At 48.1% G+C, this 41,334-nt stretch carries 39 protein-coding genes and 1 tRNA gene; 12 read left to right on the forward strand and 28 right to left on the reverse strand.

Annotated features, from left to right (window positions below; translation table 11 throughout):
- From AB7S66_RS01600 to rsxC, 9 genes are all read right to left on the reverse strand, one after another.
- Positions 1-466: hypothetical protein (locus AB7S66_RS01600; protein ID WP_428517629.1), on the reverse strand; the 466-nt coding region annotated here is incomplete at its 3' end.
- 3 nt (positions 467-469) lie between these two features.
- Positions 470-1,574, reverse strand: a protein-coding gene (gene prfB / locus AB7S66_RS01605; protein ID WP_428517630.1) for a peptide chain release factor 2 whose coding sequence is annotated in 2 segments (ribosomal slippage) — positions 470-1,504 and positions 1,506-1,574 — 1,104 coding nt in all. Because the reading frame shifts where the segments join, the coding sequence is not laid out codon by codon here.
- Positions 1,575-1,584: 10 nt separating this feature from the next.
- Positions 1,585-3,483: an alpha-amylase/4-alpha-glucanotransferase domain-containing protein gene (locus AB7S66_RS01610; protein WP_428517631.1), complete on the reverse strand. Its 1,899-nt coding sequence runs from the start codon at positions 3,481-3,483 to the stop codon at positions 1,585-1,587.
- Between the two features lie 3 nt (positions 3,484-3,486).
- Positions 3,487-4,287 (reverse strand): RnfABCDGE type electron transport complex subunit B, encoded by an 801-nt coding sequence (locus tag AB7S66_RS01615; protein WP_428517632.1) that lies wholly within the window; start codon positions 4,285-4,287, stop codon positions 3,487-3,489.
- An 11-nt stretch (positions 4,288-4,298) separates the two neighbouring features.
- Positions 4,299-4,892 carry an electron transport complex protein RnfA gene (locus tag AB7S66_RS01620; RefSeq protein WP_213591218.1) on the reverse strand — a complete coding sequence of 198 codons (594 nt, stop codon included), beginning with the start codon at positions 4,890-4,892 and terminating at the stop codon, positions 4,299-4,301.
- A gap of 1 nt (position 4,893) precedes the next feature.
- Positions 4,894-5,523: an electron transport complex subunit RsxE gene (gene rsxE, locus AB7S66_RS01625; RefSeq protein ID WP_428517633.1), complete on the reverse strand. Its 630-nt coding sequence runs from the start codon at positions 5,521-5,523 to the stop codon at positions 4,894-4,896.
- Complete coding sequence (locus AB7S66_RS01630) at positions 5,520-6,077, reverse strand: FMN-binding protein (RefSeq protein WP_428517634.1); 558 nt, start codon at positions 6,075-6,077, stop codon at positions 5,520-5,522. The genes rsxE and AB7S66_RS01630 overlap by 4 nt, the downstream gene beginning before the upstream one ends.
- Positions 6,074-7,168 (reverse strand): RnfABCDGE type electron transport complex subunit D, encoded by a 1,095-nt coding sequence (locus AB7S66_RS01635; protein ID WP_428517635.1) that lies wholly within the window; start codon positions 7,166-7,168, stop codon positions 6,074-6,076. Before AB7S66_RS01635 ends, AB7S66_RS01630 begins: the two co-directional genes overlap by 4 nt.
- Entirely contained in the window at positions 7,165-8,475 is a 1,311-nt protein-coding gene (gene rsxC / locus AB7S66_RS01640; protein ID WP_428517636.1) for an electron transport complex subunit RsxC, read from the reverse strand. The genes AB7S66_RS01635 and rsxC overlap by 4 nt, the downstream gene beginning before the upstream one ends.
- An 83-nt stretch (positions 8,476-8,558) precedes the next feature.
- On the opposite strand from rsxC, the gene AB7S66_RS01645 reads away from it, so the two are divergent.
- Positions 8,559-9,431 (forward strand): hypothetical protein, encoded by an 873-nt coding sequence (locus AB7S66_RS01645; RefSeq protein ID WP_428517660.1) that lies wholly within the window; start codon positions 8,559-8,561, stop codon positions 9,429-9,431.
- On the opposite strand, the gene AB7S66_RS01650 is transcribed toward AB7S66_RS01645, so the two are convergent.
- Positions 9,428-10,690 (reverse strand): poly(A) polymerase, encoded by a 1,263-nt coding sequence (locus AB7S66_RS01650; protein WP_428517637.1) that lies wholly within the window; start codon positions 10,688-10,690, stop codon positions 9,428-9,430. The genes AB7S66_RS01645 and AB7S66_RS01650 overlap by 4 nt on opposite strands.
- Positions 10,691-10,806: 116 nt before the next feature.
- On the opposite strand from AB7S66_RS01650, the gene hisS reads away from it, so the two are divergent.
- Together hisS and AB7S66_RS01660 are read left to right on the forward strand one after the other, a co-directional pair.
- On the forward strand, positions 10,807-12,147 hold the full coding sequence (gene hisS / locus AB7S66_RS01655) for a histidine--tRNA ligase (RefSeq protein ID WP_428517638.1): 1,341 nt from the start codon (positions 10,807-10,809) through the stop codon (positions 12,145-12,147).
- A 5-nt stretch (positions 12,148-12,152) separates the two neighbouring features.
- The gene (locus tag AB7S66_RS01660) at positions 12,153-14,663 is read left to right on the forward strand and encodes a helicase-related protein (RefSeq protein WP_428517639.1); all 2,511 of its coding nucleotides are present in this window, start codon (positions 12,153-12,155) and stop codon (positions 14,661-14,663) included.
- A gap of 4 nt (positions 14,664-14,667) precedes the next feature.
- Here AB7S66_RS01660 and AB7S66_RS01665 read toward each other — a convergent pair whose 3' ends face one another.
- On the reverse strand, positions 14,668-15,723 hold the full coding sequence (locus tag AB7S66_RS01665) for a 3-dehydroquinate synthase (protein ID WP_428517640.1): 1,056 nt from the start codon (positions 15,721-15,723) through the stop codon (positions 14,668-14,670).
- Between the two features lie 102 nt (positions 15,724-15,825).
- Here AB7S66_RS01665 and AB7S66_RS01670 point away from each other — a divergent pair, with 102 nt between their 5' ends.
- From AB7S66_RS01670 to AB7S66_RS01695, 6 genes are all read left to right on the forward strand, one after another.
- Positions 15,826-16,965: a cysteine desulfurase family protein gene (locus AB7S66_RS01670; RefSeq protein WP_428517641.1), complete on the forward strand. Its 1,140-nt coding sequence runs from the start codon at positions 15,826-15,828 to the stop codon at positions 16,963-16,965.
- A complete protein-coding gene (gene thiI, locus AB7S66_RS01675; RefSeq protein WP_428517642.1) occupies positions 16,962-18,155 on the forward strand; it encodes a tRNA uracil 4-sulfurtransferase ThiI in 1,194 nt (397 codons plus the stop codon). Before AB7S66_RS01670 ends, thiI begins: the two co-directional genes overlap by 4 nt.
- 92 nt (positions 18,156-18,247) lie before the next feature.
- On the forward strand, positions 18,248-21,178 hold the full coding sequence (locus tag AB7S66_RS01680) for an acyl-CoA dehydratase activase-related protein (RefSeq protein ID WP_428517661.1): 2,931 nt from the start codon (positions 18,248-18,250) through the stop codon (positions 21,176-21,178).
- Entirely contained in the window at positions 21,175-22,431 is a 1,257-nt protein-coding gene (locus AB7S66_RS01685; protein ID WP_428517643.1) for a 2-hydroxyglutaryl-CoA dehydratase, read from the forward strand. Before AB7S66_RS01680 ends, AB7S66_RS01685 begins: the two co-directional genes overlap by 4 nt.
- Before the next feature lie 53 nt (positions 22,432-22,484).
- Complete coding sequence (locus tag AB7S66_RS01690; protein ID WP_428517644.1) at positions 22,485-23,129, forward strand: 6-phosphogluconolactonase; 645 nt, start codon at positions 22,485-22,487, stop codon at positions 23,127-23,129.
- Entirely contained in the window at positions 23,126-24,478 is a 1,353-nt protein-coding gene (locus tag AB7S66_RS01695; protein WP_428517645.1) for a glucose-6-phosphate dehydrogenase, read from the forward strand. The genes AB7S66_RS01690 and AB7S66_RS01695 overlap by 4 nt, the downstream gene beginning before the upstream one ends.
- 58 nt (positions 24,479-24,536) lie before the next feature.
- Here AB7S66_RS01695 and trpS read toward each other — a convergent pair whose 3' ends face one another.
- The 4 genes from trpS to ileS are packed head-to-tail and all read right to left on the reverse strand — an operon-like array spanning position 24,537 to position 29,777.
- Positions 24,537-25,529: a tryptophan--tRNA ligase gene (gene trpS / locus AB7S66_RS01700; protein WP_428517646.1), complete on the reverse strand. Its 993-nt coding sequence runs from the start codon at positions 25,527-25,529 to the stop codon at positions 24,537-24,539.
- 4 nt (positions 25,530-25,533) lie between these two features.
- Entirely contained in the window at positions 25,534-25,734 is a 201-nt protein-coding gene (locus tag AB7S66_RS01705; RefSeq protein WP_428517647.1) for an FmdB family zinc ribbon protein, read from the reverse strand.
- A gap of 24 nt (positions 25,735-25,758) precedes the next feature.
- A complete protein-coding gene (locus AB7S66_RS01710) occupies positions 25,759-26,643 on the reverse strand; it encodes a lipoprotein (protein WP_428517648.1) in 885 nt (294 codons plus the stop codon).
- A gap of 5 nt (positions 26,644-26,648) precedes the next feature.
- Positions 26,649-29,777 (reverse strand): isoleucine--tRNA ligase, encoded by a 3,129-nt coding sequence (gene ileS / locus AB7S66_RS01715; RefSeq protein ID WP_428517649.1) that lies wholly within the window; start codon positions 29,775-29,777, stop codon positions 26,649-26,651.
- Between the two features lie 130 nt (positions 29,778-29,907).
- Here ileS and AB7S66_RS01720 point away from each other — a divergent pair, with 130 nt between their 5' ends.
- Entirely contained in the window at positions 29,908-31,266 is a 1,359-nt protein-coding gene (locus AB7S66_RS01720; protein WP_428517650.1) for a CCA tRNA nucleotidyltransferase, read from the forward strand.
- Here AB7S66_RS01720 and rnc read toward each other — a convergent pair.
- The 12 genes from rnc to AB7S66_RS01780 all read right to left on the reverse strand — a co-directional run bounded on the left by rnc (position 31,239) and on the right by AB7S66_RS01780 (position 39,993).
- A complete protein-coding gene (gene rnc, locus AB7S66_RS01725; protein WP_428517651.1) occupies positions 31,239-31,985 on the reverse strand; it encodes a ribonuclease III in 747 nt (248 codons plus the stop codon). The two genes, AB7S66_RS01720 and rnc, sit on opposite strands and share 28 nt — an antisense overlap.
- A gap of 14 nt (positions 31,986-31,999) precedes the next feature.
- Positions 32,000-32,239, reverse strand: a complete 240-nt coding sequence (gene acpP / locus AB7S66_RS01730; protein WP_428517652.1) for an acyl carrier protein — start codon at positions 32,237-32,239, stop codon at positions 32,000-32,002.
- A 25-nt stretch (positions 32,240-32,264) separates the two neighbouring features.
- A complete protein-coding gene (gene rpmF, locus AB7S66_RS01735) occupies positions 32,265-32,450 on the reverse strand; it encodes a 50S ribosomal protein L32 (protein ID WP_117331298.1) in 186 nt (61 codons plus the stop codon).
- A 60-nt stretch (positions 32,451-32,510) separates the two neighbouring features.
- Entirely contained in the window at positions 32,511-33,011 is a 501-nt protein-coding gene (gene coaD, locus AB7S66_RS01740) for a pantetheine-phosphate adenylyltransferase (protein WP_428517653.1), read from the reverse strand.
- A complete protein-coding gene (locus AB7S66_RS01745) occupies positions 33,008-33,484 on the reverse strand; it encodes a hypothetical protein (RefSeq protein WP_428517654.1) in 477 nt (158 codons plus the stop codon). The genes coaD and AB7S66_RS01745 overlap by 4 nt, the downstream gene beginning before the upstream one ends.
- Before the next feature lie 118 nt (positions 33,485-33,602).
- Entirely contained in the window at positions 33,603-33,959 is a 357-nt protein-coding gene (gene rplS / locus AB7S66_RS01750; RefSeq protein WP_428517655.1) for a 50S ribosomal protein L19, read from the reverse strand.
- Positions 33,946-34,698 (reverse strand): tRNA (guanosine(37)-N1)-methyltransferase TrmD, encoded by a 753-nt coding sequence (trmD, locus tag AB7S66_RS01755; protein WP_428517656.1) that lies wholly within the window; start codon positions 34,696-34,698, stop codon positions 33,946-33,948. The genes rplS and trmD overlap by 14 nt, the downstream gene beginning before the upstream one ends.
- On the reverse strand, positions 34,695-35,201 hold the full coding sequence (gene rimM, locus AB7S66_RS01760; RefSeq protein WP_428517657.1) for a ribosome maturation factor RimM: 507 nt from the start codon (positions 35,199-35,201) through the stop codon (positions 34,695-34,697). Before rimM ends, trmD begins: the two co-directional genes overlap by 4 nt.
- 3 nt (positions 35,202-35,204) lie before the next feature.
- Positions 35,205-35,438 (reverse strand): KH domain-containing protein, encoded by a 234-nt coding sequence (locus AB7S66_RS01765; protein WP_198890115.1) that lies wholly within the window; start codon positions 35,436-35,438, stop codon positions 35,205-35,207.
- Between the two features lie 16 nt (positions 35,439-35,454).
- A complete protein-coding gene (gene rpsP / locus AB7S66_RS01770; RefSeq protein WP_319758611.1) occupies positions 35,455-35,709 on the reverse strand; it encodes a 30S ribosomal protein S16 in 255 nt (84 codons plus the stop codon).
- 37 nt (positions 35,710-35,746) lie between these two features.
- Positions 35,747-37,081: a signal recognition particle protein gene (ffh, locus tag AB7S66_RS01775; RefSeq protein ID WP_428517658.1), complete on the reverse strand. Its 1,335-nt coding sequence runs from the start codon at positions 37,079-37,081 to the stop codon at positions 35,747-35,749.
- An 86-nt stretch (positions 37,082-37,167) separates the two neighbouring features.
- Positions 37,168-39,993, reverse strand: coding sequence for a chromosome segregation SMC family protein (locus tag AB7S66_RS01780; protein WP_428517659.1), 2,826 nt, complete (start codon positions 39,991-39,993; stop codon positions 37,168-37,170).
- Between the two features lie 90 nt (positions 39,994-40,083).
- On the opposite strand from AB7S66_RS01780, the gene AB7S66_RS01785 reads away from it, so the two are divergent.
- Positions 40,084-40,704, forward strand: coding sequence for a ribonuclease HII (locus tag AB7S66_RS01785; protein ID WP_428517662.1), 621 nt, complete (start codon positions 40,084-40,086; stop codon positions 40,702-40,704).
- Positions 40,705-40,739: 35 nt separating this feature from the next.
- Here AB7S66_RS01785 and AB7S66_RS01790 read toward each other — a convergent pair whose 3' ends face one another.
- Positions 40,740-40,982, reverse strand: a complete 243-nt coding sequence (locus AB7S66_RS01790; protein WP_117331308.1) for a DUF3276 family protein — start codon at positions 40,980-40,982, stop codon at positions 40,740-40,742.
- Between the two features lie 118 nt (positions 40,983-41,100).
- Here AB7S66_RS01790 and AB7S66_RS01795 point away from each other — a divergent pair.
- Positions 41,101-41,171 (forward strand) — tRNA-Gly (locus AB7S66_RS01795).
- Positions 41,172-41,334: the final 163 nt, after the last annotated feature.

The raw sequence follows: 41,334 nt of genomic DNA on the forward strand, positions 1-41,334 counted from the left end.
CAAGCAACAACAATGCATCATATGTGTTTTTAGAACAGAACCAGGCAAGGGCATCATCGCTGGCCTCTAATGCACTTGCAAGATCCTGATCAAATGGTGCAATGTGGTATGTTACCGGGAGGGAATCAAAATCAAGAGGTGTTTCTGGATGCCCTGCATCCAATACCTGTTGTAATTTCTCTTGGTCATGCAAAGCATAGGCTTTACCAAGCTCACTGTTTCTTTGTGCCTGAGCTTCTTTTTCCCATTGTTCCAAGAGAAGCATTTTTTCATTTTCATCGAGAAAGATCTGGTTTCCATAGCGTTTTGCTACGTTTCCAACCATCTCAGTGAGTGTATCAAGCCTTGCATCAAGTGGAACGATGCCTACAGAAAAAGACATCGTTCCCTCTTGTGCAACAAGCGTTGAGGCGCAGAGGAGAAACAGCACAATACAGACTGTACGAAGGGCCATGTTTTTGCCCATGCCCTACTCCTCCTTCTGCCCCCATTGCAAATAACTTTCGATGAGGGGTTCGATCTCCCCATCCATGACTGCCTGAATATTACCGATGGTCATCCCGGTGCGATGGTCCTTGACCATGGTATAAGGCTGGAACACATAGGAACGAATCTGGCTTCCCCAGGTAATTTCTTTCTTCTCTATGGCATTCTTTTGGTGTTCTTTCTCTTTTTCTTCACGGTAATACTCGTACAGACGACTCTTGAGCATCTTGAATGCGACATCTTTGTTCATCACCTGGCTTCGCTCATTCTGACACTGTACGACAATTCCTGTGGCATAGTGGGTTATTCGCACCGCACTGTCGGTCTTGTTGACGTGCTGACCACCAGCCCCACCGGCCCGATAGGTATCAAGACGATAGTCCTCAGGCTTCAGGTCGATCTCGATGGTGTCATCGATCACCGGGGATGCATAGACACTGGTAAACGATGTATGTCGACGCTTCTGTGAATCAAAAGGACTGATACGTACCAATCGGTGGACACCAGCCTCTCCTTTCAGATACCCAAAGGCATATGGTCCGGAAACCTTGATGGTTGCACTCTTGATACCACCCTCATCCTCCTGGAGATCAAGTATCTGGCTCTTGAAACCGCTACGCTCGCAATACCGGAGGTACATGCGCATCAACATATTGGCCCAGTCACTGGCTTCAGTCCCACCTGCTCCTGCATGAATGGTGAGAAAGCAGTCGTTTTTGTCGAACTTACCATCAAGCAAGGTCTTGAGCCGTAGTTCTTGGTAAGTGGCCAGCATGGTCTCAATTTGTTCGTTGATCTCAGCTTCTTCTTCCGCATTATCCGGTTCATCTGCATAGATTTCCATGAGCTCACTCATTTCATCCATTTTATCGATCAATTCTTTCCAGATATTGTATGTATCCTTCAAACTGTTGAGTTCCGTGAACAGGGCCTGTGCATTGTTTGGATCATCCCAGAATCCCGGTTCAAGTGTTTTAGCCTCGAGTTCGGCCATCTTCATTTCCATCCCTTGCGGGTCAAAGACGCCTCCATACGGTGTAGGCTTCTTCTTTTACTGATTCAAACTGTGATTTATTCTGGAAAAACATCTGTGTACTCCTATTTTCGTTCAACACGAAGACCCAAGGTAATCTTCTTTTCTCCACCACTAGCCAATACAATCGGCCATGAGGCCATGAACAGGGTGTGCTGGTAGAGCGTCTCATTCCCAAGGACTGTTTCGCTCTCAATAGTATAATCTTCCTTGAGCAAGGTAAAGCGGCTATCGCCTACCAAGGTCAGGGAAGTGCTATTGGGTTCATCATAGATTCTCAGCGATTTGACTTGCTCAAGAACCACTTCTTTCTCTTGCCATGTCACATTTTTCTTGTTTTCCAACTGGATAAAGGAAATGGGAAGACCATGTGAGTCAATCGAGAGAGGTATCTCACAGCCATAGATACAGCTTATCTGTTCCTCCCCGATGTTGGTGAGCGTTATATCTACCAAGATGGTATTCTGCCGTAGTTTGAAATGCTTGGCAATTTGCAGGCTTCCACCGATGATCGGGCTGTCCCCGGTTGTGCAGGTTGCCACATACTCGGTATTCCTACGGTCAACTCCCTCAAGATCATAGACCTGGCTTCCCATAGCCAAGCAATTCTTTTCATCCAACTTGGTATATTCGTCCATGACAAAGTGTTCTCTCAGAAAAACATCACTGAACAATCGCTGTTTTTGTCCGGGTGGGAGCTGGTGCTGATTGCCACTGGAGCTACCAAACTGTGAAAGTGGGCTGAACGTATCACCATAATTATACAAGGAAGGTAAATAGGTAAGTTCTGAAAGGGAGCCTCCTTTCGGGTCAACCACACAGCTCAAGTACTTACCAAAGAACAGATATTCACTCAAGGCATCGTGGTCAAAGTCATTGTTCACCGGATAGCTGTAATCCTTGAGTGCAGTGAGCACACTGTCCGCTTCACTGATGTATCGCCAGAATAATTTTCTGACCGATGAACGCAGCATTGGTGCATTGGCATCACAGAGATACATACTCCCACAAGAGATTTTCTGGATCAAGGCTTCCAAGCGTTTCCGCACATCCTTGTCTTTCTTGTACATGCGTGCCGTTTCCACCATGGTGGTATAGCGCCCATACAGATAGGCAAGGCTTTCATCCTTTACAAACAACTCATTGATGCAACCCAGATCCCCCTTGTTTGCATCAATACCATACCACCCTGCTTGTAGATACCCTTTCTTCGGCGGGTCATTATGGAGATATGCTTCCTCGATGGAGCTGGTCTCATACCCGAAGAACAGATCGAACAGTTGTATGGTCTGCTGTGCGGTCACTCCTGCCTGCAGGAGATGATCAAGGTTGATCATAGCCATGACAAAGGGAGGTTCGCTCTCCAGGTAGTTCCTGATATGTTCAATCAAATTCCCAAAACTGATGGTTTTTTTTGCAAAAGAGGCTATCAGGTCACTGATGGTACCATCCATTGGGATGATGGAGACAGACTTCCCCATTTCCTGCATGATGAACGGTTCATCAAATTGCTGGAGCCCTGTCTCGTCAGAGGTGGAAATGATTATTGAATCGATAAAGCAGAGATTTGCTGTATTGATGTATAGCGGGTTGAAAACCTGTCCATAACTGAAAAGCGTCTTGGACCGCTGTCCAAACCGCTTTCTCAGATAGGTGGTCGTCATTTCTATTTGGTTGGAACGGTCCTTGGGAGCGAGCAAGCTCAGGATACTCTGGTTGAATGAACCGGTAAGCATCTCAAGCTTTCCATTCTTGGCAAGTTCGGATATCAAGAGACTCACCGAACCATGGTTAGCATCAAGCCAAACGAGCAGGGGTATGCTCAAGGAAAGTTGCATGATCGCATCTTCACGTGCATGGATATGCGTGAGCAAAGGTTTGCATACAGCTTCCAATGCCCGTTCGTAAACGGGCATTGGCTCAGCATTGGTGATTTGACTGTACGCACCTACTAATAATTTCATGCACTACCGCTTGATGATACACTTGGTCGGACACGCCTCTGCAGCATCAGCAATCTGGCTGTGTGGGAGTGTCTGATCGAAAGTAGAAAGGAAACTGTCAACTTTACATCCTGATTCAGGATACTTGTTTTCACAGATTTTACAACCAATGCAACCGACTGTACACACTTTTCGTACTTTTCCACCCGGTTCATGATTGTTGCATTCAATTACATATTCACTATCTTCATAAATCATATGCATAGCACCCGTTGGGCAGATCTGCACACACTTTTCACAGCTGATACACTTCTTTTCATCAACAATGATGTATCCCTGGTCATCCCTGCTGATGGCACCGGTAGGACAAACATTGATACAGGAACCGAGATGCAAACAGGCTGACTTGCAACTGTAATTTCCACCAAAGAGCAGGAACGCGGCATTGCAGTCCTCAAGACCTTCATACTTGTAGTCTTGTGAACTCACATCAACATTTCCCCGGCACATGACATGCGCCACTTTCCTTCTCGTTTCACCAGAAGCTTCGACTTCCTGCCCCATGATCTCGGCCATTTTTTTTACCAAATCAGGACCACCAGGACTGCACAATCCAATTGGAGCTTCACCGAGGGCTACAGCTGCTGCATAGGCTGCACAACCGGCATACCCACACACACCACAGTTTGCACCAGGCATGATCTGTTCAAGAGCCAAGGTTTTCGGGTCCTTCTTGACCGCCAATTTCTTTTCAGCATAGGAGAGACCGAATCCGAAGAGTCCACCCAACACGGCGACTACTATGATTGCCATAACAATATTCACAACGATCCCCCTTATACCAGATGCAGATTGGTGAGCAGTGACTTGTCAAATGCCATAAAGGCCAGAGCCATCAACCCAGCAGAAATGAAAGCGATGGGAACGCCACGATATGCTTTCCTCACCGGTTGCAGATCAAGTTTCTCACGAATATTGCTCATCAACACAATTGCCAAGGTAAATCCAAGGCCTGCTGCAATTCCACCAACAAATGCCTCCATGACATTGTACTCGTTGGTGATATTGATGATGGCGATACCCAAGACTGCACAGTTGGTGGTAATCAGGGGAAGATAGATGCCCAGAGCCTTGTATAAGGCTGGACTGATCTTCTGGATCACCATCTCCAACAGCTGTACCAAACTAGCTATAACCAGGATAAAGGTCAACGTCTGCAGGTACTGCAGATTAAAGGGAACCAACAAGAAGTAATAAATCGCCCATGTTACCACAGAGGCTACGGTGGTCACAAAGGTTACAGAGGCACCCATACCGATGGCATTCTCACTGTTCTTTGAAACACCAATGAAGGGACAAACACCCAGGAACTGTACAAGAATGAAATTATTGATGAAAATAAAGGTGATTAGTATTGCAATATAACTCATCTTATCTGTCCTTCTTTCGTGAGGAGTTCCAATCGAAGAACGCCTTCAGGAATCCCATGATCAACAATGCACCAGGGGCAAGGGAGAGCACCCTGATCGGATTGTCGTAGAACCAAGGGATGTTGATGACACCACTGAAGTTCCCCATCGGGAACAGGGTGATGGTACCCGAACCAAACAGTTCACGGATCAGTGCAATGAGCGTAAGTCCCAAAGCAAATCCAATTGCCATCCCGATTGCATCCAGTATGCTATCCACAATCGTATTCTTGCTTGCAAACGCTTCAGCCCTTCCCAGAATGATGCAGTTTACCACAATCAATGGTAGATACACGCCCAAGGCATTGTAAACAGCAGGGACAAAGGCATGCATGACCATCTCGGTAATGGTTACCAAAGTGGCGATAACAACGATATATGCCGGAATATGAATGGATGAGGGAATTACATGTCTTAGGCCTGATATGATGATATTGCTGAACAGCAACACAAACAAGACACCTGCAGACATGCCGATTGCATTGGAGACCTGGGTGGAAACACCAAGTACCGGACAGAGTCCCAACATGAGGACAAATATCGGATTTTCCTTGAAAAATCCTTTGGTGAGTTCTTTTGGCCTCTTACTCATTTCGTACCTCCAAGCGCTTTCACATATGCACTACCTGCGTCAATTGCCTTCCCGACCGCGGTGAATGTGACAGAGGCACCGCTTACAGACTGTGCATCACTGTCAGAAAGCATATCCTTTGAAGTGGGAACTGCCTTATCACTTCCGGTTCCCATGAACTTATCCATATATGAAGCATCCGCTGCCTTTGCACCAAGACCGGGTGTTTCTGAATGGTTCAGGACCTGGGCTGCAAGCAACTCTCCAGAGAGAGCGTACGAGGCAACCAAGGTTATCTGACCACCGTAACCGGCACTCTGCAAGCCGAGGATGTATCCCGCCAGTTCACCGTTGTCGGTAAGATCGATGGAATAGGTGACATACTTGTTGCCTTCAACCATTTCCTGATCACCAAAGGTGTAACCAGCACTTACAGCCTCAAGTGCCTGGTTTTTTCTTTCCAGGTCAAGCCGTACGATGACCGGGGCAGTAACACTATTGGTAAGTGCCAAGGCAAACGCACAGACTGCACAGATGGAAAGCAATATCAGTGAATATTTCAGATTCTTTGTCATGCCCTAGCCTCCTTCTGCTTTTTCCTCAGTTCTCTGGTATCACCAAATTTACGGGGTATGATGTATCTATCTATCATCGGTGTGAAGATGTTCATCATGAGAATGGAGACAGAGACCGCTTCAGGCATGCTCCCGAAATATCTGAAGAGGAAGGTAAAGAATCCACATCCAATGGCATACACGATCTGGCCCTTATGGCTGATCGGGCTGGTTACGTAGTCGGTTGCCATGAAAATGGCTCCAAGCATCAGACCGCCACTGAAGATGGGAGAGAGGAAACTACCGCCAAATACACCCAGTCCTGATGGGATTCCACCAAACATCCAGGATAATACTGCAGTAGAGAATATGTAGGTCACCGGAATATGCCAGGTGATGATTTTCCTTGCAAGCAGGTAAATTCCACCAATAAGCAAAGCAAGTGCACTAACCTCACCGATACACCCGGCAACATTACCAAGGAAGCTGTCAATGGTAAAGGCAGAAATACCTGTCATCGCTGAAAGGTTCTGTGCAAACTCAGTTGCAGGGTATCCCATTGAAGCGAGCAAGGAACTACCGTCGAGGCCCAAGGTCCCTCCAGAGACAGCCGTCTTGCTCAGTGAAAGGGGGGTAGCTGATGCAAGTGCATCAGGGAGAGCCGAGGCAAGGGTCCGGGGAGCAACAAAGCTGCTCATTGGTGTGGTAAACGAGAAGAACACAAATATACGACCAGCGAGTGCAGGATTCGCCCAGTTAGCCCCTAGTCCACCGAACACCCATTTTGCCACAAATATTGCAAACACACTTGCCAGGAACGGAATAAACAGAGGAATCGAAGGGCTCATATTCAATCCAACCAACAAACCGGTCAGGAATGCCGACCCATCCCAGAGGGTTGACTCCTTATACAACTTGCCAAGCAAGAATTCCGACAACAAGGCAGTGAGGACAGAAACCCCAAGCACCAACAGGGACCTGAAGCCAAACACATACACACCCCAAAGGGTTGCTGGAGCAAGTGCGAGTGAAACACTCCACATAATGGACGCGGTATTTGTCTTCGCATGGAGATGCGGCGAAGAGGAAACCGTCATGGTAGGTTTATTCATTTTTTCTTTCTCCCCAATTTCTTTCCAGTCTTCATCGTATGAACCAATGGAAGATGTGCAGGACAGACATAGGAACAACACCCACACTCCTTGCAATCCATCAACGAGTTCTTCATTGCTTCCTCGTATTTACCATTAGTGATATAACGGTAAAGCTTCGCAGGCATCAGCCCGATTGGGCAGGCAGCCACACATCTACCGCAATTGAGACAAGCGGTGGAACGATATTCCTTCTGAGCACCGAGAGCAAGCAGGCCACTGGAGCCCTTGGTCATTGGTGTCTCTGTATCGAAGAAAGAGAAACCCATCATAGGACCACCACTGACCAGTTTCTCTGGTTCACTGGAGAATCCCCCACAGAAGGCAAGCAGGTCACTCATCTTGGTCCCTACCGGGGCAAGAATGTTCTTGGGATTGGCAATACACTCACCGGTAACAGTGATAACCCGTTCATAGAGGCTCTTCTTCAAGACAATTGCCTCATAAATTGCATTACAGGTACCAATGTTCGCCACTACTGCACCTACATCGAGAGGAAGCTTACCAGAGGGGATCTCACGGTTTAGGGTTGCCTTGAGCAACTGCTTTTCATCTCCCTGGGGATATTTCGTCTGAAGCCCGACAACCTCGATGGGATACCCCTTCTCCTTGACTATCTCCTTGAGATGGGCAATGCAATCGGGTTTATTCATCTCTATTCCGACAATGATCCGTTCAGCCTTGACAATCTTGGCAGCAATCATTGCTCCCTCAAGGGCCTGCTCACCTTTCTCGAGCATGATTCGGTAGTCAGCTGTCAGATACGGTTCACACTCCACACCGTTGACTACGAAGCTGTCAACTTTCTTGTCCTTGGGAATGGAGAGCTTGACATGGGCAGGGAATGTAGCCCCTCCCATACCGACGATCCCCATATCCTTGATACTGCTGAGCAACGTGTTGCCATCAAGGCTCTGCCAATCAACTTTTTCTTCGGGATCGGCAGGTTGCTCTTCATCAGGAACAATAACAAATGCGTCACATTGGACGCTGTTGGCCAGGGTGACCTTGCGTATTTCCTTGATGGTACCCGATACTGGAGAGTGAACATCGCTACTGATAAAGCCTGAAGCTTCCCCAATCTTTTCACCTTTGACGACGGTATCCCCTTTCGCCTTCAAGGCTTTTGCAGGGGCACCAAGATGCTGGGATAAAGCAACAATCAATTCTGAAGGCATGGGTAATCGTTCAATAGCCTCTGAGCGACTGTATACCTTTCTATCGTCTGGATGCACACCACCCTTACTGAACGTAGGTATTCTTTGCATGCATAACGCTCCTTATGTAGGTGATAAATAATAGAATGCATATTTTAACAAATGCTGTTCTATTGTACATGAATTTCAGTATAATGAAAACCATGAATCGAGTATTTAAATATGCGTTCTGGAAATTAAAGGGCATAAAAGTGTATGCTTTGGTAGGCAAGAGTGGAACGGGAAAAAGCTTCCGCTCAAAGCTGATAGCCCAGAAATTTCGTATAGATCTGATCATTGACGACGGTCTGCTCATCGGTGGAGATCGTATCATCGCAGGCAAATCGGCCAAACGGGAGGAGAACATGCTCTCTGCTGTAAGGACCGCTGTCTTCGATGATGCTGAACATCAGAATGAAGTGAAACAGGCACTCAACAAGCAGAAGTATCACAGGATCCTGATTATTGGGACCAGTGAGAAAATGATTTATAAGATTGCCGCCAGGCTTAATCTTCCCCAACCTGAAAAACTCATGCGCATCGAGGACATCGCAACGAAGGAACAGATTGATACCGCCATGCGTATCCGTTACAGCGAAGGGAAACATGTGATTCCTGTTCCTTCAATCGAGATAACCCGCAACTACCCACAGATTGCATATGACTCTATGCGAGTATTCTTCAAGCATAGAAGACAAGTGCCCTTCCAGCGCAGGAATGTCAGCTTCGAGAAAACCATCGTACGTCCTGAGTTCAGCAAATATGGCAAGACCACTGTCAGTGAAGCTGCACTTACCCAAATGGTTGCCCACTGTCTCGACGAGTTCGACAGTCAGATCAAAGTAAAACGGGTACAGGTACAGGTAAAGGCGGAGGGGTACGCGCTCACGGTAAAGTTACGCGTGCCAATGCAACACCAGATAGCAACCACCCTGGGTGAACTCCAGGAATACATAGCGGACAGCCTTGAGAAGTATGGAGGCATCTTTGTCTCCAGCGTAAATATTGAGATAGAGGAGTGGGGTTAGAGATCGTGTGCCTCTGCACTGTTTCTCGGCTGCTCACCGGAAGTTTCCCCACCCTTTTGGACGGAGGTTCCTTTTTTGGGACCCCTTCGGGTGTTCCTTTTTCGTGAACCAGCCTGCACTTCCCCCGTCCCTTCTGTTCTTCCCTTTCTCTTTGGATTGGGTTTCCTGCGCTGAGGAGCACGGTTTGCCGGCCTGTGCATTCTCACACAGTTTCTCGGTGTCTTGAATCCACGTTCAGTCAACAGACGCTCACTGGCCAACTCTATATCATAGTTGGAAGGAGTCATAGGACTGATCAACACCTTGATCTGGCGGAACGTTTCCTTGAATCGTTCATCAGGACTCATATGATCATCAGCAAAGATAACCAAGGGGTCTACCAGTGCCTTGATCATATCAGCAAGATCAACCTCATCGCCCTTGCCGCGCTTGGCAAGCATAACCTTCTCATCCAGTTCCTCGAGACTTTTCTGTACCTGGGGGAAATTGCAATAGATGGAGAAAGCAGGAAGCATGAAGACAAGCAACCTGTATCTGTTCAACTCATTGAAAATCTTGACACTGTGTCCGCTTGCCAGGATCTTGTTAACCTCTTCCGTCAATCGGCTTGTCGATACCCTTGAAAGCTCTCCCGAGTGTTTGCGGATGGCTACGCGGATACTCCAACGAAGGGTAAACCCTGTGGTGGAAGCATACTTGATGGCCCTGATCATACGAACGGGATCCTCATTGAATGTCTCATCCAGGGGAATGACAGAGCTGATCCGCTTTTTCTTGAAATCTTCCATGGCATTGTTGAAATCGAGCAACTGGCCATTGGTAGGGTCGTAGTAAAGACTATTGACTGAGAAATCACGGCGTTTGGCATCTTGGTCTATGGAACCAAAAACATTGTTGTTCCCCTCCATTGCTTCCTCGCCGCTCCTGAAGGTGGAAACTTCCAGCACCTTGTCCTTGAATACCAGATGGACCAACTTGAAACGCTTGCCGATGATTCTTGCATTCCAGAACAAACGCTGGATCTGGCGTGGGGAGGCACTGGTGGCGAGGTCAAAATCCTTGGGGATATTCCCCAGCAGCAGGTCCCTGACCGCTCCTCCAACCAAATACGCTTCAGCACCGGAGTTTTGCAGCTTCCGGATAGCCCAAAGGGCATCACGATCGATCAAATGATTAGGTATCTTATGTTCAGACTGGGTGTAAATATTCGCAACAGGCAGTGTTTTCCCATGTTCGTCTTGTTTGTATCGTATCAGCATATCGCTCTCATAAAAGTATAGGGTGGTAAAAGAACCGCATATTGCAGTGCATATGCGATTCGATATACACTCTTTGTACACCATCCACATCAAAAACACAACAGGAGTATGAATCAATGAGCAAGGAATTGAAGGCAAGAAACATTATAGAACCTAGGGTTCTCAAGGGTTTCAGAGACTTTCTGCCATCCATGGAAATCCCAAAGAAAGCAATTATCAACAACCTCGAGAAACACTTTAGGTCCTATGGATTTGTTCCCATTGACACTCCGGTACTTGAATACACCGAAGTCCTTCTGGGCAAGGGTGGAGGCGAGACAGACAAGCAAATCTTCCATTTCAAGGACAACGGGGAAAGAGATGTTGCCCTTCGCTTTGATCTGACCGTTCCCTTCGCTCGCTTTCTTGCACAACACCAGAGTGAACTCTCCCTCCCCTTCAAACGTTTCCATATAGATAAGGTATGGCGGGGAGAAAATCCCCAGAAAGGTCGATACCGTGAATTCACGCAGTGTGACTTTGATATCGTGGGTGTGGACAACGCAGAGGCTGATTTTGAAATCCTTTCCATGATGGATAGTTCATTCTCGGTCATGGGTATAGAGAATTACCAGTTCTGCATCGCACACCGGGGTTTATTCAACACCTTCCTTTCTCATCATGGATTGCTTGATTTGAGCGTTGAGATTCTCAGGGCGGTCGATAAACTCAGGAAGATAGGCAAAGAGGAAGTACGGAAGCTCTTGCAAGAGCTCACCGGCGACGTACAGCAGGCCAATGCGATACTGGAGTACATCAACAAGGAGGATGAGAAGGAACCCTTTCTCACCACCTTGGATAGGCTCACAAGCCTCTCTGGTGGAGAAAACCCACACAGTGAGAGAATGAGAACCATTTATTCCTACCTCTGTGAGGCTGGGATTGAGAAACACTTCACCTTCGACCCCTCGATCACACGTGGACTCGACTACTACACCGGTATCGTGTATGAAACGTTCCTTAGTGAACTCCCCCACTTCGGTTCTGTTTGTAGTGGTGGTCGATACAATGATCTTGCAAGCCTCTATACCAAGGAAGAACTCCCTGGAGTGGGAAGTTCCATTGGCTTGGATCGCCTGTTAGCCGCACTTGAGGAGTTGTCCAGCCCATTGGTAGCATCTGCCAGCTCAGCTGATGTGGCAATTTTCAACATTGAGGGTACGCATTTTCCCCACTATGACCGAATCGCGCGAGCAATGCGCAAAGATGGGTTAAGCGTGGCCGTTTATTTGCTCAACAAGAAACAAGGAGCCCAATACAAGTGGGCTGAAACAAACGCAATACCGTTCGCTGTCCTGCTTTCAGATGAGGATGTGCAATCCTCCACTCTTACATTGAAGAATCTAAAGAACAGGGATGTGCACAAAGCTCTATCAATTGAGGCGGCTATTGCAATTATAAAAAAGGAATTACTTTGAAAGACATGAAGCATTTGCCGGTCTATATGCACCGGCAGGAAATTCTTGATGGCCTTGAGAATAATCAGGTCATCATCGTTGAAAGCCCAACGGGAAGTGGGAAAACCACACAGATTCCCCTCATTCTCCATGAAGCTGGCTATGCAGATTCCCTGCAGGTCGGCATTACCCAACCAAGGCGGATCGCCACACTCAGTGTCAGTGAGTTCATAAGAAAACAGGTAGACCGTGGTGACGAATTTGTGGGCTACAAGATGCGTTTCGAGGACACCACCAGTCCAGGGACACGAATCAAGGTCATGACCGACGGTATTCTCCTGATGGAACTCAAGGCCGATCCACTGCTACGTTCCTACTCAGTCCTTCTTGTCGATGAAGCTCATGAGCGTTCGCTTAATATCGATTTCATCCTGGGGCTTCTCAAGCATGTCATGAAGGAGCGCCCGGAGTTCAAGGTCATCATTTCCAGCGCAACCATCAACACCAAGGTATTCAGTGAGTTCTTTGACAAAGCTCCCATCATCAGCATTGATGCACGAGTCTATCCAGTGAAGGTTGTGTACAAACCACTGCAACGGGAATCACTTGAGTATCAGGTGGAAGCAATCACCCAGATAGTAACTACCGAGGCCAAGAAACAAAGTGGTGACATCCTGGTCTTCATGAGCGGGGAGTTTGACATCACCAACTGTGTGAATGCACTGTATATGGCCGATACCGACAAGCATCTGGAAATCTATCCGTTGTATGGAAGGCTCAGCAAGGAAGAGCAGGAATCGGTCTTCAACGACACCTCCCCTGGAAAAACCAAGGTGGTTGTTGCCACGAATATTGCCGAGACTTCAGTCACCATCGATGGCATTACCACCGTTATAGACTGCGGGATTGCAAAAATCAACTTCTACAACCAGAAGGATTTCACCTCTTCCCTGGTCCCCCTTCCCACCAGCCGATCAAGCTGCGAGCAGAGAAAGGGACGCGCAGGACGTACCAGTCCCGGTGTGTGTTATCGTCTCTACAGTGAGGATGACTACAAGAGCAGGCTGCCTTATGGCACCGAGGAGATACTCAGGACTGACCTAAGTGAAGTTGTCCTGCGTATGAGTGACCTTGGAATAACTGACTATGAGCATTTTCCCTTCATCACCCGGCCTAAGCATAGCGCCATCACCAGCGCAGAGGAGACACTCAGGTTCATCGGGGCAATCGATGAGATGCGTCAGCTGACCACTGTCGGCAGCCTGATGTGCAGATTCCCCCTGCTTCCCCGTCACTCCCGCGTCATCGTGGAAGCAATGATGCATCATCCAGACGTCCTTGAGGAGGTCTTGATCGCGGTAAGCTTTCTCTCTACCAAGACGCCATTCCTTCTCCCCCCGGGGGAAGAGGACCTCAGCCGTGCTGCACACCGCAGGTTCAACAATACGGAGTACGGGGATTTTGCTTCCTACCTGAATATCTTTTATCAGTATACTGCCAATACCGGCAAGGATGCCAAGCAACGCTTCTGCAAGAAGAACTATCTTGATTTCCAAGGAATGCAGGAAATAGTCCATGTGAATGAGCAACTTGGTGAAATCTGCACAGATGTGGGTTTCCCCCTATCCAGTGGAGGATCTGTCAGAGAGTATCTTTGCTGCATCGCCAGCGGATTGATGCAGTATGTGTGCATCAAGGCGCGGGGAAACATGTACAAGAGTCTTACCGCAGACCAGGTGTTCATACACCCAGGGAGCGCCTACTTCAAGAGTCTTCCCCAGTTCATCATAGCCGGTGAGATTGTACAGACCAGCAGGCTCTATGCCCGTAGTGTCAGTCCTCTGGACAAGGCATGGTTGGATGACATCTCCCTTGAGCTCTACCCCAAGCTCACTGCATTGGTACAGAAGGAACGTCCTTCAGGCAAGCTGCAGAAGCAGGAGATACGGGAGAAAGCCATCAAGGAACGCGAGGAGAAGGGAAAGGCCACCATCACGGTGTACCAGAGGACCTATCCTACGCTGGTACTTGGGGGAAAGAAGAAGAAAGAGAAGCTTGTTGCCCTTATCCCGCTTGAGGATTTGAACTACCTCAATCAGATGAACGAGAAGGCCCCCAAGAGACCGAAGAACTTCCCGGTAGCCATTCTCTACAAGGGATTCTATATCCACTATGGAGATAAGTTTTTCTCAGCACTTGAATTGCAAGGAAAAATAAATCCAGGGAAGGGCATTCTGGATAATCCTCCATCAGGAGTTTACACCATAGAGGATGCTGGTACCCTCATTGACAACCTGCATTGGTTGCTCGCTTTGACCAAGAGCAAGAAACAACGAAAACACTTGTATTTTGTGGCATTGGAAGAGAGTGGAAACGGCAACTATCGATTCACTGCAGATGATGATTGTTTTGATGCCCTGGACACCTCGCTTTATACGCTTCTCACCCTCGCTGACTCCTTGAATGCGGCACAGATGAAGAAGCAGGCAAAAGAGGTGACCAAAATCTATGGCGACCTGTTGAAATTGGTGGAATAGTTCCCTAGAAAATCGGCTTTGCTATCACCAAATGCTGGATAAGTTGTAGATCAAGCGGACTGAGAACGGTTGAACCCTGTTTTTCCAACAGGACAAATTGTACCTTACCGTCCGCTTTCTTCTTGTCCTTGAGCAGGTGGTCACGGAATTCAATCCAGTCTCCACGACCGATACGGTAGTCAATGTCATATCCAAAGCTCTTGAAAAGCTTGGTTGCCCCGCTTGCATAGGCCTTGTCTGTAATCCCAAGAGCAAGGCCAGCCTCCAGAGCACGACAGGTTCCCCACGCCACACAGGCACCATGGCCCCACATCAGATAGTGGGATGAGGACTCCAGGGCATGCCCAAACGTATGACCCAGGTTTAGACTCTGCCGGATACCCATGGTCTCCGTTGGATCCTGTTCAATGTACCACTGTTTTACCTTGAGCGAGAGTTCCACCAAGGCAGCCAATGTTTTTGGGTCCCTACTGAGAATCTCGTTCTTGTGAACCAGCAGAAATTTGTAGAGCTCCTCATCCTGGCTGAGCAAAGCATGCTTGACCACCTCGGCCAGTCCATTGAGAAATTCCTTATCGTTGAGGGTTCTCAGGGTATCGATGGAGATGAGTACTTCACTGGCTGGATAGAACGAACCGACCATGTTCTTCATTCCCTTGAAGTCGATGGCGGTCTTGCCTCCAAGTGAAGCATCAACCATGGCAAGCAAGGTAGTGGGAACCAAGGTAAGACGGCATCCCCGCATATACACCGATGCAGCAAAGGCGGACATGTCACAAACCACTCCTCCTCCAAACCCGATTATCCGGCCATCTCGTGCAAGACCTTCATCGAGAGCGGCACTGAGAATACGTTCCAAGGAAGAGAAATTCTTTGCACTCTCTCCACTTTCCAGGACAACATGGCTCGGCGGAAGCTGCTTGAACAGTTTTGCCGTATTCGTGTCAAACACCCATAATACCAAGCGTCCATACTCACCAAGATGGGTCGAAAGGTCCTTCAAGTCGTCAGCAAGCAATACTTCTGTCTGCTTGCCGTTATCTAACTGCGTTGTAACCATGCTTTTCATAGTACTGTTATACCCCAGAGCAGGGGTCCAAGACAAGCGCTCTCTTGCGTCTACATACTTGCAAAAATCCACCCATTATCCCACAATACCGATATGCAAGAAATACGCTATTTTGACAGTGCTGCCACAACCATCATGAGCAGAACCGCTCTTGATGTGTACCAACACGTAGCTAGTACATACATCGGCAACCCAAGCAGTCTTCATGCTGAGGGGATCAAGGCAAAGGAAAAGCTCGAACAAGCCAGGGAAGACCTCTGCGCTCTTCTTTCCGTGCCCAAAGAGACAATCACCTTCACCGGCGGGGCCAGCGAAGCAAATGCCATTGTCTTCAACAGTTTGGTTTGGAGACTCCAGAAACCACATGTGATCATCAGCAACATTGAACACTCTTCCATCACGGAGTATGTCCGGCTGATGAAACAGTTGGGATGGAAAGTCACAACCATCAATGCACCGGGTGGATTCATCAAGAGAGAGGATCTCCGTAAAGCTTTGACTAAACAAACACGCTTGGTCTCCCTGATGCTCGTGAACAATGTCGTGGGCACCATCCAGGACATCCAGGCATTGGTTGAAGAGGTACGGACCTATGAAAAAGAGCAGGGAGGAAGAAAAATTCACTTCCATACCGATGCAACCCAAGCTCTTGGAAAAATTCCTTTTTCCCTTGAATCACTGGGAGTGGATAGTGCAGCCTTCAGCGCGCATAAATTCCATGGACCGAAGGGAGTTGGATTTCTCTACAACATTGATCCAGCAATCGAGAGCCTCTCACGGGGAGGCGGACAGGAAAATGGGCTGCGACCGGGAACAGAGAACCTACCTGGGATTGTCAGCATGGTCGAAGCTGCAAAGGAAGCGGTGGGAAAAATTGCTGAGCATGAGAAGCAGGTCAAGCAGATCAACACCCTGCTCAGGCAACGTCTCTCCTTTTTGCAAACCATCAGCCCGATTGAATCATGTTCACCTTATATCCTCAACATTGCCACAAAAAATCTACCCAGTGAAGTGTTCACACGGATGCTGTATGACAAGGGATTTTGTGTCTCCTCCGGGTCTGCCTGCAGCAATAATGCAAAACAGAAGGGAGAAGGCGTCCTTGCCTCCATGCAGGTTCCTCCCTCATTGGCAAAAAGCAGCATTCGGATCTCATTCAGTGCTGATACCACTACAGAAGAAGCTGAAGCCTTGGCCGAGGCCATCACCACACTCATCCAGGAGCATGCATGAAAGATTCCACTCTCTATTTGATACGATTGGGAGAAATCTCCCTGAAAGGCTTGAACCGCGATTCCTTTGAGAAGCGCCTGAAACAGAACATCAAGCAAAAGCTGAAAGGATACAAGACACAGGTAAATCGCCAAAAAGGCCGATTATTCTTTGAGATCAGCAACGAGTGTCCTAAAGGAACCGTTGAATTGGCACTGGGAACCACCTTTGGGGTGGTAGGCTACTCCCGTTGCCTACGCTGTGAGAAGGATATCTCTGTCATCAGGGAGACAGCAAAACAGCTGATCGCGGATGAACCATTCAACAAAGGAGTAGGAACTTTCAAGTCAATCGCCAAACGCGCTGACAAGAGTTTTCCCATGACCAGTTATGAAATCGACTGCTCTCTTGGTGAGACAGTCCATGAAATGTATCCCAAGATGACCGTCGATGTGAAACATCCCGATTTGACCATCCATTGTGAGATCAGGGACCAAGCTTATCTCTATACTTCCCCAAAACCGGGCCCTGGGGGATTGCCAGTCTCTACAGCAGGAAAGGGAATGTTGCTCCTGAGTGGAGGTATTGACAGTCCAGTTGCTGCCTACCGTATGGCACAGCGGGGTTTGAAAATGGATTGCATCTACTTCCACGCCTACCCCTACACCAGTGACCAAGCCCTGGAAAAAGTAAAAACATTGACAAGTCTCATCGCTCCATATCTCCAGGGAACCAGGTTGCATGTAGTCCCATTCACTGAACCTCAGCTTTGGATCAAGCAACACAGCAGGGAGGAAGAGACCACATTGATGTTCCGAGCTGCCATGATGCAAGTATCCAATGCTATCAGCGAGAGAGAAGAAGGGACCTGTATCGTCACCGGTGAAGCACTCAGCCAAGTGGCAAGCCAGACCCTGGAGTCGATGGCGTTTTCTGACAGCATGAGTGAACAGTTGGTTCTACGCCCGCTGGTCGGTATGGACAAACAGGAAATCATGAATCTTGCCATGAAGATCGGTACCTATGAGACTTCAATCCTTCCCTATGAAGATTGTTGTGTCATCTTCAGCCCAAAACACCCATTGGTGCACCCAGATAAGTTGGTGGAACAGGCGCATTATCGCTCCATGGGTATTGAACCACTGCTGGAAAAAGCAATCAATAACACTGAAATTGTCGATTTTGGTGCAGATGGCATCATTCGACAATAGACAGATTTAGCATTTTTGTATAAATACTGATTGTGCTCGCTGTACCATAACCCAAAAAATCGATATTGTTTCGGTATTCGGAGGCTTTCTTGATGAAGATCGGCTTGGATGTTGGTTCCACGACCATGAAATGTGTCGTGCTTGATGATACGATGCAGGTACTGCATACAGACTATAGGCGTCACTACTCCCAGATTGCTGAGACAGCATGTACCATGCTTACTGACATCAAGGAAATCTGTGCAGGGAACCCTACCAAGATTGCACTTTCTGGGTCTGCTGGCATGGGGCTTGCCCAGAACCTGGACCTCCTTTTTGTCCAGGAAGTGTATGCAACCAAGATAGCAATAACGAAATTTCTTCCTCACACCGATGTTGTCATTGAACTCGGAGGTGAAGATGCAAAGATCCTTTTTCTTTCCCAGAACATGGAAGTCAGGATGAACGGAACCTGTGCCGGTGGCACTGGTTCCTTTATTGACCAGATGGCAAGTTTGTTACATATCGACCAGATGGAACTGAATGAACTTGCAAAGCAGGCAAAGCAAAGTTACTCCATCGCATCCAGATGTGGTGTGTTTGCGAAAAGCGATATCCAGCCCCTGGTAAACCAGGGAGCAGAGAAGAGTGACATCTCCCTTTCCATACTCCAGGCAGTGGTGAACCAGAGCATTGGAGGGCTGGCACAGGGGCGACCCATCAAGGGCCAAGTAGTCTATCTTGGGGGACCGCTTACATTCCTCAGCGAGCTGAGAAAGGCGTTTGACCAGGCCCTTGGGCTCGAAGGCATATGCCCTGAGAACTCCCTCTACTATGTTGCCCTAGGAACAGCACTGAGCGCTAACGGACAGGATATGGAGCTGGAAGAATTAATCTATAATCTTGAGCACTATGATGCAGGGAAAGCCTTTACATCCATACCTCCCCTATTTCCGGATCCTGGTGCATATGAAGCATTCAAGAACCGTCATGCAAAGGCATCCTTGGCAAAAATTGATCCTACTCTTTATTCAGGTCCAGCTTTCCTGGGTGTGGATGCAGGTTCCACTACCATCAAGGCCTGCGTCATCGACCCTGAGGGAAGATTGTTGTACAGCCAATATGCAGCAAACAATGGCAATCCAGTACAGGCCATCAAGGAGTTCCTGGGACATTTCTACACAACCTATCCCGATATATCGATTGAAAAATCTTGTTCCACTGGTTATGGCGAGCATCTACTGCAGAATGCCTTTGCCTTTGAGTACACCCTTGTTGAAACCATGGCCCACTACAAGAGTGCAAAGGCCTTCCAGAAAGATGTCGATTTCATCATTGACATCGGCGGCCAGGATATCAAGTGCTTCAAGATCAAGGATGGCACCATCGATGACATCTTCCTCAACGAGGCCTGTTCATCGGGATGTGGTTCCTTCCTGCAGACATTTTCCAATGCACTTGGGTATTCTCCCCAGGAAGCAGCAGCACTTGCCATTAAGGCAAAGAATCCTGTTGATCTGGGTTCTCGTTGCACAGTATTCATGAACAGCTCGGTCAAACAGGCACAGAAGGACGGGGCAAGTGTTTCCGATATCTTTGCAGGATTGGCCATCAGCGTCGTGAAAAATGCGCTTTATAAAGTAATACGGTCAACCGACCCAACGATGTTGGGGAAACACATTGTCGTACAGGGGGGAACCTTCCTGAATGATGCCGTGCTACGTTCTTTTGAGACGGAACTGGGAAGTGAGGTAGTCAGGATCAATGAAGCAGGACTCATGGGTGCCTATGGGTGTGCCTTGCATGCCCGTGACCAACATCTGCAGGTCCCAATGCAAAGGACTACCCTCTCCCTCACGCAATTGGAACACTTCACCCATCGGACGAAGACAACCTACTGCAAAGGATGCACCAACAACTGTTTGTTGACGATCAATATCTTCGACGGAGGTCGTAAGCTGGTAAGCGGAAATAAATGTGACCGCATTGTAAGCCCTGAAACGTTCGTCAATAACCCGGAACGGCTGAATATCTATGCCTTCAAGCAACAATATCTCGCACACCTGAAACCACGAAAGGGAGGGCGAGGAAAAATTGGATTGCCTCTGCAACTCAATTTCTATGAACAGTTGCCATTCTGGCACACCTTCTTCACTCATCTGGGTTTTGAGGTTGTGGTATCATCACCATCAACGAGGGAAACATATCTCAAGGGGCAGTCCACAATCTCCAGCGATACCATCTGCTATCCAGCAAAGTTGATGCATGGACATATCAAGGATCTGCTGGAGAAACAGGTTCCTGCCATCTTCTATCCGTGTTCAAGCTACAACATCGACGAAGAGAAGGGAGACAATCATTTCAACTGTCCTGTGGTAGCCTACTACCCTGAGGTGCTTCGGCATAATATCAGTGAGTTGCAGGACGGCTCAGTTACTTTCATCAGCGACTACCTCTCGCTTGCCGATAAGGCATTTCTTCCCAAAAGGATGTATCAGGTTCTCAGTCAGTACTATCCTGTCAAGAAACAGGAGATCAAGGCCGCGGTGAAAGCTGGCTATGCAAGCCTTGAAGCCTATCAGAAAGCCATCAGTGAACAGGGAAGCATCATCATTGAACAGGCACGTAAGCAAAATTGGCCGATCATGGTCCTTGCAGGAAGGCCCTATCATGCAGATGCTGAGGTAAACCATGGAATCGATGGCCTCCTCTTGCAGTGCGGATGTGCAGTAATCAGTGAGGATGCAATTGCTCATCTTGTGGAAAAACAACCAAGAAAGGTGCTCAACCAGTGGACGTACCACGCCAGGATGTATGATGCTGCCCGCTATGTTACAGGCCAGGAAGATATGCAGTTGATTCAGCTTGTTTCCTTTGGTTGTGGGCTTGATGCGGTAACCTCCGACGAAATCAGGGATATCCTTCGAGAGACAGATAAGATTTATACCCAGATCAAGATCGACGAAATTGCAAACCTCGGAGCAGTCAAAATTCGCATCCGTAGCCTGCTTGCAGCACTCCAGGAGGCCAAGGAACAGCGATGAACACACCGTTCACCAAAGAGATGAAGAAGGATTACACCATCCTGATTCCCAATATGAGCCCAATCCACTTCAATATTGCCAAGGAGGTGTTCTCCAATCATGGTTATAATGTGGTACTTCTGGAGAACCAAGGCCCAAATGTTATCCGTGAGGGGCTTCGGTATGTCCATAATGACATCTGCTATCCAGCCCAGCTGGTGATTGGGCAGTTTATCGATGCCATCAAACACGGTGGCTACGATACTGACAAGATTGCCTTGGTCATCACCCAGACAGGAGGTGGTTGCAGGGCGAGCAACTATATTTTTCTCTTGAGAAAAGCCTTGGTGAAATGTGGCTTATCCCATATTCCAGTGATCAGTCTCAATCTCAAGGGAATGGAGAAGAACCCAGGATTCAAGATCACTCCCTTTATGCTGCTGCAAACCTACAGTGCATTTATTTATGGTGATCTATTGATGGCACTCAGTAACCAGATACGCCCCTATGAGGTACAAAAAGGAGCGGCAGATGCCTTGGTTGCCAAATGGACTACCTACCTCGCTGACTGTTTTGCCCATAACCGTGGATACATCGGCTGGGCGATGAAAAGGAACCTGAACAAAATCTGTGCGGAATTCGCTGAGATTGAGACACGCAAGGAAGAACGCATCAAGGTAGGAATCGTTGGGGAGATCTACATGAAATATTCCCCCTTGGGGAATAACCACCTCCAGGAATATCTTGAGGCACAGGGTTGTGAGGTCATGGTTCCTTCCATGATGGGTTTTCTCTACTATGGTGCGGACAATGCCATCACTGACCGTAAGTATTACGGTGGAAGATTCATCAGTGCGAAGGTCACCCAGTTCATACTTCGTCAGCTCTACAAAGTTGAAAAGATGAGCCGGCAAGCAATGATGAAAAGCGGCAAATTCACCGTACCCCTCCCCTATACCGAGATGAAGAGGCTTGATGAGGGGTTGATTGACTATGGGGTAAAGATGGGAGAAGGCTGGTTGCTTACCGCCGAGATGCTCGATCTTGTCCATAGTGGGTACCACAACATCGTCTGTACCCAACCATTTGGGTGTCTTCCAAACCATATCAGTGCAAAAGGAATGATACGTGCTGTGACAGAGCGGAGCAAGGACGCCAATATCGTTCCAATCGATTACGACCCTTCCTCTACCGGGGTGAATCAGGAGAACAGAATCAAGCTCATGCTTGCAATTGCACGCGAAAAGTTGGAAAATCAAGAAAAAAATTCCTGAACCTACCCTATTTCCTACTATTCTGCTTCTATTTTATTGAGTACATTATGGCTATGAATATTGTAAGAATAGACACAACCAAGGAGCTTGAGCAGATGGTCAGGGATGACTTGCTCTCACTATCCCAGGAAAAATCCGGCTCCCTGCACATTGGATTACCAGGTGGAAGAAGTGCATCCCATCTCATCAATGCCATGCTCACCCTTCCAAGTGAGTCTCTAGGAAGAATCCGCCTCTATCTTATTGATGAACGCCTTGAGGGTGAACGAAACGAGGATACGCTCAGGAAAGCTGGGTTGCAGAAAGCCTTGGACCAAGGAACCATACTCACCATTGTCAGCGAAGGGAAGCCCCTTTCAGATGAGCCTTTTGACCGCATTTATCTTGGCGTAGGGGAGGATGGGCATATAGCAAGCCTTTTCCCTGGTTCCTGGCCGAATAGTGTTGATGCCCAGACCATGGTGATAACCGATAGCCCCAAACCACCAAAAAGGCGGGTCACACTCACCTACCATGGGTTTCTTACCCTTGGCCGAAAAGCGAAGGTATATCTGCTCTTCCTAGGCGAGGGAAAGCGGGATGCACTCAATAGGTTGATGTCCGGCAAGGAGGATGCACATACGCTGCCCTGCTCCTTCTTTGTTCACCATCCATTCCAGGGTACGATAGTAACAGACCTGAGGGAGAACACACCATGAAGAGAATCATTATCCAATATGGCGGCACGGGAGATCTTGCACTGAAGAAACTGTATCCTGCCTATGAGCATCTCATGGAAAAGGGCGATGCTTTTGAAGTACTTGCCCTCGGAAGACGGTTCACCACCAGGGACGAGTTCCTCTCTGCGATCATCAGGAAAGATGCTCCATCCTCCTTCACTGACCACCTTGATTACCTGTACTACGATATGAGCGACACGAATGCTGTTGCCATACTTACCGCTCGTTTGAAATCCATGTGCGGGGAATGCGACGAAGTGGAATTCATTTACTATCTTGCATTGCAGCCTTCCCTTTATGAGATTGCCATCGAGCAGATCCAACAGGTGGACAACCAGCTGGATTGCATCTGTTCCCTGACAAAGAAGATTGTTGTTGAAAAACCATTTGGATTCGACCTTGAGAGTGCCCAGCGTTACAACGATATCCTGGAGAAAGCCTTCACTGATGAGGAAATTTTTCGTATCGACCACTATCTGGGTAAGGAGTTCATGCAAAACCTGCTTCTGATGCGTTTCCATAATGACATAATCAGAAGAATCTGGGACAACAGGACCATTGAGTCCATTGAGATTATTTTTGACGAGACCCATGGAGTGGACCAGCGCTTAGGATTCTATGAGAAGATCGGTGTAGTACGTGATACTATCCAGAATCATATCATGCAAATCATCACCTACTTGACGATGAGCGAACCTGCAAGTCTGAATCCTAAGGATATCGCCGTAGAAAAAGAGAAAGTTCTCAGGGCAATATCCCCTATCCAGGAATTCCATATGGGACGATATGAATCACTGGGGTCCGGCAGTGGCCATGTGGTACATACCCCCACGTATGCTGCATTCAAGTTGTTTGTGAACACCTACTATTTTACCGGTATTCCCATCTATGTACGAACAGGGAAGATGCAGAGAGAGGCAAAGAGCTTGATCTACATCAAGTTCAAGAACGCCACCAAGCAGGTCATGCATGATGATTCCATTGCGGAGAATGCGGTGATCATCACCATTCACCCAGAGCTTACCATCGACATCAGCATGAATCTGAAGATTCCCAATACCAGCTGGAAGTCAAAACCTGTTCGGTTCCGTTTCAACCAGAGCGAGACCTTCGGGGCCAATACCCCAGAGGCATATGAACAGATTGTGGAGAAGATCCTGCAGGGAGACAAGAGTGTCTTCCCTACCATGCAGGAGATCACCGAGTCATGGCGGATTGTGGAGCCGATGCTTCAGGAGAACCTTCCGGTGGAGGTTTACCCGATCAGGACCCTGCCCCGCTTCGCATTAACCATGGCGAAAGAGAACGGTTTTACCTGGTTCGATTAACCCCAAACAAGGCCACCGATTCTCTCGGTGGCCTTCCTGGCACAGATAATCAATATCCTCAGATAAGAACGTGCATCTTCTCCTTGATGGCAAGGATGTTCTCATTACCGATAGCATTTGCCTTACGGGTCCCTTCAATGATAAGGTCCCTTACCACATCGCGATGGGCTTCATAGTAGGCACGCTTTTCACGGATGGGGTCCAACATCTCATTGAGTACTGCATTGAGTCGTTTCTTACAGGCGACACAACCAATCTGGGCAGTTCTGCACATTTCAGCAATGTTGTCCTTTTCCGCCTCATTGAACACACAGTGGTACTTGTACACATTACAGATCTCGGGAGTACCGGGAATCTTGATCGTAACACGCGCAGGATCGGTAACAGCATTGCGTACACGCTCCCATACTGCCTCCGGGGTATCAGAGAGGTAGATTGCGTTGCCCATACTCTTGCCCATCTTTGCATTCCCGTCCAGTCCAGCCAGTCTGCCAACTGTACTGAGCTTTGCCTGGGGTTCAACAATACTGGTTCCATACATATCGTTGAACTTCCTGACAATCTTACGGGCAAGCTCAATATGGGGGACCTGGTCTTCCCCTACCGGTACCAAATCTGCGTTGCAGAAGGTGATGTCGGCAGTCTGGCTGACAGGATATCCCAGGAAACCATAGGTAAGGTCAGCATACCCATAGTTCTTTGCCTCTGTCTTGATCGTGGGATTATGACGGAGTTGGTTTACCGTTACAATCATTGAATAGAAGACCGTCAGTTCGGCAATGGAAGTGATCTGTGACTGTTGTACCAAGGTGGCTTTCCCAGGATCCAATCCCACAGAGAGGTTGTCGATTGCCACATCATAGATACTGCTGTTGATCAACTGAGGATCTTCAAAATGGGTGGTAAGAGCCTGCACATCAGCAAGGAGAATGAATGTCTCATAGGTATGCTGCAACTCAACCCGACTCTTGAGAGAGCCTACATAGTGACCGAGGTGCAGTTTACCTGTTGTCCTGTCACCAGTTAGGATTCGTTTCTGTTTCGTTTCCAAAAGACTACTCCTTCTCATCTACCTGCTCAACTTCAGCCGGTTGCCCGTCGTGTTCAGCATGGTATGAAGAGGGCTTGTTCACCCGCCTCATGGTATGTTCCATATTACAGGCAGGACAGACTGCAGGAGGCTCATGCTTGTCCAGGGACTGGACCAATTCAACCCGTGCCTTGCAAAGCTGGCACTCATATTCATACGTAGGCATAATGTGGTATCTCCTCGTATGGGTTTACAGCAGACCACTCAAGCTCTGCTTGAGATTGTTCATCTGCTCTTCACCCAAATCCATATGTTTGATCGTAACTAGATCATCTTCAATCAGGAACATCTTCATCAAGTCGGCTATCTTGAAGGGAATCTTCTCCCTCTTCAGCCGAGCCAGGTATCCAGTTCTTACCATCTGGGACAGTGTAGTGGCAAGTTTGGGTGTATCCATCGTGATATAGGCATCCAGGCTATACCCCCCATCCTCTTTCTGGTTTATCAGTAAAAGCATCACCTTTGCCTGGGTAATCACCGTACCCGGCAATTCCAGGCCAAGATCAAAAAAAGTCTCAGGCTCCAACGAATAGACCGCGATATTTGAGGAAGCCATAGCATTTGCCGTGGGCAAATCGATCAACTTCCGCTCAGCATCGTAAAGCTCATACACCTCTGGGTACTCCGTATTGGTGAAGAGTATCTTGTCATTGTTGGGAGCATAGATGCTCAACTCCCCTTCCTTCTGCTGGAAGTACGTCAGATCATCCTGGGCATACTGTCTCTTGAGCTCCCTGGAATACATCATGGAAGTGTTTGCCAGCCACTTGGGATAGTCACCCTCGACCACCCCATAGGCATCCAATTCCTCAACTTCCAACGGGTACGTATCCAATCTTGGGGAAAGTGAGAGAGAGATTCGCTCGGCTCGATCAGCAAACTCCTGCATATCGGCAAAAACGCCTTTAATGAGTTCGCTCTCCTTCTGGGCATCCACGGTTACAACAATGACACCACTGTCCGCCATACCCTGGAAATCAAAATAGGGAACCTCCTTCCGTGCCGTTGTGGCACAGGAAGAGAGGAAGAGCACCAAAAGAAACCCGATAGGAACCAGCCTGGCAAAATGTTTCATCACGCTCAATCCTTCTCTACTTGCAACCTCACCATATGGTCATTGCAATCAATACCTTCTCCTGTCAGTGTACCAGAGCGCAAGGTATTGGACAACGTCTCCTTGGCAATGGTTTGTCCATGCTGGTCAAAGACCCGCTGGATCACCTCATCACCATCATATGTCAGCACAATCCGGTCAGATACGGCAAACCCACTCTCCTTTCTGAGGTTCTGCACAGAACGAATGATATCACGTGCAATCCCCTCATCGGCGAGTTCCTGGGTAACCTTGGTATCGAAGCCTACGGTAAGTGACCCATCATTAAGTACCTTTACACCTTCCATTTCAGTCCTCTGGACAATGATCTCATCCTTGGAAATTGAAATCTCGCCATTGCTGTAGGAAAGTGTGTACGGCGTACCATCAAGGATAGAGGCAATCTGAGCACCGTCGAAATCAGCAATCTTGGCTGCAACTTCCTTCATATCCTTGCCGAGGGATTTCCCCAGGACCTTGAAGTTGGCCTTTGCACTATATTCCACAAGGGAAGACTCATCTGATTGCAGATGCACTTCCTTGACATTCAGTTCCTCTGCAATGATCGACTCCATGCTTGCCAGAATTTCCCGTTCATTCTCTTCCCGGTCTACGAGGAAAAGCTTCTGCAGAGGCTGACGAATCTTCAGGTTGTTGGACGCTCTCAGTGAACGACCCATGGCAATGGCCTTCTGGGTCAGGGACATCTGGCTTTCCAGGGTCCAATCCCTCTGGCTTTCATCATAGTCAGGATACATGCAGAGATGCACACTCTGCGCCATATCCCCCCGTTTCAAGTTCTGGTATATCTCCTCACTTGTAAACGGGATGATCGGGGCTACAACCTTGATGAAGGTCATCAGGACCTTGTAGAGGGTATCATACGCCTGTTTTTTATCCGTATCGTTCTCACCCTTCCAGAAACGCCTTCGGCTTCGACGGATGTACCAATTGTTCAAGTCATCAATGAACGGAACAAAGGATGCACACGCCTTCTGGATGTCATAGGCATCAAAAGAATCTGTGGCAGTCTGCACGAATCGTTGGGTTGCACTGATAATCCAGCGGTCCATCGGGTTCGTAAGATCCTCAAAGGCTGTTTCAGATGGTTCATACCCATCAATATTCGCGTAGGTCACGAAGAATGAGTAGGCATTCCAGAGAGGGATGATCAGGGTCTTGAGAACTTCCTTGACAGATTCCTCACTGAACTTCAGATCCTCTGCACGGACAACAGCACTATTCATCAAGGCAAAACGCAGACTATCTGCACCGTAGGCGTTTACAATCTCCATCGGATCGGTATAGTTGCGTTCACTCTTGCTCATCTTCTTCCCGTCGGCTGTCAGGACAATGCCGTTGGTGATGCAGTGGGTAAACGCTGGTTTCTCCCAGAGTCCTGCTGCAATAACCGTCAAGGTATAGAACCAACCACGAGTCTGGTCCAAGCCTTCACAGATGAAGTCAGCGGGGAAATTATTTTCAAAATACTCTTTATTTTCAAATGGGTAGTGTTGCTGGGCATAGGGCATGGAACCAGACTCAAACCAGCAGTCAAGGACATCGCCGATGCGGCGCATGGTACCCTTGCCGTCAGGACTTGGCCAGGTCAGATCATCAACATAATGCTTATGCAGATCCTCAACCTTCTGTCCACACTTGGCTTCCAGCTCCTCCCTGCTTCCGATTACCTCTAGATAGTCACTGCCATCGCACTTCCAAACCGGGATCGGATTCCCCCAGAACCGGTTCCTGCTGATTGCCCAGTCACGCGCTCCTTCAAGCCATTTACCGAATCGGCCATACTTGAGATGCTCGGGCATCCAGTAGATATGTTCATTGGCATCAAGCATATGCTGCTTGATCTTCTGGATATCTACAAACCAGCAACTCATGGCACGGTAGATCAACGGCTTCTTGGTTCGGTAACAGAAAGGATACGAGTGGAGGTAGTTCTCCCGTTTCACCAGGAGCTCATGCTCCTTCAGATAAGAGATGATATCCTTATCGGTGTCCTTGACGAAACGACCGGAGAAGTCCGGTACCTCATCGGTAAAACGGCACTCCAAATCAACAGGGCAAACAACAGGAATGTCTGTTCCTTTGAGTACCTGATAGTCATCTTCACCGAAACCGGGGGCTGTATGGACAATACCACAACCATCTTCGGTGGTTACATAATCACCCAACACACAGACAAAAGCGCCCTGCTCCTTGAGATCTGCAAAGTATGGGAACAGGGGTTTATAACGCATACCTTCATAGAAGGTACCCTTCTGCTCATCAACAATCTCATAGGTATCCTTGTCCTTGTAGTAATGACCGAGGCGTGCTTTACCCAGGATGTAGTAATTCCCATCACTCTTATCCTTGACCTTCACATAGTCAATGTCCGGGCCGAAAGCAAGCGCAAGGTTGCTTGGAAGCGTCCATGGTGTAGTCGTCCAAGCAAGGAAATAAGTCTTCTCCTGCCCATCAGCTGCGAATCGAACGGTTACGGCCTGATCCACGACATCCTGGTAGCCTCCCAAGTTAACCTCGAAATTGGAAAGAGGACTTGCCAAGGCTGGGCTGTATGGAAGGATATTGTACCCCTCATAGATGTAGCCCTTCTCAAAGAGTGTCTTGAATACCCACCAGATGGACTCCATATAGTTGGTATCCATGGTGCGATAGCCATGCTCCCAGTCAACCCAACGTCCCATGCGATTAATCGTCTGTTTCCACTCTTCTGTGTATCGCAAGACGATTGAGCGGCATTGCTCATTGAACTTGGCCACACCATATTCGGTAATCGCGGAGTGCCCGCTGATGCCCAGCGTCTTCTCCATCTCATACTCAACGGGTAGCCCATGACAGTCCCAACCGAAACCACGCCTGACCCGTTTACCTTTCATGGTCTGATACCGGGGAATGGCATCCTTTATGGTTCCTGGAACCAGATGCCCAAAATGGGGAAGCCCGGTCGCAAACGGAGGTCCGTCGTAGAAAACGTATTCATTCTCTTCAGACCGCGTTTCGATTGATTTCTTGAAAATATCCTCTTTCTCCCAGAAAGAGAGAACGTTCTCTTCCATCGCAGGAAAATCCACTTTGGTGGTTACTGGACGAAACATACACACTCCTTCAACTTGCCCTTATCGGGTTATCACATCGATGTCATTCTATTCAGAATACGTGTTCATGACAACCTTTGTGACTGGTTTTTCCGTTGACCTTCTTCCGTGGTCGCGATACTGTCTTGGTATGCAGCAATTCCCGATTCCATCTGTGATCCAGAGGTTCTCACAACAGTTCAGGCAAGCAGGCTTCAACCTTTATATTGTAGGGGGTGCCGTCCGTGACCATCTGTTGGGTATCGACAACGAGGACTTCGATTTTACCACCGATGCAAAACCAGAGGAGGTCATGCGTCTCTTCAAGGCTGTCATCCCCACCGGCATTGACCATGGCACGGTCACGGTGCGTTACGAGAAACACAGCTTCGAGGTAACCACCTTCCGCAGTGAAGGTTCCTACCAGGACGGAAGGCACCCCAACAGTGTGACCTTTATCACGAATCTTGAAGAGGACCTGAAAAGACGGGACTTTACCATCAATGCCTTCGCGGTTGACTTGAATGATGGCAAGATCATCGATCTTTGTGGCGGAAAGGAAGATCTGAAAAATAGGATCATCAGAGCAATCGGAAATCCCGAAGAACGATTTGGGGAAGATGGGCTGAGAATCCTGAGAGCATGCCGTTTTGCTGGCAAGCTCAATTTCATCATTGACGAGGATACTCTCAAGGCCATGCATACCTGCAGGGAGAATCTTCGCAATGTAAGCAACGAACGTATCCGTGAAGAGCTCTTCAGGCTTGTACTCTCCGATCATCCCGAGGTGGGACTCAACTACATGAGGGAGTGTGGCCTATTGCCGATCATCCTTCCCGAACTTGCAGCAGGAGATCAGGTTGAACAGGGGGGTATGCACCATGAGGATGTACTCTCACATGCCATCAGTACCTGCCAAGCGTCCGTAGCCCTCTCAGACCGTCTGGAGGTACGCCTTGCCGCCCTTTTCCATGATATTGGCAAGAGTGAGGTGATGGAAGAAGGAGAGGATCGCAACACCTTCTACAACCATGACCTGGTGGGGGAGAAACTCACCATCAAGGTCATGAGACGACTGAAGGCAAGCAATGAGCAAATCCGTCTTGTCAGCCTCCTGGTCCGCCATCACATGTTCAGTTACCAGAGCAACTGGAGTGACAGCGCTGTCAGGCGCTTTCTCACCCGCGTAGGCAAGGAACATGTGGGCATGCTCTTCAGCCTCAGGATAGCTGACCAGATAGCCATCCATGGCAAGGCGGATACCAGATTGCTCGAAGAATTGGAAGAGCGGATCAAGGGTATCCTTGATGCCCAGGATGCCCTGTCCATCAAGGACTTGGCCGTGAATGGCAATGATTTGATGAAGGCGGGAATTCCTCAGGGGAAACAACTTGGAAAGACCCTTGATTACCTGTTGGAAACAGTACTTGATGATCCCGCTCAGAATACGAAAGAGCAGCTAATGGATATAGCAAGAAACTATCAGTCCTTTTCCACTTTTACCAGCTGATCATAGGCAAGCTTTGCTGCACGTTGTTCGGCTTGTTTCTTGTTTCGTCCCTGTGCAGGACCAAAAACCCGGCCATTTACATCCACTTGCATGAAAAAGGTGAAATCATGCTCGGGCCCGGTCTTCTTGATCAGTGTATAGGTAGGAACCATGCGCCATCGCTTCTGCATGTATTCCTGCAAGGCTGTCTTGTAGTCACGGTGGTAATCATCTTCCAGCACTGCCCTGATCTGGTTTTCCAGGTACCGCATAATAAATTTCTTAGCAGCCTCGAACCCACTATCAAGATAACAGGCTGCAAAGATTGCCTCCATGCAGTCAGCGAGCAAGGCCTTCTTGTTCCTTCCTCCACTGTTCTCTTCCCCTTTCCCGATAAGCAGATACTTATCAACATCAAGGGAACGGGCGATCATGGCAAGACTATCTTCACTGACTACGATGCTCTTGATCTTTGAAAAATCCCCCTCCGCTTTAGCAGGGAGATTTCTGAAAAGCCAGTCCGCTACACACATACCGAGCACACTATCACCAAGAAACTCCAAACGTTCATTGGTGTCCACTAGTTCGTTGGTTTCGTTGGCAAAGCTACGGTGTGTGAATGCAAGATTGAGCAAGGAGAGATCGTTGATCTCCATCTCGCTTTTTTCAATGAATAGATGAAGCTCCCGCTCTCTTTCTGATGAGATTGCGGGAGCTCTCTTGAAGAGGCTACTCTCCATAGACAGGGAAATCCTTACAGTTGTGCAGAAAGGAAGTCGACTGCGTCCTTAACGGTTTCGAACTCATTGGCTTTCTCATCAGGGATGGAGACGCCAAGCTCTTCCTCTATAGCGTATACCAGCTCATAGGTGTCCAAGCTGTCTGCACCAAGATCCTTTCTGAAGGAAGCGTTCATGGTGATTTTACCTTCATCAATCTCGAGCTTCTCTGCAATCAATGATTTAACTTTCTCAAATACTTCTTTGCTATCCATTATCCAACTCCTCTTATCGTCGTATTTATTTATCCTGCAACTCAATGACCTGCACGCCGCGGTAGAAACCGCACTTCGGGCAGACGCGGTGAGGAAGAACCATATTTCCACAAGTGCTACAACGTGAGAGTGTCGGGGTTGCAAGACGCATGTTAGCAGCCTTTCTTGATGCTGCGCTTGCTTTGGAAGTCTTATATTTCGGTGTTGCCATGTTGATAACCTCTTACACTATGCTAATTTTTGACACGTAGAGAAGAATAACGGAAAAGCACTAAAGCGTCAACAACTTGATTCGATTTCTCATCATTTGTACGACAAGGGGGGGCACCATTGGGGAGATATCGGCCCCATAAGCTGCCATTTCCTTGATTGCGCTGCTTCTCAGTTGAAAATATTTAGGACTCGTCGGCATAAATAGTACTTCCAGGTCAGGATTGAGTTGCTTGTTTGTCATAGCCAATTCAAACTCATACCCAAAATCAACCAAAGCCCGGACTCCTCGTACCATGACCCCTACCCCATGCTCACGGGCAAAATCGACCACCAGCCCACGATAACTCACCACTTCGATGTTTTCATGTGCCTTGAGAATATCCTTGAGCATATCCATCCTCTCATCGGCGGTAAACAGACACTGCTTCTGTACATTGTCGGCAACCACCACATAGAGTTTCTCAAAGAGAGAGGAAGAACGCTCGATGATATCGATATGTCCGTTTGTGGGTGGATCAAAGGAACCGGGAAGCATGGCAATACGCTTTTTTTTGTTCATTTCTTGATCTCCTCTACGTATTGCTTCATCTTGGCAAAAGCCTCAGAACTTTCCCAAGCTATCTTTTTTGCAAAACTGAACGATCCATTCTCTTCCTGGTTCACCACAGCAAAGGTTCCCTTGCCAATATAGCTCACTTTCTGGGAAGGTGAAAGCTTCTCTTGTTCCCGAATCTGGTTAAGCACACAATCAAAATGGCAGAATCCCCCGTCAGGATGGGTCAGTGCACTTGCAATGCTATCGATGACTTCTCCACAGAGTACACAGGTTTCCTTCGGCTCAAGTACCTTCCTTACAGGAAGTTGGGGAAGATTGCTATGATAGGGTTTACGTTGTTCAGGGAGTAGATTGCTTTTACCACTCCCCTTCTTTGCCTTTTCCTTGGGTGAACCATTGGCCTTGGACTGCTTCTTGGAACGGGTACGTCGTTTTTGCTGTCCCCGGGTTCCTGTTTGTTTCTTTTCCGTTTCCATTGCCTACCTCGTGTATGCAAGACTATCCTGTTTTTCCGCCAGCGGCAAGCACTCAAGATACACAAACGAAAGGGACGACTGTACGCCGTCCCCTCCATATATTCGCTTGGTAAACGCTTTAGGCGTTCTTTCTGTGGATGAGCTCTTTGACTTTCGCCTTCTTGCCCACCTTCTTGCGAATGTAGTAGAGCTTAGCTCTTCTGACACGACCTCTGCGAACAACCTCGATTCTTTCAACACGAGGTGAGTGCAAGGGGAAAATCCTTTCCACACCTACACCGTAGGAAATCTTTCGGACCACAAAAGTCCTGCGAATTCCACCATTGTTCTTTGCAATGACCAAGCCTTCAAACACCTGGACACGTTCGTTGGTGCCTTCAACAATCTTGAAAAACACTTTAACGGTATCACCAACACAGAAGTTCTCTGCATTTTCCTTCATCTGTTCCGACTCAATAGCCTTAATTACATCCATCGTCTCCGGTCCCCTTCGCACTATGTTCTTTCAATGCATTTAAAATCTTTCTGGAGTTCACATCAAGAGATGCCGTCTCCAACAAATCAGGTCGGTTCAACAAGGTCTTTTCCAACCGTTTCTGTAGTCGCCACTGGCCAATTTTGGCGTGATGCCCGCTCAATAATACATCAGGGACATCTTTTGAGCAATAGGTCTCAGGCCTTGTATACTGTGGATATTCAAGTAATCCACCGTGAAAACTCTCTTCACTGAGTGAATCACTACTAATCACACCGTCAATCAAACGATATACAGCATCTATGATTACCAAGGTGGAAACCTCGCCGCTGCTGATTATATAATCCCCTATACTGATTTCGTCATCAACATATAGGTCAATCACCCGTTGGTCAATACCTTCATAATGGCCACAGATAAAGACCAGTTCATCTTCCTTGCTCAGCTCTTCGGCATAGGCTTGACTCAGACGCTTTCCAGAGGGGGAAGCATACACCACCCGCTTCTCTTTTGCCTTGATGGAATCAAGCGCCTTGCAGAGGGGATCGCATTTGATCACCATTCCAGCGCCACCACCATAGGGGACATCATCACAGCTCTGATGCTTGTCTGTCGCAAAGCTTCTGAAGTTTATGAACTCATACTCAACTGAACCGCTTTGCACAGCCCTTTTCATGATTGAGTTTTCGAAAAACCCTTCCAGTATTTCTGGGAACAGGGTGACTATCTGAATCTTCACGCGAGAATCCAGGGAGTCTTCAACTCGATCGTCCGGTCCTCCAGGCTAACTTCACCAATGAATTCCTTGAGATATGGAACCATATAGAGGGAACCATCAGGGCTACGGACTTCAAGCATCACAGCCTGTGCACCATCGACACTACTGACAACTTCAGCCAGATGCTCACCATCATGCACCAAAGCACAACCGATGAGATCAGCGACGTAGTATTGGCCCTTTTTCAAAGGGGCTGCCCATTTCCTGGGAACCATCAGATGTCGACCACCAAGCACCCTTGCATCCTCTGGATTATCAAATCCCGCGAACTTCATCAAGGGCTGTGAACCCATCATGCGAAAACTTTCTATAGAGAAAGTTTGCCCTGATCCATCCTTCGCACGCAACACAACCTCCTTGATTTTCGCAAGGTAGGCACAGTCATCATTGTGAGGGTGAATTTTCACCTCACCGTTCACTCCAAAAGGAGCTTTTACGGTAGCTGTCCAGAGCAACTCTTCCATAGATCAGTCCAGTATTTCCAGCACGGCACGTTTGCCGCCCTTGGTGGCTGATGCGCTCAAGATGGTCCTGATCGCCTTTGCAATACGGCCTTGCTTGCCGATCACCTTGCCGACATCCTCACTGGCTACCTTCAGCTCAAGAATCGTGGATTTTTCACCCTCGATCACATTGATACTGACCTCGTCAGGGACATCAACTAGTGATTTTACAATATATTCAACAAGATCTTTTTCCACAACCATCTCCTGGAAGTTATTCCTGGACAGTTCTGGTCACCGTCACGCCATTCTTATTGAGCAGGGCTCTTACGGTATCGCTGGGCTGTGCACCCTTGGCGAGCCAGTCCTGTATCTTCTCAACTTTCAAGACAACCTGCTGATCTTTCTCAGCCAGAGGATGGTACTGACCAACCTCATCGAGGGTCCTTCCTTGGGTCTTCGCCCTGGAGTCCATCACCACGATACGGTAGTCAGGTCTCTTCTTTGTACCAAATCTCTTCAGTCTCATGCTTGTGCTCACGTCAATTCCTCCTACGAATTCAACTCTACATACCCATCTGTTTAAGCATTGCAGCCTGGTATTTTTTATTTTTTGCTAACTTCTTCATCGTAAGTCGCATTTTCTCAAACTTTCTCAGCAAACGATTTACATCAGAAACGGTAGTTCCGCTTCCTTTTGCAACACGTTTACGTCTCGTCGGTCCCATTATATGGTAATTCGCTCGTTCCGCATAGGTCATTGAAAGGATAATTGCTTTCTCTCGACGAATTTCCTCTGTATCTATGTCATCTTTGCTGACCTGACCCTTTGCACCGGGAATCATTTCCAGAAGCTGGTCAATCGAACCCATCTTATCCATCGAGTTCAATTGGTCAAGGTAGTCCTGCAGGTCAAAGGTGTTCTTTGCCATCTTCTCCTGCATGCGGATTGCCTCATTCTCATCGACGACGCTCTGTGCTTTCTCAACAAGTGAGACAATGTCACCCATCCCGAGAATTCGACTAGCAATACGGTCTGGATAGAAGGGATCTAGATCCTCGATCTTCTCACCAACGCCAATGAACTTGATTGGTTTTCCCACAACAGAACGAAGGGAGAGTGCAGCACCACCACGTGTGTCACTATCGAACTTGCTGAGTACAACCCCGCTTATCCCAACTTTCTCCTGGAACTCCTTGGCGATGGTGACAGCGTTCTGTCCGGTCATTGCATCGGCGACAAAGAGTGTCTCATCGGGAGAAATCGCATCACGGACCTTCTGGATCTCATCCATAAGGGTCTCGTCAAGGTGCATTCGCCCACTGGTGTCGACAATCAATACATCTCTCTGGTCTTTCTTTGCCTGCGCTAGTGCTGCCTTGGCAACTTTGGCCGGGTTCTTCTCCCCTTCAATACTGAATACGGGAACCCCTACCGCCTCACCAAGAACCTGTAGTTGCAGGACAGCAGCCGGCCTGACCAAGTCTGCAGCAACAAGCATGACACGACGGCCTTCTTTTTTCAGGCGTGAAGCCAGCTTGGCTGATGTGGTGGTCTTACCAGAACCCTGGAGACCCATCATCAGGATGACACTGGTTGTATCAGGGCCCTTGAGCAGAAGCTTCTGGTTCTCCTCGTCCCCAAGCAGAGCAACCATCCGATCGTAGACAATCTTCACGAATTGTTGACCAGGGTCGACAGATTTGAGGACTTTCTCCCCTGTGGCTTCTTCCATAGTCCCATTGATGAAGCGTCTGACAACCCGAAGGTTCACATCAGCGTCCAGCAAAGCCATCTTGATTTCTTCAACGGCTTCCTGGACGTTCTTCTCTGTTATCTTGGACTTTCCGGCAAGACTGCGCATGATGCCGGAGAACTTATCGCTTATTGAATCAAACATTACCTTACTCTATTGTCGTTTTCGCTCAAGTTACATCTTATACCGTACACCAGACTTTCCTGTCAAGGAGTGGTGCAACATGCAACCTATTCTTCTATGGTTACCAGTTCCTGGTCGTCGTTGAGGATTACATCCTCGCCGGCCACATTGCCGATCTTGTAACTGACCATGCTGGAAACCCCTGGTTCCATCTGGGTTACCCCTAAAAGGGTCCGGCTTCCCATGACTGTGTGCTTATTGTGGGTGATGATGATGAACTGGCTCTTCATGGCAAATTCATCCAATACGGAGAGAAAATACCCGATATTCCGATCATCGAGTGCTGCGTCGATCTCATCAAGGACACAGAAGGGAGAAGGCTTTACCTGATAGGTGGCAAACAGCAGTGCTACAGCGGTCATCGACCGCTCCCCTCCACTCAAGAGCGAGAGGTGGGTAAGTTTTTTCCCCGGAGGTTGAGCCAGGATGTCTATGCCACTCTCCAGGACATTGTCAGGCTCCACCAAAGTGAGCTCAGCCTTACCCCCACCAAACAAACGACGGAACATCTCCTGGAAGTTATGGGCGATCTGCTTGTATGAAGCAATGAATAACTCTTCGCTACGGGTCTTGATCTGGGTAATGACGGTATCCAAATCATTCTTGGCCCTGTAAAGGTCATCCAATTGCTTACTCAGGAAATCGTATTGTTCCTTTACCTCCGCATACTCTTCTTCCGCCATCTGGTTGATGTATCCCATCCCATCAATCTTCCGTCTGACCTCATCCAGGCGGCTCTTCAGTACAGGGATATCGGGAACTTCATCTTCCAGACGATTCTCGAACTCCTTCAGGCTCTTGCCGTAGTTCTCAAAGAATGTAGTGTATACACCAGTGATGTTGGTGGCAAGCTGGTCGATCTGCAGTTCCAGCTTCTCTTTCTCTGTTCGGAGGGTTTGCAACTGTTCATATGAGGTGTTCTTCTGTTCCTGCTTTTCCCGGATGATTCTGCTCTGTTCATCTATGACTACAACCAGATCCTTGAGTTCTGCATTCAGGACTGCCATCCGTTCCTTTATCTGCCCTACTTCAGCTTCAACGCTACGGATATCTTCCTGTGTTTCATAGATTCTCTCCTGGGCTGTCTCGCTGAGCTTCAGTGCATCCTTATATTGGTACTCTTGCTCGGTAAGGGAGCGCTGCAGTTTTGTTACCCACTCCTTGGCTCCCTGTTTTTGCGTGAGGAGTTGGTTCATAGCAACCTTCTGGTCACCGATGGTTTCCTGGTACCGTTCCAATGCCTGAGTGAGTGTATTGTTCTCCTCCCTGAGATAGGCAATCCGTTCACGGTTGGTCTGGATCTGTTTTCTCAGGTTGACCATTTCCTGGTCGAGTCTGCGTTTCTCGCTGATGGTGCCTTCATCAGAGATGAGTTCATCAAGAAATGTTGGTTGCATTGCCTCATAGGAGCCAAAGAGGGACTGGACCTGGGCAAGTTCTTTCAACAGCCCTCCCTGGAACTGGGTCTGCCTGTCCAGAAGGTCCTCTGCTGAGATTCCAGTCTGCTTAAGCGTGGAAAGAAAGGTTTGCTCTTCCGTTATACGACCCTTGAGATGCTCGATACTCTTGAGCAAGGCATTTCTCGCCTTATCCTTGTTTTCAAGGGTATATCCACTTTGTTTCAATTTCTCTTCGAGTTGGACAACGATAACGTCCCCCAGCTCCTTGATCCTCAGGGAGAGTGCATCACTATCTGCTTCATAGCGGCTATTGGCATCTTCAAGATCGAGAATTTCCTGATTCTGGTTTGTGATCAGGGTCCTTGTCTGCTCAGCGGATCTCTGGTTCTGCTCTGTCTCTGCCTGCAGTTGTTCGATTGACTCGTCAAGGCCTGCGATATCGGTGAGTTTCTGGTCTATTTCCTCGGTGTCTCGTTCGATGTGTTCCTGAATCAGTTCTGCTCTTGCCCCAGCCTGGTCTTTCTGCTGCAGGAAATCACGGAATCGTTGGGTAAGCAAATCAAGCTTGTCCGACCTTCCTTTGGTAGCCTCATCCAGCCTCTGCAGTTCAGTCTGCTTGCTGATTCGCTGTGACCCAAGGGCACGAAGCTCTTCCTGGAGCTGCTCAATTTCCTGGTCAAACTCTGTAAGGGAACCTCTCTGCGCAGCATAAGCTTCCTCTGCGCGCTGTTTCTGCTCAATCTTATTCTCACGCAACAAAAGAAAAGATTTGAGCGTTGACAACTGCACATCGACTTCCAAGGAGAACTGTTCACTCTTGAGCTCTCGGTAGCTGATTGCCTTCGTTGCCTGATTCTTCTTTGTCTCGTATGTTCGCTTCACTTCCTTGAGGATGGTTTCCACTTGCATGATGTTCTCATCAGTTCGTGCAAGTTTACGTTCTGCCTCCTGGCTCTGGACTTTGAAACGACTTATTCCGGCGGCTTCTTCAAAGATATAGCGCCGGTCTTCAGGTTTTGATGAGAGGATTTGGTCAATTTTGCCCTGTTCCAGAATGGAATAGGCGCTCTTGCCGACTCCAGTGTCAAAGAAAAGTTCCCTGATATTCTTGAGCAAGACCCGGTTCTTGTTAAGGTAGTACTCGCTTTCCCCTGTCCGGAATATTCTTCTTCTGATCTCCACTTCTGGTGCATCGAGAGGAAGATGATGTTCTTCATTTGAGATTACCAGGGAAACTTCTGCAACCTGGAGGGGTTTGCGGTTGTCTGTTCCATTGAATATGACGTCCTCCATCTTCCCGGCACGCAGGGTCTTGGTGGATTGTTCTCCCAATACCCACTTGATGGCATCGACAATATTGCTCTTGCCACATCCATTGGGACCGAGCAAACTGGTGATTCCATCGGCAAAATCCAAGCTGACCTTATCTGGAAAAGATTTGAAGCCATAAAGTTCCAAGCTTTTTAGAAACAAATTACACCCTCTTTTTGCTTGACGCAGTATTCCGTGCGATTATAGCATAAGTTGGCTTTGGGAAAAAGTAGGAGGTGATGTGTGGAACCGATGCTGTTCGACCTGAACGATGAGAAGGGAGTTGTCTGTGGCTTGGATGAAGCTGGGCGAGGTCCATTGGCCGGTCCTGTTGTAGCTGCTGCGGTGGTACTTCCTCCTAGCTTTCCCATTGAAATCCTCGGGGACTCAAAGCAACTTTCCGAAAAACAACGCCTAGCGGCTGAAATCATCATCAAGGAGCAGTCTCTTGCCTGGGCTGTTGCGTGCGTAACTGCACAAGAAATTGACAAGATCAACATTCTCCAGGCTTCCTTGCTTGCCATGAAACGAGCCTACGAGAAAGTAAAAGCACACATTTCAGTCGATACAGCACTCGTTGACGGAAACCAGAGACCTGATCTTGACTGTACGGTACAGGCAATCGTAAAGGGGGATGCCACGATCCCTGAGATCATGGCAGCCTCCATCCTGGCAAAGAACCAACGTGACCGCTTCATGGTGCTCTGTGATGCCAAGTGGCCGATCTACCATTTCGCAAAGCATAAGGGCTACCCTACCAAGGAGCATAGGGAGGCTTGTCTGCTCTATGGGCTCTCTCCCATTCATCGAAAGACATTCTCCATCAAGCAGGAAGGCTCAAGAAAGCAGGAGGAGCAACAGTCTCTTTTTTAGGGAGATGAAAAAGGCAGCCGATTGGCTGCCCTCTATTAGTCTTTTTTTGCGTTCTGTTTGAGGAAATCCAAGGATTTCTGCAGTTCTTTCAAAAATTCTCCCAAATCTTCTTGGTAGACAATAATCGATTGTCTAATGTATCGATCGTTGTCGGGAGTACCTTTGCTTTCCACCAGGTTGAGGAACATGTCCCCATAGATGTTCTCTTTTACATTAAAGAAATAAGTCCTGTCATTTTTGACAAGTCTTGTTGAATACACTTCTCCACGTTGTCCCACGCTTTTAATCCTCGCTTAACTGTTTCTATGGTACTTGTACCAGTGTTGTGCTCCCTCTGTCAACTGGAGGTACTTGACGGAAATTCCAGAATGTTTTATATACATTGATACAGAGCAAGCGCCTTTCGTATAATGGTATTACCTCAGCCTTCCAAGCTGAAGAAGCGGGTTCGACTCCCGTAGGGCGCTCTAAAAATTAACCCTTATAGTACAAAGATTTAGACAACCCACACTAAATGGTGTGGGTTTCTTCTTCCCCTTCATCTTCCTTGACTTACATCAGATTTTACATCATTACTATATCCATGAGACACGATTACACTATGTTCAAGCGCTACAAGGAGCTGATGAA

Source organism: Sphaerochaeta sp., from assembly GCF_050178175.1.
In the GTDB taxonomy this organism is placed as follows: domain Bacteria; phylum Spirochaetota; class Spirochaetia; order Sphaerochaetales; family Sphaerochaetaceae; genus Sphaerochaeta.

Bases quoted from the DNA above. Each gene is read 5' to 3' on its own strand.
- AB7S66_RS01610 (WP_428517631.1), bottom strand. From the start codon at position 3,483: ATGAAATTATTAGTAGGTGCGTACAGTCAAATCACCAATGCTGAGCCA.
- AB7S66_RS01620 (WP_213591218.1), bottom strand. From the start codon at position 4,892: ATGAGTTATATTGCAATACTAATCACCTTTATTTTCATCAATAATTTC.
- rsxE (WP_428517633.1), bottom strand. From the start codon at position 5,523: ATGAGTAAGAGGCCAAAAGAACTCACCAAAGGATTTTTCAAGGAAAAT.
- AB7S66_RS01630 (WP_428517634.1), bottom strand. From the start codon at position 6,077: ATGACAAAGAATCTGAAATATTCACTGATATTGCTTTCCATCTGTGCA.
- AB7S66_RS01635 (WP_428517635.1), bottom strand. From the start codon at position 7,168: ATGAATAAACCTACCATGACGGTTTCCTCTTCGCCGCATCTCCATGCG.
- rsxC (WP_428517636.1), bottom strand. From the start codon at position 8,475: ATGCAAAGAATACCTACGTTCAGTAAGGGTGGTGTGCATCCAGACGAT.
- AB7S66_RS01645 (WP_428517660.1), top strand. From the start codon at position 8,559: ATGAAAACCATGAATCGAGTATTTAAATATGCGTTCTGGAAATTAAAG.
- AB7S66_RS01650 (WP_428517637.1), bottom strand. From the start codon at position 10,690: ATGCTGATACGATACAAACAAGACGAACATGGGAAAACACTGCCTGTT.
- hisS (WP_428517638.1), top strand. From the start codon at position 10,807: ATGAGCAAGGAATTGAAGGCAAGAAACATTATAGAACCTAGGGTTCTC.
- AB7S66_RS01660 (WP_428517639.1), top strand. From the start codon at position 12,153: ATGAAGCATTTGCCGGTCTATATGCACCGGCAGGAAATTCTTGATGGC.
- AB7S66_RS01665 (WP_428517640.1), bottom strand. From the start codon at position 15,723: ATGGTTACAACGCAGTTAGATAACGGCAAGCAGACAGAAGTATTGCTT.
- AB7S66_RS01670 (WP_428517641.1), top strand. From the start codon at position 15,826: ATGCAAGAAATACGCTATTTTGACAGTGCTGCCACAACCATCATGAGC.
- thiI (WP_428517642.1), top strand. From the start codon at position 16,962: ATGAAAGATTCCACTCTCTATTTGATACGATTGGGAGAAATCTCCCTG.
- AB7S66_RS01680 (WP_428517661.1), top strand. From the start codon at position 18,248: ATGAAGATCGGCTTGGATGTTGGTTCCACGACCATGAAATGTGTCGTG.
- AB7S66_RS01685 (WP_428517643.1), top strand. From the start codon at position 21,175: ATGAACACACCGTTCACCAAAGAGATGAAGAAGGATTACACCATCCTG.
- AB7S66_RS01690 (WP_428517644.1), top strand. From the start codon at position 22,485: ATGAATATTGTAAGAATAGACACAACCAAGGAGCTTGAGCAGATGGTC.
- AB7S66_RS01695 (WP_428517645.1), top strand. From the start codon at position 23,126: ATGAAGAGAATCATTATCCAATATGGCGGCACGGGAGATCTTGCACTG.
- AB7S66_RS01705 (WP_428517647.1), bottom strand. From the start codon at position 25,734: ATGCCTACGTATGAATATGAGTGCCAGCTTTGCAAGGCACGGGTTGAA.
- AB7S66_RS01710 (WP_428517648.1), bottom strand. From the start codon at position 26,643: ATGAAACATTTTGCCAGGCTGGTTCCTATCGGGTTTCTTTTGGTGCTC.
- ileS (WP_428517649.1), bottom strand. From the start codon at position 29,777: ATGTTTCGTCCAGTAACCACCAAAGTGGATTTTCCTGCGATGGAAGAG.
- AB7S66_RS01720 (WP_428517650.1), top strand. From the start codon at position 29,908: ATGCAGCAATTCCCGATTCCATCTGTGATCCAGAGGTTCTCACAACAG.
- rnc (WP_428517651.1), bottom strand. From the start codon at position 31,985: ATGGAGAGTAGCCTCTTCAAGAGAGCTCCCGCAATCTCATCAGAAAGA.
- acpP (WP_428517652.1), bottom strand. From the start codon at position 32,239: ATGGATAGCAAAGAAGTATTTGAGAAAGTTAAATCATTGATTGCAGAG.
- rpmF (WP_117331298.1), bottom strand. From the start codon at position 32,450: ATGGCAACACCGAAATATAAGACTTCCAAAGCAAGCGCAGCATCAAGA.
- coaD (WP_428517653.1), bottom strand. From the start codon at position 33,011: ATGAACAAAAAAAAGCGTATTGCCATGCTTCCCGGTTCCTTTGATCCA.
- AB7S66_RS01745 (WP_428517654.1), bottom strand. From the start codon at position 33,484: ATGGAAACGGAAAAGAAACAAACAGGAACCCGGGGACAGCAAAAACGA.
- rplS (WP_428517655.1), bottom strand. From the start codon at position 33,959: ATGGATGTAATTAAGGCTATTGAGTCGGAACAGATGAAGGAAAATGCA.
- rimM (WP_428517657.1), bottom strand. From the start codon at position 35,201: ATGGAAGAGTTGCTCTGGACAGCTACCGTAAAAGCTCCTTTTGGAGTG.
- rpsP (WP_319758611.1), bottom strand. From the start codon at position 35,709: ATGAGACTGAAGAGATTTGGTACAAAGAAGAGACCTGACTACCGTATC.
- ffh (WP_428517658.1), bottom strand. From the start codon at position 37,081: ATGTTTGATTCAATAAGCGATAAGTTCTCCGGCATCATGCGCAGTCTT.
- AB7S66_RS01785 (WP_428517662.1), top strand. From the start codon at position 40,084: ATGCTGTTCGACCTGAACGATGAGAAGGGAGTTGTCTGTGGCTTGGAT.